We start from the raw sequence: 50,365 nt of genomic DNA, 5'->3' as shown, positions 1-50,365 counted from the left end.
TATAACTGCTTCGTAACTGATGGTTTTACGTATAAGAAATGCTGATACTATGTGGTTTTTATAGCCAAACTCTTGATGCGTTTAGGGGTAAGAGTTTGGCTATTTTTGGCTAACTTTTAATGTCCTTGTGAGTAGCGTTATTGGGCTCAATGCCTTTACAAGATGAAACCTGCTGCCAAGTAAAATATAAAGCTGACAAAAGCTACTGATAACGCATATGGGATTTGTGTTCTTATATGGTCCATATGGTCGGATCCTGCGCCGATAGAGGCTAAAACAGAAGTATCCGAAAGTGGCGAACAATGATCTCCAAAAACGCCCCCTCCAGTAGCCGCCGCAATCGACATGAACACTAGCGTATGCTGGATACTGCCAGTAAGCTCAATCGACATCACCAACGCAATAGGTATTGTAATAGCAAATGTTCCCCAAGAAGTACCCGTCGAGAACGATATTACGGCAGCAACAATAAATACTATAGCTGGAAGAAGATTAGCTGAAATCAACCCTTCAGAAATAGAGACTAAATAATTTGCTGCACCTGCCTCCTTCGTAATGCTGTTTAGCGCATATGCGAAAAGTAGTATAAGCACTGCCGGAATAACTGCTTTAACTCCTGATACGACTGCATTGGAAAGCTCTTTGATTCCAAATTTTTGAAAAATCATTATTAAGAAGAGGTAAAGCAGCGCCGCAGAGAATGATTCTACGATTTTGGCACTGCCTACCAATATATAAGTGGCAACGTTTATTCCAATAATTAATGCAACAGGAATGAAGAAGTTTAAGACAAAGTTGGATGAAGCGTTTTGAGGTTTTTTAAGCTCTTTTATCTCTTTCCCTATCATAGGGGTGGAGCCGTCTCGAACTAGTTTTCCTTCCACAAAAGCACGATTTTCAGCTTTTTTCATAGGCCCGAAGTCCTTGACGACTCCAAAGCAAATTAGCCCTACGAAGAGGACGGATAAAATAGCATAAAAATTGTACATAATGGAGCTGGCAAATATCCCAACAGCATCACTAGACGATATGGTTTCCGATTGATCACTGATAATACCGGCAATATAAAGTGCCCAAGAGGTAAAAGGAATAATTACGATGAGAGGTGCCGAAGTAGAGTCAGCTATATAGGCTAGCTTTTCCCTTGAGATTTTAACTTTGTCAGTAATTGGCTGGAGTGAGGTGCCAACAAAAACAGGACTAAAATAGTCGCTAAAAAATACACCCATACCAGCGAGCCAAGCATAGACTTGACCTTTTCTTCGAGTCATTTTTCTCTTTTTTACGATAGATGAGAAAATGTTTGGAACATCAGAAAGCTGAAATAAAGCAATCAAAATTCCAATTTGTATCTCAATATAGAATACCCAGGCAAAACTATCATTGGCAATAGTTTCAATTAGGAAGTTAGGATATTCCCATAAAGCCCCGTCAATAAGAAGGAAGCCAATAAGACTAGCAGCAAATAAAGCAATTATTGCATCTTTAGTGACAAAGGCTAGTATGATTGCAATTGCTGCCGGCAATATAGATAGCATTCCGATGTTGTTCATTTTTTACTCCAGTTCTTATTTTTGTTGAAATTTTCTTTTATATAATCTTTTGCAATATATTTTTTATACGTCGCCTCAACTGCTATTTTTCCTAGCACTCCATAGTTTTGACGCAAGCCAAACTTTTCCAAGAGATGTAAAGTGTTTGTTTGACCTAGTACTGCTTTTGCAACTATATCTCCATAGGCAGTGCCGGAGCCTAGCCCTCTTCCACCAAATGCCGTGCAATACCATATTCCATTCTTTAACTTGCCAATATATGGCATCTTATGAGCTGAGTAGCCCATTATACCGCTCCATGAATAACGAAATTTTATATTTGAAAGAGCTGGGAAAACGTTTGAAATATCTTTTCTTATCTTATTTTCTATCGATGTTTTATTGTTTGTTGGGAATGCCGTTATCTTGCCTCCCCACAATACTCTGTTATTATCTACTATTCTGTAATAGTCAGAAGCTTGTCTGTTATCTCCAAGAGCAAACTTTGTCTTTATAAATTTGTTAGGGATGTCGTCATTAGGCTCACTTGTAACAACGTAAGTTGTGATGGGTAATATCGAGTTTTTAATTTCAGAAGGATTTTTTCCAGGGTATCCTCCAGTGCAAACTATAACTTCTTGACACTTTATCTCACCACTCGAGCAGGTGAGTGCGTAACCTTCTGTTGTTTTTTTTATATTTTTAACTTCATTGTTTTCATATATGCTGACTCCCTTTTCTTTAAGGCGATTAGCCACTCCGGTGCCATAGTTTAAAGGGTGAATGTGAAATGCGTCGGGGTGTAAAAAACCGTATTGATAGCTTCTTGTATGTAAAAATTTTTGCAAGTCTTTTTTTTCTATTGGTTCAATTTTATATGAATAATAGTGAGACATTCTTTCGGGGTTGTCGAGCTCGTTGGTAGAAGGTTGATATCTTAGTAAGTCAATTTTCCCGAATTCAATTTGTGCGCTTTCAATATTATAATGGTAAATGTTTTTCTTGATTCTATTAACACCACTTAACGCAAGTTTGAATAATTCTTTTGCCCCTTCCATACCTACCTTATTTTCAATTTCATTAAGGCCAAGTGCATATCCAGGTACAACAAATCCACCATTTAGCCCGGAAGCTCCTGAGAATATAAGATTTTTCTCAATAATTGCTACATCCACACCATTTTCTATAAGTGTTTGGGCACATGATAGAGCTGTAATTCCTCCTCCTACGATGCATACGTCAAATTTATTTTTTTCATTAAAGCTATTTGAGTTAAATTTTTCTTTTAAAGTATCTGAGTAATACGATTCAATCATGATCATCCTCGATGCTGTTTTTATTGAATTCGAATAAATTGATAAATACGTACTAATGTTATTATTTTTTTTAATATATTAAGCACACAGTAGTTTTTAGATAAACTATGTGTGCTTTTTATTTATGTAATCTGCATGATAAAAAACTCTAATTATTTTAGTAAGTCTAGTTAGTCGAATTTAATCCCTTGTGCTAAAGGAAGTTCTCGAGAGTAATTGACGGTGTTTGTCTGGCGACGCATATAGCTTTTCCAAACGTCAGACCCTGACTCGCGGCCGCCACCGGTTTCTTTCTCGCCGCCAAAGGCGCCACCGATCTCAGCGCCGCTCGGGCCAATGTTAACGTTGGCAATACCGCAGTCACTGCCTACCGCGGATACGAACGTTTCAGCTTCGCGAACATCGGTAGTGAAAATGCATGATGACAAACCCTGCGGAACATCGTTATTTGTAGCAATTGCTTCGTCCAATTCTTTGTAGGTAAGTACATAGAGAATGGGGGCAAAAGTTTCATGCTTCACCAGCGAGTTTTGTTCGGCCATCTCAACGATCGCCGGAGCAACGTAGTAACCGTTATCGCTACCAGCAATCTCCACACGGTCACCACCAAACACTTCAGCGCCATGCTCGCGTGCTTTGGCCAGCACACTCTGCATTGCGTCAAAGGCTTGGTGGTCAATCAGCGGTCCAACCAGGTTGCCTTTAAGCGGATTGCCAATGGTAATGGCGCTATAGGATTTCTTCAGACGGGATAGTACTTCGTCTTTAATGGATTCGTGCACAACCAAGCGGCGTAAGGTAGTACAGCGCTGGCCAGCGGTGCCTACCGCCGAAAACAGAATTGCACGGGTTGCCATATCCAGGTCCGCGCTTGGCGCGAGCACCATGGCGTTATTACCGCCCAGCTCAAGAATGCTACGGCCAAAACGCGCTGCCACTTTGGGACCTACTTCGCGGCCCATGCGCGTGCTGCCAGTGGCACTGATAAGAGCAATACGAGGGTCATCCACCAACTGCTCGCCAGCTGCTCGCTCGCCAATAATCACTTGGCTTAGGTGCTTGGGAGCGTCGTCACCAAACTGCTCAATAGCGCGATCTAGCAGTGCCTGGCAGGCTAGTGCGGTTAAGGGGGTTTTTTCTGATGGCTTCCACAGCAGGCTATTGCCACAGACCAGGGCGAGTGCAGCATTCCATGCCCAAGGAGCTACGGGAAAATTGAAGGCCGTAATCAGGCCAATCGGGCCTAGAGGATGCCAGCTTTCGCGCATATGATGGCCCGGGCGCTCTGATGCAATAGTTAGCCCGAAAAGCTGACGTGACTGACCAACGGCAAGATCGCAGATATCGATCATTTCCTGCACTTCACCCAGGCCTTCCTGCAAAATCTTGCCGCACTCCCATGTGACGAGTTCACCCAGCGAGTCTTTGTGTTGGCGTAACTGGTTGCCAAATAAACGAACAAGTTCGCCACGGCGGGGAGCAGGAACACTTTTCCAAGCAAGAAAAGCTTCTTCTGCGCTGGCAATCGCTGTATCCACTTCGCTTTGCGAGGCCACTTTTAGGTGTCCAATTTCACTGCCATCGACTGGCGTGGTCACCACAAGATCACCACCTTGATATTGATCACTTGCCACGCCCATTTTTTCCATTAGAGAATGAATCATTCTTCTACCTCGCATTGTGTTTTGAATCGCATGGATGTGATGCCAGTATTGCTAGGCTTGGGGCAAGCGTTCAAACGATGATTGCGAAAAACATCATTCTTTTTTTTCATCAAGTGGGGTTGGCATGCGCCGTAATCATTTGCCGTCTTTAACGGCTTTGCATTGTTTTGAGGCAGCTGCACGGCACCTGAGTTTTACTCGTGCGGCAGATGAATTAAGCCTGACGCAAAGTGCGGTAAGTAAGCAGGTTGCGCAACTTGAAACAACCTTGCTACACCCTCTTTTTCGGCGAGTAAGAAAGCGCCTTCACTTGACGCCGGAAGGTGCTGTGTACTTAGGCGAGGCGCGTAAAATTTTGGCTCAGGTAGAGATGTCGACACGCTATATGCAGTCGTACGGGGTGGAATCAGATGTGCTCAATGTGGCAACCTTGCCAACATTTGGAGCTCGTTGGCTAATCCCTCGGTTGAATGGGTTCCGCCATAAGCATCCCTCTATCAATCTCAATATTTCTAATCGCTCAGAGCCATTCGATATGCAAAAAGAGCGTATTGATGTTGCTTTCTTTTTTGGCCATGGGGTATGGCCGAGAGCGGAATGCATCAAACTATTGGGCGAGGGGTTGGTTCCGGTTTGTGCGCCGTCGACTATTCAGCAAAAGAGCGTGGGCACTCCCTTGGCACTAACTGATTTTGTGTTATTACAAGTGTCCACTCGCCCCGAGGCATGGCATGAGTGGTTCGACGCGCAGTCGCTCTATACGGAACACAGTTATCACGGCCCACGATTTGATACTTTTTATATGGCATTACGCGCAGCGCGAGCGGGCTGCGGTGTGGCGCTCGTACCGAAGTTTCTGGCTCAAGAAGAGCTTGACGAAGGCAAGCTGATTATTCCTTGGCAATTCTCGCTAAAAAGCAAGGATGCTTACTACATGGCATACCCAGACCATATGACGGAACTGTATAAAGTACGCGTTTTTATCGAGTGGATTTGCCAGCGTCTGGGTGAATAGCGGCACTTGCCACTATATGCTCCACAAAGCGACGTACTTTACCCAGCTCACCCAAGTGCTCAGGGTAGACAAGATAATACGCACTTTCGCTGTACAGCCGATGCGGCCAGGCGAGCACAAGGCGTTCGGCGGCCAGCTCTTCATCCACGGTAAAGTGAGGCACTAAGGCAACGCCGCCGCCAGCCATGGCGGTGCGTACCAGCATGGGAAAGGTTTCAAAGCGGGTACCGTGGTAGCTGCGATCAGTGGTGATCTCTTGACCTGCAAACCAGTGGTGCCAGGCATCCGGGCGGGTAGACAGGTGAAGCAGTGGCAACTGGGCCAAGTCGCTCGCAGTATGGATGGGGTGCCGAGCCAGAAGCGATGGGGCGGCAACCGCGACCATCTCCTCATTCACCAGCTTATGGCAGGCAAGGTTAGGCCAACTACCGTGGCCGTAAAACAACGCAATATCAATATCCTGTTGCTCAAGATCAAAGTCTTCCACCCGGTCATGAAATTCCAGACTAATGCCCGGATTGGCGGCTAAAAAGGAAGGAAGCTTGTCCGCTAGCCAGCGGCTGCCAAAGCTTGGCAGAGTGGCTACTTTAAGTACTTCACTGTTGCCGCTATAAGTCATGATGGTGTGGGTCGACATCTCAATCTGGGCGAGCACCTTACGTACATCACTTAAAAAGATGGCGCCCTCTGGCGTGAGCACAAGCGTGCGTCTTACGCGGCGAAACAGCTTATGTTGCAACGCTGATTCAAGGTGGGCGACCTGCTTGCTGACGGCACTTTGGGTCAGGCTTAGCTCATCGGCCGCCCGGGTAAAACTCATATGGCGCGCTGCCGCCTCAAAGCACTGCATAGCGGCGGTTGAAGGAAGGTTGCGTGAGGCCAAAGGGGGATGCTCCTGATCACCTGTTCATCATGGTGATCATAGCGTATGAGGCAAGCAGATTCGCCTCATACGCAGCAGGTGCTGGGCTAGCGGTTAGTCAATAATCCCCTGCTCACGCGCCATGGCAAACGCTGCTTTGGGGCCATCCCAGAGTGAGGGCAGAAGGATCAGCGATACCGGCACGGCGGTAATCACGATGAATTGCTGCAGCGCGGCGATCTGTCCTTCACGCATGGCCAGCAGCACCGCAGCCATGATCGTCATGATCACGCCCCAGAAAGCGCGTAGAAAGGGGCTGGGCTCGTCGTGGCCAGCACCGACCATGGCAATGGAATAACTCATGGAGTCGCCGGTGGTGGCCACGAAGATGGTCGTCAGCAGCAGGATCGCCAGCGCCATCCAGGTGCCGCCGGGCAATGCCTGGGCCAAGGCGAGCGTGGCGATGTCGAACTGAAAGTTCGTCAGCGCATCGGTCAGATCGATCACGCCGGTCAGTTGGTAGTAAATGCCCGAGCCGCCCAGCAGCGTGAACCAGACCGTGGTGGCGATGGGGGCGATGACCGCCACGGCCAGAATCATCTCGCGAATGGTGCGCCCGCGGGAGATACGCGCCACGAAGATCGCCATCAAGGGCGCAAAGGCGATGAACCAGGCGTAGAAAAACACGATCCACCACTGCATCCAATCCGCCGGTGCGGTTTCCGCGGTGGTGGTGACCATCTTGAAGAAGTCGTCCAGATACGTGCCCATGCCGGCAAAGTAGCTGTTGAACAGAAACAGTGTCGGCCCGAACAAAAAGATGACCGCGCCGATGCCCAGCGCCAGCATGACATTGAAGCGGCTCAAGAGCTGCATGCCCTTGTGCACACCGCTGACCGCGGAAAGCACGTACACCATGCCCAGGGTCGCCAGAACCAAAAGCCGGGTAACGAAGGTGTTGGGTAGCCCAAACAGCACCTCGAGGCCATGGCTGACCTGGGTGGCCAGAAAACCGACTGGCCCGACGGTACCCGCCACCACCGCCAGTACGCAGCAGGTATCCACCACGCCACCCAGCGGACCACGCATCACGCGCTCGCCGAATAACGGGTAGAGCAGGGTGCGCGGTTGCAGCGGCTGGCCTTTCACGTAGTGGGCGTGGGCCAGCACGATCGCGGTGAGCGACCCCAGTATCGCCCAGCCGACGAAGCCCCAGTGGGTGAACGACTGCGCGAGCGCTCCGGGCACCGCGGCGGCCACGCCCGGGTCGGTGTCGAAGGTAGGCGGCACGTTCACGAAGTGATAGATCGGCTCACCGGCGGCGAAAAAGACGCCCCCACCGCCCAGTAGCGTACACAGGATAATCGAAAGCCACTTGAAGGTACTCAGCTCCGGTTTATCCAGGTTGCCGATCTTGGCGTTGCCGGCCGGGGTCAGCACAAGTCCGATGGCGATAAAGAACGTCAACAGCATCAGAAACTGGAAGTAGGTGCCGAAGGTCAGCGCGCTCCAGGCAAAACCCTGGCTGATCGAATCGGCGACAAGGTCCAGGTCGTAAAAGGAAAGCGCTAGAAAAAGCACGATAAATCCGATGCTTAGCGTGAGTACGATGGGATCGCCAAGCGAAGGATGCTTATGGCTTTCAGCACCGGAGGTTGGTTGGTTCATCAATAAGAACACCTTGGGTGGAACATGAGGAAACAGCGCAAATGCGGAAAGCGCAGCAAAAAAAAAGCGCCATTCATTGAATGGCGCGAGGACAGGAAACTGGCGCTAGTATATCGCGCCACTAGACCAAAGTCGAACGCGATTAAGAAGGAGGCTTAAAATGAGGGCTGGAAAACAGGCCAATGCACCCTATTGAAGCACTGCAAAAACAGCGACGGTGCTTCTATTGGCGGGCCATTCACAACCTATCGTCGCTTTTGCTACCAGTGGTACAGCAACGAGGCACTGGTGGTGTTATCGGTACGTTCGCTGGCATCATCCGGCGGTTGAGAGTTGTGCTTAACCTCATGCGACAAGCGTAACGACATGCGAGAGTTGAGCCGTGCGGTGAGCGCGGTTAGCGACCTGCCTGTGGTGTTTTTATCGGTATATTCCACCGACATTTCCTGATCAATATCGGCGTAGTCCGAAAACCCCCAGTGATAGACCAGGGCGGTATAGGCAACCGCGAGCTGTTCATTCTCAGCTTCCCGCAGGCGGTCATTACGGTAACCAGGACCGGCCTCAAGCGAGAGTGAATGGCGCGAGCCTTCTAACAGCTGACGCCCATACCCGCCGATCATGGAAAGCTGCTGGTCGTAGCCCGCAAAGCGATCTTTCTCCCAGCGGGCAAATCCAAAGACATAGTGCGGGCCTTTAAAATCGTAGCGCTCGCGGGCAGCGAGCAAATATTGTTCGGCGCTGGTTTCGCCATCCTTGCTCACGTTGCGCACCTCGCCGCGCAGCGAGTGAATAAAATTGCCGGTTAGCCAGGTCAGGCGGGTTTTGCCAATTAGCGTCTGGCTATTGGTGTTGCCGGAAAGGTGCGTAAAGCCAAGTTCAGCATCGCCGCTAAAAACCGGCGCGTCGTCGGTAGGCGGCGGAGGTGCATAAAAAGGGTTAGCGACCGCGGGGCTGACAAGCACAACGCTTAAAAAAGCAGTACTGGCAAACAGGTAACTGCTCGACGAAATAACGCGTTTAAATATGCTGAACACCCAGCGCCTCCCTAATGACATAAAAGATGGCGATTAACGCCCCCTTACCGCGCATGTCATAATGACGCTGTCGCGCACTTTGAGTTCCACCATGACTAATTCCCGCCCCCGTACCTTAGCTGAATTACAGCGCTGGCGCCGTACGCGTACTAAACGGCGTTGGTATAAACGCAGTTTCCGTTTGCAAGTGATGTTGCTGGTGGGGTTGCTGCTGGCCGGCATGCTACTGGCTCAGGGGGCATATCTCAATCATCGTAAGGCCGATATCATCAACCATCAAATGGGTGAGCGGGCGTTGGCGGTGGCGAAAACAGTGGCCGGTATGCCCCAAATCGTTAGCGCCTTCGCGACGCCCGACCCGGCGATGATTATTCAGCCACTGGCAGAACGGGTGCGTATAGAAACCGGAGCGCGCTATGTGGTCGTGGGTAATGCGCAGTCGATCCGCTATTCACACCCCGTGCCTGAGCGCCTTGGCGAGGCGATGGTGGGCGGCGATAACGACCAGGCGCTGATTTATGGGCAGTCCTACGTGTCCGAGGCGACCGGCACGTTAGGCACCGCCATGCGCGGAAAAACACCCGTTTGGGATGACGAGGGCAATATTATCGGGCTCGTTTCCGTCGGCTTTATGATGGATCGGGTCGAGATGGATGTTGCCCGTTACACAAGCTTTGGTTGGGCACTGGTCGGGCTGATGATTGTGCTGGGGTTTGCCGGGGCATACTGGCTTTCCCAGCACCTTAAAAAGGTCATTTTGGGGCTGGAGCCTTATGAAATCGCCCGCTTGGCGATGGAAAAAGAGGCGATTCTGCAGTCCATTCACGAGGGTATTCTGGCGGTTAATCGGGATGGCCACATCACGCTGGTCAACCAGCAGGCCAAACGCTTTCTTAACCTGCCCGATGAGCACGTCATACTGGGGCTGCCGATTCAGGACGTGGTGCCTAACACCCGTTTACTGGAAGTGCTGAAGCACGGTGAGCAGGAGTTTGACCAGCAGATGTGGCTGGGCGATCACCCGGCCATCGTCAATCGGGTGCCCATTCTGCATGAGGGTGAAATTGAAGGAGCAGTGGCCACGTTTCGTAGCCGCCGCGAAATTGTTGATCTTTCCCAAGCGCTTACCCAGGCAAGCCGCGATGTGGATATGCTGCGTGCCCAGGCGCATGAGTTCTCCAATAAGCTCTATACCATTTCAGGGCTTCTCCAGCTTGAGCGCATCGATGAAGCGCTGGCGCTGATTCATCAGGAAACCGAGCGGACTCAGGCGCAAATGAGTTTTTTGATGCGCCATGTTGCCGACACAGTGCTCAGCGGTACGTTGCTGGGTAAGCTTACCAGGGCGCGCGAGCTGGGCGTAACGCTTGAGATCGACGAGCAGAGCTCGCTCTCCTGCCCACTAACGCCCACTGGACAAGAAGTCATGATGAGCGTGGTCGGTAATCTACTCGATAACGCCTGCCATGCCGCGCTTAATGGCCCGAATAGCAGTATGCCCAGCGTGCGGCTGTTTTTCACCGACCTGGGGGAGCAATTGCTGCTCGAAGTAGAGGATAATGGGCCAGGCGTGCTCCCTGAACATGCTGAATCGATATTCGAGGAAGGCTTTTCTACCAAAACGGGCAAGCACAGTGGTATCGGCCTGGCGCTGGTGGCAAGGTTGTGTCGCCAGCATGGCGGAGCCATCACGCTTGAGGAGAGCGAGCTGGGCGGAGCCTGCTTTATTGCGGTGCTGGACCGCTCGCTATGCGCTGAACCTGATACGCACTACTCACCATAATAATGACGACCGTAAGAGGAGTGAGCATGCCTGCAGCTCAATACGGCATTCTGATTGTCGAAGATGATTTTCGCATTGCCGATATTCATAAAGCGTTTGTTGAACAGGACGAAGGCTTTTATATCGCAGGCGTTGCCCGTAACGGTAGCGAAGCCAAGGCGTTAATGGCGGAACAGGCTGCCGCTATCCACCTGGTATTGTTGGACGCCTATCTACCTGATGTGGAAGGGCTGGAGCTTTTATGGGCGATCAGGCGTGACTATACCCATGTAGATATTGTGATGGTTACCGCTGCCCGTGAGGTAGAAACCATCAGCGAGGCGCTGCGTGGAGGCGTATTTGATTATCTGATCAAACCGATTGAAGCTGCCCGCATGGGGCAGATGCTGGCGCGTTTTCGTTGTGAGCGCGAGGCGCTTTCAGGGCGTAATGAGATGAACCAGGACGAGCTGGATCACGTGTTTAAAAGGCTGCAGCCAGGCGAGGCGCCGCGTCCGACGTCCAGCGCGCTGCCCAAAGGCATCGACCGGCTAACGCTGCGCCGAGTGGGGGAGGCCATGGCCGCCGAGGCGGCGCCGCTAACCGCCATGCAGGTTGCCCGCATTATGGGGGCTAGCCGCTCAACCGCTCGACGTTACCTGGAGTTTTTGGTGGCTGAACAAAGAGTCAGTGCTGAACTTGGCTACGGCGATGTGGGGCGTCCAGAGCGGCGCTATCAACTGCTTGAGGCAGCCCATAGCTGGCTCAAGTCGCTTTAGGTTAGCGGGTTGGCGTGCTCTGTGAACAAAATGAACAAAATGCCCACAAAGAACATTTTGTTTTTTATGTTCACAAGCTTGCCGTAAAGGGGCAGCGTCTTCTAACGTTCGCGGCGTAACCACGACATAATAACAGTGGACCACACAACAACATATATATGTGGAGAACGCCAAATGACCGCACTTTCCTTGAAGCGCTTAGCCGTGATCGCTCTACCGATGGCTGCCTTGGCAGGCATGACGACCTCTGTTCAGGCACAAGAGTGGACACCGAGTAAATCGGTTGAGTTCGTGGCACCCGCCAATCCGGGTGGCGGCTGGGATACGCTGGTACGTACTGTATCGCGCGTTATTCAGCAAGAAGGGCTTGCTGACGAGAACTATGCGGCTATTAACGTACCAGGCGGCGGCGGTGCCGTGGCTTGGGCGCAAATCGCTCGTGATGGCGGCAATCCGCACAACCTGTTTGCCACCAGCCCGCCGATTATTCTGGTGCCTCTGGCCGGTGCCTCACGCTATGACCACACTGATTTCACGCCAGTTGCTCGCCTGATCACTGACTACTCCATTGTGCTGGTGTCGGCGGACTCTGAGTACGAGACGATCAACGACCTGTTTGATGCGCTCAAGGAAGATCCCGGCTTAAGCGTAGGCGGCGGCAGTGCACCTGGCTCCATGGACCATATCTCTATTGCGGGCCTGGCATCCGCAGCGGGCCTTGAGGCTTCAAGTGTCAATTATATTCCGTTCTCCGGCGGCGGCGATGCCATGACCAACCTGATGGGCGGTCATATCGAAGCGGTGATTACCGGTGCCGGTGAGTCGGTGGGGCAACTGGGTGAAGGCAGCCAGATCCGTGCGCTAGGTGTCTCTTCACCGGAGCGCCTGGGTGGCGGTCTGGCCGAAGTGCCAACCTATCAAGAGCAGGGTGTGGATTACACCTTCGATATTTGGCGCGGCATAATGGGCACCCCGGATATGCCGGCAGAAGCAGTGACCTACTATCAGGACCTGTTTGCCGAAATGCTCGAAACTGATGGCTGGCAGGAAGCTCGCGACCAGTTGGGCTGGATCGATGCCTACCAGAACAGTGAAGAGTTCGGTGTCTTCCTTGATGAGCAGCAAGCGCAGTTCAGCGGCGTGTTAAGCGAACTGGGTCTACTGCGTCAATAAATAACCTATAGTGCTATAGCGTGTTATCCCGGTGGCCTTTTTGTGCCGCCGGGAATGCCTGTTCGTGACGATTAGGTACGTGCTCCTCGGAGAAACTCCAATGACGAAATTAAATACCAATCAGTGGTTAGCGCTGGTGTTGGCATTAGTGGCGGCTGCGTATATCGCCATGGCATGGCAAATCCCTACCTTTCCCTTGCCGCGGCCGGTCGACTCTGACCTGTTCCCTAAAGTGCTCGGCTTTTCGCTGCTGATTCTCTCTGTGTTTCTGTTTTTCGAGAAACCCTCACCGCTTGCCGGTGCCGATGAGATTGATCACGACGCGCAACAAGGCCCGCTGCTGATGACGCCATGGGGACGCGTGATTGTTACGTCACTGGCCATTGCCGCGTATGCGCTACTGCTGGTGCCATTGGGGTTTGTACTGGCCTCAACGCTTTTGTGCACGGGGTTAACGGCTTACTACGGCTATCGTCGTCATGGGGTCAACCTGGCGACATCGCTAGGGGTTGTGTTGGCGCTGTACCTGACGATGACACGGGTGATGGACGTTTACTTGCCGACCGGTGTTATCCCCTTCTAATGCCGATGTGGTAATGCCTCCTGCGTTGTTTCCGAGCTGGTTTTTAAGAGAGTAGATCCCATGGATGCCTTAAATAATTTAATGTATGGCTTCGGCATCGCGCTTGAGCCTATCAATATCGCTTACGTATTTGCCGGTGTGTTTGCCGGTACGATTATCGGCATGCTGCCCGGCCTTGGGCCGATCAGCGCGCTGGCTTTAATGATTCCCATCACCTTTGCCATGGAGCCGTCATCCGGCTTGATCCTAATGGCAGGGGTGTATTATGGCGCTATTTTTGGTGGCTCCACCTCCTCTATCCTGCTCAATGCCCCAGGCGTTGCAGGTACGGTCGCCACATCTTTTGATGGCTACCCAATGGCCAAAAAAGGCATGGCGGGTAAAGCGCTGGCCATCGCCGCCTACTCCTCGTTTGTGGGCGGAACTGTCTCGGTTATCTTCTTGATGCTGGTCGCGCCCTTGCTCTCCAAGGTAGCGGTAAGCTTTGGCCCTGCTGAGTACTTTGCATTAATGGTGCTGGGCTTAACCGCCGTGGTCTCATTGTCGGATAAGTCGCTGGTCAAAGGCCTCATTGCCGCTGTGGTCGGGGTGATCATCTCGATTGTGGGCATCGACCTGCAAACCGGTACCGAGCGCTTTACCTTTGGCTCTATTCAGCTGCTGGATGGCATCGACTTCCTGGTCGTGGCATTGGGTATCTTTGCGTTAGCCGAAGTGTTCTACATGCTGCTGCGCGGCGGTGGCGGTAAAGAAGCCCCGCGTAATGCCATTGGTTCGTTAAAACTCACTAGAAGTGAAGTGAAAGAGATCGCAGGCCCTGTCAGCCGTAGCTCTGTGCTTGGGTTCTTTACTGGTGTACTGCCGGGCGCGGGGGCGACGATTGGCTCATTTTTGGGCTACAGCATGGAAAAGCGTCTTGCCAAAGACGGTGACACTTTCGGTAAGGGTAATATCAAAGGCGTTGCGGCGCCGGAAGCGGCCAACAATGCGGCGTGTACCGGCTCGTTTGTACCGCTTTTAACCTTGGGTGTACCGGGCTCGGGCACCACGGCGGTACTGCTGGGCGCGCTACTGGTGATGGGTGTTACACCAGGCCCGATGATGCTTGAGCAACGCCCGGATGTGTTCTGGGGTGTGGTAGCCAGTATGTATATCGGCAACATCTTCCTGCTGGTCTTGAACCTGCCGCTGATCCCGCTGATTGCCAAAATCCTCGATCTTCCCAAGCCGCTGCTGCTCTCACTGATTCTGATCTTCTGCATGATCGGCGTGTATGGCATGAGCTTTAGCGTGTTTGATCTGTTGCTGCTGTTGGGCTTTGGCCTGTTGGGCTTGGGCATGCGTCTGTTTGGCTTCCCGGCGGCGCCGCTGATCCTGGCGTTGATTCTGGGCAATATCATGGAAGAGTCCATGCGCCGTGCGCTACAGATCTCGGGGGGTGACTGGATGACGTTTATTGATAAACCAATTTCACTCTCGCTGCTGGTAATTGCATTACTGTCACTTGGCTTACCGCTGCTGAAAAAACGCCGTAAACGCGTGGCGGCTGCTGCCGAATAAGCTCGGTTTTATCGCTCTTGTCTGAAGTGCTCTGGGTTTCCCCGGGGCGCTTTTTTTTGTATGAGATAAACCGTTTGTAACGCACGCAAGTGATATGCCCATGGCGCTATTGCCCGGACAAGTATGCAGAAACGCTGGATGAGCAACCTCGGCGTAGTGGCTGAAAAAGCCGTCTTTGGAAAAGTAGTCATTAAAAAAAACAGCGCAATAAAAAGCTGCCATGACCAGGCGGTACAGGGTCATGGCAGCTAAACTGTCGGGCGGCATCTTTGCCAAAAACGGGCCATCCTTGGCCACCACACCCATACAGTGAACCTAACCCTCGGTAATCACCTTAACCTGAGTTATGGAAATGGTTTTATATTCTAAAATAGTGGCTGATGGGCTCTAAGTGGCCGATTTTTAACGAAAATAGTGCTTTTTGTTGATTTTTATTTAAAAGGTTTTAGCCTCTCATGTAAGCCGCCATGGAGAGGCTAAAGAGCAACATCACTGAGCGTTCACTGTTATGTTTTAACGCTGGCCCTGTTGTTCTGATAGCCGGGTAGCCAGCAGGGTGGCGGCACGGCGTGCCAAGGGGGAAAACTCAACGTTCTCAAGCGCCAGGTTGGCAACGAGACGCTGCTTCATTGATCGCGCCCAGAAGGTTTCCAGGTGGCGGCAGATGGCCGTTGCCGCCGCTTCTTCATCACGGCCGTTGCCCAGGTTGGTAGCGATTTGGTTTGTCATACGGACTAAATTGGCATCGTTGTTGTTTGACATAGGGTCTCTCCTCAACGCGGTAAAGGGCTCAGTCCTTTGCAGAGACAGGGCGGTGATAGATTAAATGACGGCCTGGGCGTGCAAAACCTGCTAACAGAAGGCCTGCTGCCTGCGCCTGTTGAACGGCCAGGGCGGTGGCTGCCGACACGGCAACCAGCGCGCCGATGCCAACGCTTGCACACTTGTGTACCATTTCATAGCTGGCTCGGCTGGAGACCATCACAAAGCCTTGCTGGAGCGGCACGTTATCATGCGCCAGCGAGCCAATCAGTTTGTCCAGCGCATTATGACGACCCACGTCTTCGCGCAGCCTTTGAATGCGCCCCTGCAGATCACACCAGGCGGCGCCATGCACCGCCCCGGTGGCTTCCTTTAGTGGCTGATGGTCGTCCAGCTCGCGAAGCGCGAGTTGAATGGCCGTATCGTCAAGGTGTGGCGCACTCACCTCAGGGATGGGCCGAATAGCCTGCTCCAAAGCTTCTGTGCCACACAGCCCGCAGCCGGTGCGTCCGGTTGTGCTACGGCGGCGCTGCTTAAGTTCGGCCAGCCGCTGGCTGGCAATGCTTAGATGAACGGCCAGGCCTTGAGCCTCTTCATGAAGCTCAAGGTCGTAGCACTCGTGAGGATGGGCCAGGATGCCTTCAGAAAGACTGAATCCCAGGGCCAAATCTTCAAGATACGAAGGGCTTGCCATCATCACTGCATGAGAAATGCCGTTGTAAACCATCGCTACCGGCACCTCTAGCGCCAGCGAGTCCTCCTGCACAGTAGCGCGCCAATTGGCCGCGCTACTGTGAACCTCAACCGGCTGGCGTGTCAGGGCGGCAGCCGGTTGGGCGCGTGCGTCGCGTTCACGCACTTCACTCATGACGCCTCCTGCTGCGCCTTTGCCAAGTGGCCACGCTGGGCCTCATCAAAGGAGGAGAAACGCTGCTGCCACGCAGAGGGTTGGCTGACTTTTTCTACTTGCACGGCGGTAACCTTGTATTCAGGGCAGTTGGTGGCCCAATCCGAATTATCGGTAGTAATCACATTGGCGCCACTACCGGGATGGTGGAATGTAGTGTAGACCACCCCCGGCTGCATTCGCTCGCTTAGCTGTGCACGGAGCACCGTATGGCCTGATCGACTGGTAATGCCGAGCCAGTCGCCGTCGCGCACGCCACGCAGCTCGGCGTCGCTTGGGTGCAGCTCTAGTATGTCCTCATCGTGCCAGTGTTGGTTGTCGGTGCGACGAGTTTGGGCACCCACGTTGTATTGGCTAAGAATCCGTCCGGTGGTGAGCAGCAGTGGGAAGCGGCGGGTAGCGCGCTCCTCAGTGGGCACGTATTCGGTAATCGCAAAGCGCCCGAGGCCAATGGGGAAGTTGATTTCGTGCATGGTCGGCATCCCCTCAGGATACTCGGCATTACACGGCCACTGTAGGCTGCCATAGGCTTCCAGCTTTTCGTAGCTCACCCCGGAAAAGCTCGGTGTTAGTTGAGCGATCTCGTCCATGATTTCAGACGGGTGCGTGTAGCGCATCGGGTAGCCCAGCGCGTTGGCCAGGTCCTGGGTGATTTCCCAATCCTGCTTACCGGCCAGCGGCGGCATGACCTTGCGTACTCGGTTAATGCGCCGTTCGGCGTTGGTGAAGGTGCCGTTCTTCTCCAAAAAGCTGGAACCCGGTAGAAGTACATGGGCGAATTTGGCCGTCTCGTTCAAGAAGATATCCTGAACAATCAGGCAGTCCAACGAACGCAACGCAGCCTCAACGTGCTGCGTGTTGGGGTCAGACTGGGCGATATCTTCGCCCTGCACGTAAAGCGCCTTGAAAGTTCCTTCGATAGCGGCATCGAACATGTTGGGAATGCGCAGCCCGGGTTCATCGTCGAGCTTGACGCCCCATACGCTTTCAAAGTGGCCACGGGCAATCGGGTCGGCCACGTGCTGGTAGCCCGGCAGTTCGTGCGGGAAAGAACCCATGTCGCAGGAGCCTTGCACGTTATTCTGGCCGCGCAGTGGGTTCACGCCCACGCCTTCGCGGCCAATATTGCCGGTGGCCAAGGCCAGGTTGGCAATCCCCATCACCATGGTAGAGCCTTGGCTGTGCTCGGTGACGCCCAAGCCGTAGTAAATGGCGCCGTTGCCAGCGGTGGCGTAAGTACGCGCTGCCTGGCGTACAGCCTCGGCGGGCACGCTGGTAATCGCTTCGCTGGCTTCCGGAGAGTGGCGCGGGTCGGCGATAAACGTGCGCCAGCTTTGGTACGCTTCGGTGTCGCAGCGGCTAGCCACGAACGCCTTGTCTTCAAGGCCTTCAGTGACCACCACATGCCCAAGCGCGTTGATCAGCGCGACGTTGGTACCAGGGCGCAGCGGCAAATGCTGGGCGTCGCTCAGGTGAGGCGTTTTGAGCAGATCGATAGAGCGTGGGTCAGCGACGATTAGCTTCGCGCCCTGTCGCAGACGCTTGCGCATCAACGAGCCAAATACCGGGTGGGCATCGGTGGGGTTGGCGCCAATCACGATAATCGCGTCGGCTTTCATGACTGAGTCAAAGGTCTGCGTACCGGCGGATTCGCCGAGCGTGGTTTTCAAGCCGTAGCCGGTGGGCGAGTGGCAGACGCGTGCGCAGGTATCAGTATTGTTATTGCCAAACGCTGCGCGAATCAGCTTCTGCACCAGGTAGGTCTCTTCGTTGGTGCAGCGCGATGAGGTGATACCACCAATGCTCTCGCGGCCATGCTCGGCCTGAATCGCTTTTAGGCGATTAGCGGCAAAGCCAATGGCTTCTTCCCAGCTAGCCTCGCGCCAGGGCTGGTCGATGCTGTCGCGGATCATCGGCGTGGTCAGGCGGTCCGGGTGAGAGGAGTAGCCGAACGCAAAGCGCCCCTTTACACACGAGTGGCCGTGGTTAGCGTCGCCGCCCTTGTAGGGCACCATGCGCACCAGCTTGTCACCTTTCATCTGCGCTTCAAACGAGCAGCCCACGCCACAATAGGCGCAGGTCGTGACTACGCTGCGGTCCGGCACGCCGTGATCAATGACGCTGTTTTCCATCAGCGTGGCGGTCGGGCAGGCCTGTACACAGGCGCCACACGAAACGCAGTCTGAATCCATAAACGCTTCGTCTTGCCCCGCGGCCACTTTGGAATCAAACCCGCGGCCGTCGATGGTCAAGGCGAAGGTGCCCTGCACTTCCTCGCAGGCGCGCACGCAGCGGGAGCAGACGATGCACTTGCTGGGGTCGAAGCTGAAGTAGGGGTTGGAGGTATCTTTGGTGGCCTGAAGATGGTTCTCACCGTCAAACCCATAGCGTACTTCGCGAAGACCGACGCTGCCCGCCATGTCTTGTAGCTCGCAGTCGCCATTGGCCGGGCAGGTCAAACAGTCCAGCGGGTGATCAGAGATGTACAGCTCCATCACGTTGCGGCGCAGTTTGGCGAGTCGCTCGTTCTGGGTGGTCACCTGCATGCCTTCCACCACGGGGGTGGTGCAGGAGGCTGGCAACCCACGGCGGCCCTCTACCTGTACGGCGCATAACCGGCAAGATCCGAACGGCTCCAGGCTGTCGGTGGCACACAATTTGGGAATATTGATGTCGGCCAGCGCTGCTGCGCGCAGTACCGAAGTGCCTTCCGGTACCGTGATGGTAATACCATCAATTTCCAGGTTCACCAGCGCCGTACCGGTTGGGAAAGGCGTGCCCAGGTCTTTATCGTGGGCAGCGCTTCTGGTGTACTGTTTGGGATCAAAGTGTCCGATCATGATCTGTCTCCGTTCGCGGCCCGCTGGAAATCGTCAGGGAAGTGGTTCAGGGCGCTTTGCACCGGGAAGGGGGTCATGCCCCCCATGGCACAGAGCGAACCATCCTCCATCGTTTCGCAGAGGTCATGGAGCAGGGCGAGGTTGGCCTCGCGGTTTTGGTCGGCGCGGATACGATCAATCACTTCCACGCCACGGGTCGAGCCGATACGGCATGGCGTACACTTGCCGCAGGACTCCACCTTGCAGAATTCCATCGAGAAGCGCGCCTGTTCGGCCATATCCACGCTCTCATCAAACATCACCACACCGCCGTGGCCCAGCACCGCGCTCTCGGCGGCAAAGGCTTCGTAGTCCAGCGGTAAGTCCCATTGGGATTCCGGCAGGTAGGCGCCCAGCGGGCCTCCCACCTGCACGGCACGCAGCGGTTTGTCGCTTAACGTGCCGCCACCGAACTCCTCCATCAGGGTGCGCAGCGTGGTGCCGAAGGCTAGCTCTACTAGCCCGCCACGTTTGACGTTGCCCGCCAGTTGAAGCGCCAGAGTGCCCCGCGAGCGGCCCATGCCGTGGGTGGCGTAGGCCTCGGCGCCTTCGGCAAGAATAAACGGCACTGCTGCCAACGAAAGCACGTTGTTAACCACGGTAGGAAGGCCGAATAGTCCTTCAATAGCGGGCAGCGGTGGTTTGAAGCGTACCAGGCCGCGTTTGCCTTCCAGGCTTTCGAGCAGCGAGGTTTCTTCACCGCAAATGTATGCCCCAGCGCCCAAGCGCACTTCCAAATGAAAAACGCGGCCACTGCCACACAGGTTCTCACCCAGATAACCGGCCTGTTCGGCATGGGCGATGGCCTCGTCAAGAATCTCCTTGGCCAGCGGGTATTCTGAGCGCAGGTAGATATAGCCTTGGGTTGCGCCTACCGCAAGCCCGGCAATCGTCATGCCCTCAATCAGCAGGTAGGGGTCGCACTCCATCACCAACCGGTCGGCGAAGGTGCCGGAGTCGCCTTCATCAGCGTTGCAGACGATATACTTTTGATCGGCCGGTGTGTCCAGCACCGTCTGCCACTTGATGCCAGTAGGAAACGCCGCCCCACCGCGCCCGCGCAGCCCAGAGGCTTTTACTTCCTCAACAATGTCCTGTGGCGCGCTTTGCAGCGCTGCCTCCAGGCCGCGAAACCCACTATGCGCCCGGTAATCTTCAATCGAGAGTGGGTCGGTAATACCAATGCGGGCGAACGTCAGGCGCTGCTGGCGAGCGAGGTAATCGATCTCTTCGGTTGGCCCCAGGGCCAATGAATGGGTGACGCTGCCCTGCAGCATGCCGCTGTCCAGCAGCGCGGGGATATCGGCAAGTGCCACCGGGCCATAGGCAAAGCGGCCGGTGGGTGTTTCCACCTCAACCAGCGGCTCAAGCCAGGCAAGCCCGCGTGAGCCGTTGCGCACCAGCGTAATGGGTTCACCATGGGCAGCGGCTTCTCGGGCCAGCCGGTTGGCGATGGCATCGGCGCCCAGCGCCAGCGCGGTGGTATCTCGGGGGACGAAAACACGAATGCTCATGCGATCACCTCCAGCGGCCTGGTTTGCAGCTCATCCAATAATGCATCGAAAGCTTCAGGCGTTACCCGACCGCACACGCCATTATCCACGCGAACGGAGGGGCCACAGGCGCAGTTGCCCAGACAGTAAACGGCCTCAAGGGTGATTTCTTGGTCGCTGGTGGTCTGGTGGTAATCAATGCCCAGGCGCGCTTTGGCATGAGCCTCAAGCTGGCGCGCGCCGACGGCCTGGCATGCCTCGGCGCGACAGATCTGCACCACGTGGCGACCCGGCGGTGCGGTCCGAAAGTGGTGATAAAAGCTAATGACCCCGTGTACTTCAGCGCTGGTCAGCTGTAATGACTCGGCGATGAGAGGCACGGCATCCGGAGGAATAAAGCCGAAGCGGTCCTGGAGGGCATGAAGAATCGGCAGCAACGCGCCTGGTTTGTGGCGTAGCGCATTGATCTCGGCCTGAATCGACTGCGACGACCATTCTCGAGACTCATTCATCATGTCTCTCCTGGTGCTGATTTATTATTTAGTAAACATGCACAGCTCTGCCTATTTTAAGCGATGTATTAAAAAGAGCGTGCACCACGGTCAGTGCAACGCTAGCATCAACGCTATAAGTACAAAATATGAAAGATTATACCTATGAAAAAAGCCATGCAAAAAATTAGCGTTATCCCCTCTTGGTGCTTTCGTGATGAGGCGGGGAATCAACTTGATATACACCTACTTCGCTTGCTTGAAGCGGTCTATCGACGGGGAAAGCTCACGCTCGCCGCAAGCGATGTCGGCATCTCATATCGCCATGCTTGGAACCTTTTGCGCCAGGGGGGTGAGTTCTTTGGGGTACCGCTGGTAGAGATGCAGCGTGGGCGCGGCGCACGGCTTTCACTGCTAGGTGAAAAGTTGCTGTGGGCCGAGCAGCGTGCGATTGCCCGCCTGGGGCCGCAGCTGGAAAGCCTGGGGTCTGAACTGAACCTGGCGATTCAACAACAGCAGCAAGGGGCGCTATCGGTGTTGCGGCTGCACGCCAGCCATGGTTTTGCTGTCGAGCTACTTCCCAAATACCTGCACGAAACACCCTTGGACTTACAGTACTGCAGCCCGCAAGAGTCGTTGACGGCTCTTCACCGGGGCAGTTGCGATGTGGCGGGTTTTCATCTGCCGCGTGGCAAGGTCGGCGAGCGCGTACGCGATACTTACCAGGCGCTTTTAAAGCCACGCCAGCACCGAGTGATTGGCTTTATCGCCAGGACTCAGGGGCTGATGGTGGCGCCGGGTAATCCGCTTGGTATCACGGGGGTCGCATCGCTGGCGGATAAGTCCGTGCGGTTCGTCAACCGCCAGGCCTCGTCAGGCACGCGCTCGCTGCTGGACTGCCTGTTAAAAGAGGCGGCGGTTTCCAGCAAAAAGATTCGTGGGTTTGAAATAGAGGAGTTTACCCACTCTGCGGTAGCTGCTTACGTCGCCGCTGGCATGGCTGATTGCGGCTTTGGTGTCGAGGCTGCCGCTCAAAAGTTTGGGCTTGATTTTTTACCGCTGGCTATCGAAGACTATCTTTTGGCCTGCCATCATCGTTCGTTAGAAGAACCACGGCTATGTGCCTTTCTGAAGGCATTGCAGGGTGAGCCCTTTCAGGAAGCGGTCAAGCGCCTGCCGGGTTATAGCCCAAGTCAGTGTGGTGAGGTGATGCGGCCCGAGGATGTACTCACGGCAAAAAAATGAGTGCTCTGTTAAACACCAGGAGACAGAAAAGCAGAACATCGCTTATCCAGCGATCAATAACCCAAACCTATAGCCCCTGCATAATAAGCTCAACAGCCCGCCCTCAACGCAAGAGCGGACCGTTTTGCTCATCCTAGAGTGTTGGATGGAGGAATGTTTAGTAGCTGGTAATCCATAAAATGATGCCAAACCAGATGGGATCAAACCCCAGGCTTGTGATCATGGGAAACGTAATAGGCAGCATCATTGCAGTAGTGATATGCCATCAAAGAAGCAACCGAGTGCTATATAAATGATAACAACCATCAGCTGCTAATCACGGCAAACATGATAGAAGCATGTTTAAAGCGCCCTTATTGACGCTTCATGCACAGTTTTATATTCATGAACGGCGATGGGCGACCATAGAATGGCTAATAATTCCTTGCACACTTATCCTGGCCAGCAGTGATGCGATGCCAATTGATTACCTTTCAGGTTATGTTGGTATCTTGAAAATGCCCCCTTTTGCACCGTCGTCGTGGTCAGGTTGAGGGAATATATGAAAGATAAGTTTTGTAGCTTGTTGAAAAATAAAAATATGGCCTATTTACCACCAGAACAAACGCTGGCAGTGCCCGCAAAAGTGAAAACAGTCGTTTTTTTGTTGATGGAAAATTTTTCCATGATGGCATTTACAGGTGCTGTCGATGCGTTGGTAACAACGAATTTGATGAACTCAACGACCACTTACAACATAAGGGTTGTCGGTCATGGCAGCGCCGCTGTGCTATCAGACTTGGGGATTGAAATTAACGCGGATGCATCTCTTGCGGATTTTGATCTTTCCAACGAAAAAGTAGATGTATTGATAGTGTGTGGTGGCTTGAGAGTTAAAGCGCAATCCTCAGCGCTTGTGCGTAATAAGCTAAGAAAGGCAGATAGCCACGGCGTTGTATTGGGTGGTTTATGGAATGGCGCCTACTTTCTTGCAGACGCAGGTCTGTTGAGTGGCTATCAGTGCGCGTACCATCCTGACGGACGCGCCATGATGGCTGAGGAGTTTCAAGACGTTACTATCTCTGCCCGAAGCTACGTTGTGGATAGAAAGAGATTAAGCTGCGCGGGCGCGAGCAGCTCCCTAAGTCTCATGCTAGAAGTTGTTAGAGCCGATTGCGGTGACCAGGTAGCCAGTGCGGTTGAGGAAATGCTCAGCTGTGACAAGGAAATAGAGCTGCCAGACATTTCAACGATTAACGTGGATCAAAACCATACGTTACCAGAAACGCTTAAAACAGCCCTTCAGTTGATGAAAAACAATATTGAAGAGCCGTTATCTATCGTTGAAATAGCCAATTGGGTGGGTATTTCACGGCGCCAGCTAGAGCGATTGTTCTGTCGCTATATTGTCGCTAGCCCTTCGCGGTATTACATGGAGTTGCGTTTAACACGGGCGCGGCAGCTATTGCAGCAAACAAATAAACCGATAGCAGAGGTGACCGTGGCGACAGGGTTTGTGAGTATTTCGCACTTTAGAAACTGCTTTTATCAACTGTTTGGCGTGTCCCCTGGCCAGTTTAGAAAGTCGTTTCAAAAGGGCGGCCATTTCCTGTGATCTTGTGCCTGAATGGCGGCGTACTGATAAATACGGGGTTCAAAGGGAGCCGGGCAGGCTCCCTTGAAGAGCATATCTGGACGATATTAATTTCCCGACCACCCCATCAATATGGGGACATAGACCACTAGCAGCAGCACGCCGATTAGCCCCAGCAGATAAGGCACGATGGCGCGTGTAATACGCTCAAGCGGTAGCTGTGTCACTGAAGATGCAACGTACAGGTTGATCGCCACTGGCGGCGTGATCATGCCTATCGAGAGCCCTACCACGATAATCAGACCGAAGTGGATCGGATCGATACCCAGCTGCAGCACCAGCGGTAGCAGCACCGGCGTTAAGATAATCAGCGCGCTTGCCGTTTCGATAAACACACCGGTCAGCAGGATGACGGCGACCACCAGCAGCATGATAATCAGCGGGTTGGTGGAGAGCGACAACACCGATTGCGCGATAGCACCAGGCACCTGCCAGCTAGACAGCGTCCAGCTCAGCACCGCCGACATGGCAATCACTAGCATGATCACTGCAGTGGTGATGGCTGAGCGGATCAGCAGCCGATACACCTGGGGCAGGGTTAAATCACGATAGATGAATAGTGACACCAGCAGCGCATAGTTGACGGCTACCACCGCCGCCTCGGAAGGCGTGAAAATGCCTGAAAAGATGCCGCCTAGAATAATCACCGGCGTCATCAGCCCCCAGCTAGCAGCTTTCAACGTACGCCAGATGGTGGCCAGAGATAGCGGCGTGCCCTTGGGGTACTGGCGTTTATAGGCTTGGGTGATAGCAATGGCCATTAGCCCCAAGCCCATGGCCAAACCGGGCAAAAAGCCGCTTAAAAACAGCTTGGATACCGATTGCTGGGCAATCACCGCATAGATAATCATGGGCACTGAGGGCGGAATGACCACGCCGATCGTGCCACTGGCGGCAATCAGGCTGGCCGCCGAGGCGGGGTCATAGCCCTTTCGCTTAAGCTCCGGCACCAGGCTTGAACCGACCGCCGCCGTAGTGGCCGCGCCGGAACCCGAAATAGCGGCAAAGAACATGCCCGCCATAACCGATACGACCGAAAGCCCGCCGCGCATAAAGCCCACCAGCGAATCGGCAAAACTCACCAACCGCTCGCTCACCTTGCCTTGGGCCATTAAGTCTCCGGCCAGGATGAACATGGGAATCGCCACCAGCGCGAAGGAATTGATGCCCTGAAACATCTGCTGGGTCACCACCATCAGCGGCACGCCCGACTGATACAGGGCAAACAGAGTGCTTGCGCCAATCGCAAAGGCAATCGGCACGCCTATCAGCATAAACAGGAAGAACAGGCCAAATAGCAGCATGGTCATGGTGTCTGTTCTCCAGTGGGTTGCGAGGATTTGCCTTCAAGCACCAGTTCAAGCAGATCGACCAACGCATACCAGGCCATGATGGCTGCACTGATCGGCATTACGGCATACACGTACGACATCGGCACGCGCAGCGAGGCGGATTTCTGAAAGCTCTGTACCTGCATATAGCGATAGCCGATCACTACCAGCGTGATCATAAAAGCGATAACCACCATCACCGCCAGTATTCGTGCTATTTGGCGTAAACGAGCAGGGAGCGCATCAACGGCAAAGGTAACGGCGATATGATGGCCACGCTGAAAGGCCAGCGTGCCGGCTAGAAAAGTAATCCAGATGAGCAGAAAACGTGCGACCTCTTCGGTCCAGCCAAAGGCGGTGAAAAATACTCGAGAGACAATTTGCAGCGTAATCACGCCGATCAAGGCCGCCATGCCCGCAAAGACCACTGGCTGGAGAACCGTATCCAGACCGCGCTCTATGCCTCTTAATAGTGCCAATAAAGGTTGAGAGAAAGTGGCCACGTTACAGCAGTGCCTCCTGGATGCGAGGAAGGCGGTTACTGAACTGTTCGCCAAGTAGCTCTTGGTATGCCGCCGCACTTGGGGCGCTGTCGTCGCTATTCATTATGCAGGCAATCGCCCGTGTGGCGCGTTTAAGTAAATGGCGGGGCATGTGGGAAGAGGGGACGTTATCCACGTTATCTCCTTGGAATGATCTGTTTTTTTATAGTGTAGAGGGGGGGAGGCCTTAATCAGCGCGTCATCTATACCATATTGGTTTTAGCGAACAAATAATTGATTGTAATCCCGCCATTCGTCGTAGAGCCTGCCGGAAAACCACGCTGGCAATAAAAAACGTTTTAGATCGTAGCCTTGAGCAAATACACCGTTGGCGATAGCCTCTCTGCCTACGTATAAATACATAGCCAGGCTTCACGCCGCACCGACCGGCCCTGACAGGAACAGAGAATGGACACGCTGATTAATAGTCTTACCGACATCGTAGGAAAAACAGGCGTACTGCTGGGTGATGACGTTGCCCAGCGCAGTGTCGACTGGTTCACCAAAGCGTCTTGTCAGGCAAAAGCAATTATTCGACCGCAATCCACTGAACAGCTCAGCCAGGTCATGACGCTTTGTTATGAGGCCAATCAGCCGGTGGTCACCCACGGTGGATTAACCGGCGTCGTGCATGGCGCCGTTGCCAGCCCTGACGAACTCGTGGTGTCGCTGGAGCTAATGAACCAGATCGAGCATATCGATGCCGTGGGTTCCACGATGCAGGTACAGGCGGGCGTGACGCTTCAGCACGTTCAGGAAGCCGCTCAAGAGATCGACAGGCAGTTTGCGCTGGACTTGGGCGCACGCGGTTCCTGCACTGTTGGCGGTAACATCGCCACTAACGCGGGCGGCATTCGGGTGATTCGCTACGGCATGATGCGCCAACAGGTGTTAGGGCTGGAAGTGGTTCTCAGCGATGGTACCGTGGTCAGTTCCATGAACACTATGCTGAAAAACAACGCCGGTTACGATTTAAAGCAGATGTTTATGGGTAGCGAAGGCACCCTGGGGATTGTTACCCGGGCCGTGCTGCGCCTGCATCCGAATATGCCCAGCGAGCAGACCGCGTTCGTCGCGGTGCCCTCGTTCGACGCGCTGACATCGCTGTTAAACATGGCCTCCAAAGAGCTTGCCAACAGCCTGAGTGCCTTCGAAGCGCTATGGAACAATCACTACGCGTTGATGACTTCCGCGACGACCAAACACACCGCATTGCTGGCCAACAACTCGCCGTTCTACGCCATTATTGAAACGCTTGGCTCGGACGATGAGAAAGATGCCGAAGCGTTTGCGAGCGTACTGGAAAAAGCCCTTGAAGCAGAGCTGATCACGGATGCCGTGCTGGCCAGCTCCAGCAGCCAGCGCGAAGGGATCTGGGCCGTGCGTGAGGATATCGAAACCCTGGTGCACGCGCTTGACCCGATGTTCTCCTACGACATTAGCCTGCCGATCACCCACATGGATGAGTACGTAACGGCACTAGAAGGCAAGTTGAAGGCGCAATGGCCGGAAACCTGCGAGCTGGTCGTGTTTGGCCACTTGGGCGATGGCAACCTGCACATCATCGTTACGGTACGTGATGCCAGCCAGGATACCCGGCGTCAGGTCGAAAAGTTGGTGTACGGTTCGCTGGTGAAGTACAACGGCTCGATCTCCGCTGAACACGGGGTGGGCCTGGAAAAGCGCGACTACCTGACACTTTCACGCTCACCGGAAGAGATCGCCCTGATGAAGCGCCTGAAACAGGCAATGGACCCTAAAGGGCTGCTTAACCCCGGAAAAATTCTGGCCTGAGCATCTGGTGAGTCATCGCATACAGCCAACAGGCCACCGTGAGGTGGCCTTTTGGGTTAATCAATAAATCAACTGCTGAGGCGTGGCTTACTCCGCCAGTGCTTCTTGAATGCGTGGCAGGTAGTCGCCAAACTGCTGGCCGTACTTCTCGTACACCGGCACCACCGCGGCTTGGAAGGCCTCCATATCAGGCGAGTCATTAATCTCCATACCGGCTTCCTGCAGAGCGGCTAGCTGTTCGGCTTCCATATCGGCATTAACCTGGCGTTCGTACTCAGCGGCTTCCTGGGCCGCCTCTTCCAAAACGGCCTGTGCTTCTTCCGGCAGTTGGTTCCAGGTCGACATGCCCATCACAAAAATAGCCGGGGCATAGGTATGGCGCGAGAGCGTCATATAGTTCTGCGTTTCGCCCAGCTTAAAGGAGTAGACCACGTTTACCGGATTTTCCTGACCGTCGATGGTGCCCTGCTGCATCGCCGTGAGTGCTTCGGTCCAGGCCATCGGGATGGCGTTGGCGCCCAGCTCGCGGAAGGTATCGGTGTATACCGGGTTCTCCATCACACGAATGCGCAGACCGTCCATATCGGCTGGCGTGTTCACTGCGCGCTCGCTATTGGTCAGGTTGCGAAAGCCGCGTTCGGCGTAGGCCAAGCCTTTCAGGTTAACGTCGGAAAGCTTATCTAAAAGCTCCTGGCCGATTTCGCCATCCAAAACCCCATAAGCCGCCTCAGGGGACGGGAACAGGAAGGGCAGCTCAAACACTGCCATCTCTTCTACAAAGTTGGCTACCGGACCATTGGTAATCAACCCCATATCCACGGTGCCAATCTGCATGCCTTCCAACAACGTACGCTCATCGCCTAATGAAGCATTGGGGTAGATATCAATGATCACCTTGCCGTCGGTGCGTTCTTCCACCAACTCCTCAAACTTGGTGGCGGCGATATGAAAGCCATCCTGCTCGTTGACCACGTGCGCCAAGCGCAGAGTCACGGGGTCCATATCGTCAAAATTAGCCGCGAAGGCTGAGCTGCAAAGCGCCAAGGAAACAGAGAGTGCCAGCGCATGTTGTGCGAATGTTTTCATTTTTATAGGTTCCGGATGTGTAATAAAGGAAAGTGCCTGCAAAGCATGCATCACACGAAGCAAAACGGTCAATTAAGCGAACAGTAAAGCCGCCGCGCGGCTAGACACAGCACGCCCGCACAGGTACGATACGCACCCAATGCGCCCGTAGCTCAGTTGGATAGAGTATCGGCCTCCGAAGCCGAGGGTCGCAGGTTCAAATCCTGCCGGGCGCGCCAGACATATCAAGGGCTTACGTTTATTCGTAAGCCCTTTTGTTTTGTCTATGACCATTTGTAAACGCGCGTCGGTTTTGGCATAGTTGTAGCGAATCGCGAAACTTGAGACGCCGATTCACTTGGTTTTAGAACAGATTTAACCACTACTTAAACGATCTTTAATCTCCGCTGTTACTGCACTACTAAACCTCCCAGCTAAGCCCTTCAATGCTATCAATCTCGCCCGCAACTACTTGCGCCTGGTACTGGCCTTCCAGAGCGATCAGGGCACCACGGCGATGAGCGATGGATTGCAGTGCTTGCTCGACGTCTGCCAGGGAATTATTGGGGTAGCCACGAGGCGTCTCCTTTAAGGGTTTGGAGCTCGTGGCTCTCTGCTGGTTTAAGTGCCTACAACGCGGGCACTTTATTTCAATGAACTGATAGTCGCTGACGTTGGCCAGCTTGCGGTTGCACCGCGTACAACGGATTTCAATTAACACCATGTCAAGCCTTCTAACGTTCTAACGTTTGGCTTAGACTGCCGGTGCCTCGCGAGGCAGGGGAGTCTTGGCCGACTTGCAGGTGCGTGCTGCTGGTTGGTGGCCACCTTCGGTGTGTCCGCACCTCGGGTGGTCACTCCTCTTCTACCTATCTACAACGTCGCCGCTTGAATAAAGAGGCTGTCGACGTCTTGTTGTGATAGCCCTAGCGCGTTGCCGATGGCAAGCAGCTGCGGGTTGTTACGCTCCCAGATGCTGGCTTTGTCTAGCCAGTTGCGGGCCAGTTTGCGCTCTACTAGGTCTGTGATGCCGTTGATTGCGTCGTCGACCTGCTCGTCTAGCCCGCTGCGTATGAGCTGCTCCATGCCTTGTCGGCTGGTGACGGATTCGGGTACTGGCGGAGTACGCACTGTATCTGGTGCAAATAGGCCGGTTGAGGTGTCGTAATGTAATAACGTTTTGGCTTCTTGCTCACTGCCAAAGCGATAATGATAGGTAGAGCTACCGTTAAACACTCGCTTAGGTAAATTCGGGTAAATACGGTATTCATCCATTGCGTACAAAACATGCGGGCTATTGACATGATAACCCGCCACTGGCACCGCTGGCGTTACAATGCTACCTGCGTCGTCTATTACAGCGTCTTTTAAGTAAATCGTACCGATAACATCGAGCATTTCATTCTCCCTCAAAGAGTTAAGGCGGCAGCATCGCTGACAGGCAGCATGATGGGATACAGGGAGACACGGCGAAATAGCATCTGACTTACGGGTGGTCCAGCTCTCTTAGCTAATTCTAACTGTGTCAAGGCGACTGGACGCGCCCCTTGCAGTGAGGTGTCATACCACTCTATCTCGCCGTTGATACACAGATACGCGGTATTGTGTGACCACCCGACTGCGACTCGAACTGGAATGGAAAGATCAACATCGCTTTTGCCAAGAGACACCTGATTAACACCGCCAGAGCGGACACGAAAAGCGATTAGCTCAGTGACGAAGCGTAAATCCACTTGCTCGTTTTGTGTTCCATTATTCAATGCAATGATTGTCTGATCAAAGCCCGATCTCCCAGTCAAAATGGCTAACGGCTGAAACGATAAGAAAAGCGTCCCGCTCTCACTATTTGCAAGACCATCCACACCAACGGTGAATAAATCCTCTGTTCTGGATACCTGGGATGCCACAGTTGGGATGGTGGATGTGGGATCAGCGAAAGGCTCGAAACTAGCACGACGCATTTTTACGCCGGACACACCATCGCCTATATAAGTAGCATTTCCATTACCACCGGTTGGGCCAAAATAAATGTTTGTACCTACTACACCGGTGTAGTTTCGTAAAATAACGCTGACAGTACAGCGTACATAGCCATCTCTACGACGGGTAATTGTTGCTCGCGCTTCTCCATTATCTAACGCACTGACACTGGCGATATCATCAACAAGATCGAATTGCACTAATGCGCCCGGCAGAGTCTCTTCACCGGTAATCGCACGCACAAGAATGGCAATTGCACGGCGGTTATCATCCGGCAACACATCGACAGAATAGCTTACACCCCTTGAAATGGACGTTACGCTAATGTCTCTTCTCAAGCGTGACTGCGAAGAAATCGCTGTCTCGACCAGCTTATGGCCATCACCTTCAGCATCCACTGTTAGGCCAATTTTCTGCCATGGGGTTGCGGTAAAGTCATCAGAGTAGGTCAGTAAATTTGTAGATGGTGGCTCGATTAACAGGCCTCGGCGTGCACCTGTCTCTGGGTCATAGCTAAAGTGGGGTACATCAGCAGGTACCACTTCTCGACGGCAAAACGGCCCGTCTCGCTCCGTCTCACTCAAACGTGAAAAGTTGGGCATCAAAGTTGAAAATGTTTGCTGCTGCAACCCCTTACCGCTTAGCGACCAATACTGGTTTTTATAAAAATCTAATTCCAGGCAGGGCTGAATCACAGATTCAAAGTTTGCTTGAATTTGTTCAGCGTACCCAGCGGCTGTTAATGCGTGGCCCTGCGCAGTTGTGCTAGCGCTCTCAGCTCTGCCCGCATCAGCCGCCGCCGCGTCGATTTTTGCAGCGTATTGAGCGGTGTAGCCTGCCATTGCGACGGCTTGGCGCAGGCAGGGGATAAAGCGCGTTGTATAACCTAAGCCATCCAGGCCAGTGTCTGGATCGGCGTCATCAGAGTAAGTTCTGCCATCGCCGCCTAACGCGGTCGGAAACGTTACGCTCGCCATTTATAGGATCTCCAGTAGTGACATCGCGTGCTCATAGTTAGCGTGATACGGGTGTGTGATGCCGTTGAGTTCTGTTTGCTGTGCAATCATTGCCCGCGCAAAGTTGGTCGGGGATGGTCTCGGTGACCAGAGGTAGAGGATCTCTCCCACTATGTCCTGTGTGCGTTGCAGCCTGTGAAGGCGTAGAAATGCCTCGTCTTCCGTGAGGTTTGATAGCTGGAATTGCACGGTACGCTTCGGCGTGACGCGGCGGGCGTAGCCGGTGCGATTGAGGTCGCCCGCTCGGGTGATTTGGGTACCGCTGTCATATCCGTGGCTGACGTTCCAGTCGAGGTTCTTGATGGGCTGCCAAACATCGGCGGGCATGACGCGGCCCAGCATGATGGCCCCGTCAGGGTTCGATGTATCAATCAGCTCGACGTGCAAACTGCTGCCCAGCAGGCGCTCATCGAATAGCACAGGCGTCAGCGGCGTGTACTTTTGTCGGTCATCTTCAGAGAGGCGACGGTTCCAGAAATTATCGTTTCCCCAGATCACGTCATCTAGCCCATACAGCACGGGCCAGACGTTTTGCCAGCCAGTGTCGTCGATCAAGTCGGTTTGGCCTGCGTCTCGGTATACGCGCACTCTGATCGTCGCGGTAGCACTCAGGTTATGTGCATAAATTGCGAGCACTTGCAGGCGTTCGCGCTTGGGTAGCGTGATTGAAAACTGTGTGTCTGCTGGGTCTAACGATGTAGTTTTAGCGACGACAGAGGTACGGTCATCTTGAACGTGCGTTAGCGGCAAGGTGCTGACCCAGCTACCACCACTAACGACAGCGCCATCAATGTAGTTGGGCCAGCACAGTGCGATTTTATTGGGATCAAGTGCCATATTAGCCCCAGAGGTTCAATGTGATTTCGTTGGTTTGCGCGTTGAGCCGATAACCAGTGACGCGCATTGCTCGCCCTGAACCGTAGCCCTGGCGCGGTGTGATCAACGTGAGGCTGCCGCCGACCGTGGGCAGCAGCGCCTCAACAGCTTCCACGGTGACCGTGTCGCGACGGACGCCCAGCAGAGCCAGCACGCGGTCGGCGACGGCCTGGCTTTGGCTGTAGCTGGACAGCACGCTGTTGATCGTGAGTTCACCTGCGAGAGGGTGGCGTTCAATGACGGTTTCATTAGTGGCCGCCACACGGCGAGTTTGGCGGGCAAGACGTGCGCGGCGGGCTTCGGAGACGTTGCTCTCCAGGTCCGGCTGCACGGTTTCGATGCGATCGCAGTCGATGTTCACGCGCCACACTGGCAGGCCGCCGGGGCCTGCGCCTGTAGCACTGCGGCTGACGGTTTGAATGGCGTAGTCACGAATCGCAACGTCAGTGGGCTCGGGCTCCTCCCACTCTCCTAAACGCAACACCTGGTCGGCCTGTGCTGAGAGGTAGCCGCCAATGCTCTCGGCGATACGGTCGAGCAGGTCTAACGTGTTGGTTTGGGTGGTGATATAGAAGCGCACTGAGCCGTAGGTATTTAGTGTGGCCACGTCGTCTGCATGCAGGGTGTAGCCGCGGGCTGCCGCCAACGCTTGGGCAACGGCCCCGGCACGTGGGTCGGCTTGTGCGGCATCGACGGTCAGCGTGCCAGTAGCGCTATCACCCAAGCGGACATAGCCCTGGTACGCACGGAAAGTGCCCTCTACCGGTGCGGTGCTTTGCAGCTGGGCCAGGCTGCTATACGCGCCGCCGTTATTGAGCGCCACGCCTTTGTCGTAAACCGCTTGAATCGTGCAGTCGGGCAGCGATGACACCTGGTAGATCAGCTTAGCGGTGTTGACCAGCACCGGCTGTGCGTTTCGGGCCTCACCCAGCACCAGCGGCTTAGGTTCGCCTGCGATGTCGTCTTGGGTGCCTTCCAGTCCATTGGGCAGTACGTTATCGCCTGCATAGGTCTCCATCGGATGTGGTGAGCGCAGCGGCTCTAGCGGGTCGCGCAGCACAACCGATACTTCGTCATCGGAAAACGCCAGGCGTGCGACGGTGCCCACTACTTGCGGCACGCCATCAAGTGCCAGCACCATTTCACGGCCATCGACGGCATAGTCGGCGAGGTAGTCCAATCCGCCGTCTGTGTTGATGAGCGTCGTCTCGCCATAGCCGCTACGGCTCTGTTGCAGCAGTTGGCCAGCGTAGAGGCCTGCCTCGTATAGCCCTGGCTGCTGGATGCGCGGATCATAGAAATTATCTGCCTCATCCATATAGAGGCCCAGACTGAAGCGCAGGGTTTGCGGCTGGTTCTCTTCGTCACGGGCTTGGAGCGTGAGGGTCCATGTCATCGTTTTGCCGCCTCTAGCCGCTTGTCATCTTCCATACGCTTGAGCATCTTGTTGCTGCGCTCAATGGCGTTAATTTGGCCTTTAGCCGCTGCGCCGCGTTGGTTATTGGCCGCTGCCAAGTGTTTATTACTCTCGCCTTGTAGCCGGGCGTTATCACGGCGCAGCTCCGCCACTTCACGCTTCAGATCACGAAGGGTTTCAACAACATCGTTATTGCCAAGAAGAGGGAAGCTGGGTAAAGGCGTCTGTGAGAACATGAAGCGACTAGTACTAACGTTTCGCATTGCATCAGCATCTTCGGCTGTTAATACCTTTTCGCCACGGTGCAGCTCAGCGACGTAACCATCAAAAGGTACATACTCAAGGCCGGTTCGGTGTGAGCCATTAACGGCTAACTGACCACGTAGCTGCTCCAATAGCTGCGCGGATTGATCCGCTTGACGTTGCGCATCTCTGGCAAGTGACTCATTACGAAAGCTGCCCATGCGAGAGAGTGCGTAGAGATACTCGGGTGAGCCATCACCAAAGACACGCAGCATCCAGCTATGCATCTGCTCCCGCTCGGCAGCCGTCATATCACTGCGTGACGTGTTTTCGTGGATGTAATTTAAAACGCGATCCTCAACACCGGCAGACACGTTTCCCGAATGTTCTTTCGTAGCATCCATAAAGAAAGCACGGCGGCCCATACGGTAATCGGCTTCTGCAAGGTGGCCAGCCACCGTCGTTTCGACTTCACCTATTTGACGGCTGAGCTCAACACGCTCTCTCGCTCGCTGTTCAGCCGCTACTCGCTCTCGTTCAATACGAGCCACTTCTTCCTGAGCAACACCTAATGCGTTGATTGATTCACGCAGACTAACCATCGTGGAATTCAGACTCACAAACTGGTCAGTGGAGCGCGCCATCTCGCTTACTAAACCACTTAGTTCACGCAGTTGGTCGCGGGCCTGCTTTTCAAGCGAATCGGTATTTGTTTCTGTGCCTTGGCTGGTGCGGTTGAGCGCCTCTAATCGTGAAATAGTGCCGGAGCCATCCTTATCGAGCTGCTGGAAGATGCGCTTTAGCTCATCGTCTGAGGCGAGGCCCTGGAATGCGCCGTAAAACTCGTTCCAGTCAATTAAGCCGGATGCATCGAGATCAATGCTGTCAAATAGCGGGTGTAGTGAACTTGCTATGCCGCCAGGCAGTTGCTCAACTGCCTCTTGCAATGCTTTGCGGATCTCATCAGCAAGGAATTGTTCGGCGGTAATGGATTCCGGCAGCGCTCGAATCGCGGCGTAAACATCCTCTTGAATGCGCTGACCAGCTTCACTACTGGCGTTAAACGCACGGTTGGCTTCAAGCACGCGATCGGCGTACTGGGTGATGCCTTGCAGGGCGTTGCGGTCGCCGTTTTCAATGAGCACTAGCTGCCGGGCGAGCTGCTCTTGCGCTGTGGCTAGATTGGTTTCAGGCGAACCGCTGGTAGCCTGCTGTTGGTCTAGCCAGTTGCCGATATTGGCAAACTGCTGGGTCAGCTGGTCGCGCACGCGCGATAGCTCACGCTGGTAGTTGCGAGCCGCTGTCGTGGCGTTTTGCTGAACTGTAATCTCATCCTGCATCGCCCAGATACGCTCACGCATGGGACGCAGGGATTCATCGATAGAGGCGAGTTCGCGCTCACGTTCAAGCGCTAGTGCGCCTTCGGCGTCGCCCATTAGCGCGAGTAGCTCAAGCTGCATATCGAACTGCTGGCCATCAAAGACCTGATAGGCGCGCCGCACCTGTGCTTCAGCATCAGAAACGGCAGCGCTGGCATCTTCCAGCATCTGGTTAAACTGCTGGCCAACGCGTTCAAGGCCACGCTCGATCTCGACCAGGGCCGGTGCCAGGTTCATCGCTTCGTTGTACAGCTCGCGGCCAGAAGCGGTGGTGAGGTCGATGCCGTCGACCAAGTCGCGTAGCGCATCTGTCGAGTTAATCACTTGCCCTGTACGGGCCGTGAAGGCGCCCACGGCTTGTGCAGCCGCATTCATGGCGCGCTCTTGGCGCTCGGATTCGGTCAGCACATTTTGGTAGTAGTAGTCGGCGCGGGCACTGAACGCGTCGATACCGCCCGCCAGCGCAGCAAGGTGGGCCGCAGCATCGCCACCGGCGAGCGATGCCGCCAGAGTGTTGCCGTGCAGCTGCTCTAAAATTGGGTTGATACCGCTCAGTACGGTGGCCAGACGCTCCAGCGTATCGATGGTGGTTTCACCGCTAAACGCGTACTGGCTAACATCCCCAACCGAGTGGATCGCCAAAGCGTTGAGCGTGTTAGATAACCACTCCTGGATCTTGGCTTCGGCGTCTTCTGCACTGAGGCCTTTGGTGTCGATTCGCGTTAGGCCGGTAGTGAAGCCCGCCAACGCGGAGGACTGAAAGCCCAGCACTTCAATGGTCGCGGCCAGGCTTTGCTCGGTAACGTCATAAACGTCCTGCAAAGCACTTGAAAACTCACCGTCCAGTGCGCTGGTCTGGGTGCGGCGCTTGCTGGAGCGGAACCAGCCACCCTTGCTGTACTGCTCACTGAATTGATTGCCGGTGATATTCCCGCCGGAAACGCCCAGATTGACGCCTGAGCCGGTTTCATTCCAGCTTCGGCCACCGAACAGGCCTCCCACCGCTGATCCCAGCGTTGAGCCGATAAAGGCACCGATAGGCCCGCCAAAGTAGGTGCCTACCACGCCGCCCAGGGTGCCGAGTATGTCGGAATGCTCACCTTTACCGAACATCTCACCGCCGACGTAGTTACCCGCAATGCCTGCGCCTGCACTGTACATCCCCTGCATGCCCTGGTAGTTCTGCATGCTGCCGCCCCACAGCCCCGTGGAGCCAGTGCCGGACGTCGCCGCATTTGCCCAGCCGGTGCCCCCATAAGACTGAGCGCCACCCGCACCACCCCACTGAACACCGTTAAAGCCGCCTTGAACCGACTGCCACGCGTTGTTAATGCTGCCGGGGTTTATGCCAAAACCGCCGCCAGCACCTGCACCGCCCATGCCGCCCATGCCGCCTGCGCCGCCACCAAAGCCCATGCTAGTGGCTATCTGCACGGTAATGGGGCGGGTGATGGCCATGTGGGCCAGCTCGGCCAGCGTTTTATTCAGAACGCGTTTCATGGTGTCGGCAGCGTTCATGCTGCCATCAATGGCGCTTTCCCATAGGTTCGCGAAGCCATCATCCAAGCGACGCAGGCCGTTCAGGCGCACTTCGTCCCACGCACCTTCCATGGTGAAGGCGGCTTTAACGGTCTGGTCGGCCAAGTCCTCGGTATCTTTCTGGGCGTCGATATACTGCTGCTGGAGCAAGCCCATCATCTGGATATTTTGGCCAATGTTGCCGGTGCCCATGGCGATGGCCAGCGTGAGCGTTTGCATATCACGCGATAGCTGGACGACTTCGCGGCGGCCAGGGATCAGGCGGTTGCGCAGGGCTTCAAGGGCGGTGGCCTGGGCTTCGGTGGCTTTGGTGAGTTCTTGCTTGGCATCGGCACTTTTTATGTCGGCTTCGGTGCTTTCGCCTGTGGTTTGAGTGGTTGTGAGTAGCCACTGGTCGAGGGTTCTAAACTCGGAAGCAAGCGGCTTAACACCATCTGATTGCAGCTGGCCAAGAATCCCTCGTAAACGATCAGATGATTGGCCTACCGCCTCCATCTCATTGGCAATTTGGCCTAATTGCTGAATAGCGGTGGCCTGAGCCGTGGTCTGGCCTGCACCGATGCCAAGCGCTCCTGAACTACGGCTTGTACCGTTACCACTTGTTACTCGCTCTACTTCAGCGCGTGCAGCAATAGCCTGTCGCTCAAGGTCAAACATCTGCGCTGTAAGGCTAACCAGCTGTGCTTTTACAGCCGCTTCGCTATTGGTATTGATAGAGTTTGTTAACTCATCAACGCGCTGAGCAGTTTGTCGAGCTTGTTCCGCTGTACCATTCAGCGAATCACGGAAGTAATAGATGGCACCTGCTGCGATCACCGCTGCGCCCAACGGGCCACCAACCAGCGCTAGAGCACCTGTGGCAACACGCGTCGCACCTGCCATGGCAGTCGCGGCGGCGGCTTGGCGTGTCGTTGCGCCGGTCAGTAGGTTAAGCGTGCCCGTAGTTGCTGCGGCCACTGTTGCTTTCGCGGTTAACGCCGCTTGGCTGGCCGCGATAGCACCTACATAACGCCCAGCCATAATGCCGCCAGTGATGATCAACGCATCGCCCAGCAGATCGATCCCGCCCGCTAATGCCTCAATGCGGGCAATCTGCTCATCGGTCAGATCATTGGCTTCAGCCAAGGCTGGCAGCATGTCGTTATAAACAGCCAGCACACCGGTGGCGTTATCAACCACCAGCCCGAAGGCGCCGCTTACACCGCTCTCACCCAGCTGGAGAATCGACTCGCTCAGCATTGAATTGAAGCCACGGATGGAGCCTGTCAGGCCCGAGCCGATGATCAGCGCCATCCGTTCGACTTCGCCTTCAACACTATTCAGCTCACCACTGAACTCACGCACGCGGCCCGCGCCGGCTGCGAGGATTTGCGCGGCGGCACCGGCCTCACTGCCGAAGATGGCGAAGGCATCCGCTGTGGACACGTTGGCATCACGAATCCGCTCCAGCACCGTCTCCAAGCCGTGAGCTTCGATATTGACGTCTTCTATCGTGAGGCCGTAATTAGCCAGCACGCCAGCCGCTTGAGGCGTAACGTTCGAGAGCTGGCGGATAATGCCGATCAGGCCAGTACCGGCACGGCTTGCTTGCAGGCCCGCATCCGATAGCACGCCGATAGCCGCAGAAGTGGTTTCAATACTGATGCCAGCAGAGGCGGCGAAAGGCCCAGCGTAGGAAAACGCTTCACCCAACTGCATGATATTGGTGTTGGAACGTGCTGAGGTCGCAGCCATCACGTCGTTGACGCGATTTAGCTGGTCGACCTCCATTCGCATGCCGCCGAGCACGTTGGATGCAATATCCGCTGCTTGGGCCAGATCCATCTGGCCAGCCGTGGCCAGGTTCAACACGCTGGGCGTTGCGGCCAGCACTTCGTTAACGTCAAACCCTGCTTGAGCCAAAAAGCGCTGAGCATCCGCCGACTGCTTGGCAGAGTGCATACTGGTAGCGCCAAGGCTGCGCGCCTGCTGTTCAAGCTGAGCTATCTCACCGACTGTGGCACTGGAAACTGCCTGAAGCCCCAAAATGGAGTCTTCAAAGTCGGCGGTTTGAGAAATGATGCTGCCAAAACTGAGGCCGCCCGCCATGGAGACGAGCGCCATTACCACCCCGAGTGCAACAGAACGCAGGCGGTTTAAATGTGAGGATACGGTCTGGGCCTGCGCGCCAGTTTGCGCTAGTGCCTGTGATGCCTGACGCCCACCCTGATCGGCTTCAGTACCGAAGGTGCGTGCTTCTTGCCCCGCATCGCGTAAATGCTCGGAAACGGTACCCGCTTGGCGGCCCGGCGCTGTTAACGCCGTCTCGGCCTTTTTGCTTTCCCGTTCGGTAGTGGCTGAAAACTCCCGCACGTCACCTTGGGCATCCTTTAGGGTGCCACTAAGCTGGCGGCCATCGCCGGTGAGGGTAACGCTAAGCGTTAGATTGTTCGCCACGGTGCTTCCTTCTAACGTCTAGTTGCGGGGTTGGTTCATCACGCTAAGCGCGCCGCGCTCGATGAGCTGCACTTGGTCCAGCTGCTCAAGTCGTTCTGCTGGAGGTAACTGGTAGAGGCTGATCACGCTGATCACCGCTTGTACATCCAGCCCAGTAGGGCCGCCCATGCCTGCAAAGCGCCACTGGCGGGAACAGCGCTGGAAGGTTTGAACGGCCTCCCAGTTTTCCGGCAGCACATCGAAGAGATCCGGCTCGGCACCTTCCGTCTTGGCCTCTTCGGCCAGCTCGCCGCCCAGAGTGATGCCTAGCGCGGCCAGGTCATCCTTGACCAGATTGGGCTGGGCCGTGCTGGCCTCAGCCCAGTGCTTGCCTGCGTCGACTAGATTCGCCCACGGTTCTTTTTTGAAACGCTCTCCTGATAGGCGGTGATCAGCGCCGTTGAGATCGCCGGGTCGTTTTTGGCGGCATGCAGCAGGTCGTCACCTTCCAGTGCTTTGCCTTCGTCATCCGTTAGGCAAATGTCTTCAACGCCCTTTAGCACTTCGTCGAGAAGCAGCGTATCGGCAGGCATGTCGCGCAGTTCGTTCTGGGGCTTCACTTTGAACGTGGCTTTGAATTTGCCGGTGTTTTCCTTGCCGTTTTCGTCATACACGGTAAGGGCAACGGGGAACTTGTAGGTGCGGCCTGTATTTACTGTGAACACGGTTATTTCTCCTGATTGAACGCTGTTTAACCGCCGCTTGGGCAGCGGTTACGGGGTGGTTAAAAGGGTTACTTAACGACGATGGTGACTTCGTCGTTGCCGTCGATGGGTTCAGGGCTGTAGTTGATCGACAGCATCTGCGTCCCTTCCAGATCCGAGTACGTGGGCGACTCGATACCGACCTTGGGCATGCTGATCTCGATAATGTCGCCCGCTGTTTTTCCGTGGGTGATTTTGAGCGAGCCAGTGTCTGCACGCTGCGAGACCTCGAAGTAGTTCTTGGCATTCACACCGGGGTCTTCGATACTCAACTGGCCCGAAGGGGAGCGGCCAGTGATCTGGATATCGTTGGAGCCCACGATTTTCTTGTGTATTACCTGACCCGACATATCGAGCGAGAACTGGTTAAACGGCACCACTGCACCCATGAAGTCGAGCGGCGCTGTGTTAACAGAGTTGATGGCCAACCCGGCGCGCCACTGGCTAAGAGTGACGCTAGGCAACTGTTCTTGAGTGACAGGGCTGATGAGAGCGCGGAACGTAAAGCGGATCACCGGCATGCTTTCAGCGTTCAGCGTGAACGCTGGGGTTCCATGGGCCCCACGCCCTTTATGCAAGTTGCCGTCTACATGGGTGAAGAAAACCCCAGAATCTTCATCTTCAGAAACGGGGCTATAGGTGACGCTCTCGCCTTCTACAATCACTTCACTAAAGCCACAGGCGCGCAGCATCTTGCCCCACGGTGGCGGCGTGCCGGGTGTGCCGCTGGTGTTCAGCTCCACTTCAACGACCGATTCAACGTGCTTCTCACCGGCTGCACGTGGGCTGTTGCCGTAGTAGGGCCGCACAAAGCTACGTTCAATATCAGTACCGCTAAGGGGAGTAACGGTGATCTCACGTGTCAACACGGCGTCCGTTGCCGCTTCGGGCGTTGTAGCGCCGTCGTTGTACTCGGATTCCAGGGCGAACAGCATCGCCCGGCGGTTGGTTTTCATACTCACGGGGAGTTCTCCTCAAGTGGCCAAAAGTATTCGGTGGTGAGCACATCGGCCCAAAACAGGGCGTGACTCTGTAAGGCCAACAGCTGGCCGCGCTGCCATTTCACTTGGATGTCGCAACCCGGCGGCATCCAATTAATTAACTGAGTGAGGGCTGAGGTACGCAGCCGTGCCAGTTCGTCATCACCCGCCGTGGCCACCGGCCCTAACGGTTGGTTACGGCGACGAATACCTGTCACCAGTAGCACTTCGGTTTTCACGCGATGCCGTGCCTGGTTGCTCATGGCACCGTGGCTGACCGTTTCACGCCCTAGCACCAGCATCATGTTGGGTAGATGTGCGTTGCTCTGAGCGGCTTCTATATCCGCTGCCAGCTGCACAGCGGGCAGGCCTTCCAGCGCGTTAAGGCGATCTAGCCACGGCGTGAGCGACAGCATTACTTGGCCTCTTTGCCGGTTTGCGCTTCAGTGGCCACGGCCTTAGGCGGCGGTGCTGGTTCCATTTCCAGCGCCGGGTCGCGCTCAATCGCCTTGTAGGCGCTGCCTCGGTCATCCAACGTCAGGTGCTTCCATTCGTTGGTGAAGATGACCCCACACACTTGGCGCTTAACGCCGGGTGATTTGGTCTTTACTCGCACTTGCACAGCAGCACGCGGGCGTGGTGGTGGCGCTGCTTTGGTGGTCTGTTTGGCACTCATGAATGTCGTCTCCTGATTCGTGAAGCCGGTTAAAAACCGCCGCCGTTGAATACTTGGCGACCTGATTTCATTTGCACGCTGCCCGCGCTGCTACTGGCGGCACCGGCAGAGATCCCTAGCCGCACTTCGCCACGCGATACCATGCGAAGAAACTTCACTGCGGCGTCGTAGCGTTTCTGCACCTGCTCCAATGCCTGTTCGTCATAGAGCCGGTACCGGGCGATATCGCAGGCGTACGAGGTGACGATGCGCGGCACAGGAACCAGCGGCACGGGATAGCCCGCTGCACTCACATAGCCATCAATCTCACCGCTGGCGTCTTCACAAGCGCGTTCCACCACAGCGGCATCAATAGCGGTGCCGGTTTCATCGCGGGCGATGGCGAGTAATTCGTGCTCGCCAAAGCGCTCAATAAGATCCGCCTGGGTGCAGTAGGACATGCTCAGGACTCCTGCTCGCTGGTCGCTTCATCCAGCGGGAAGGTGCAGTCTTCAACTTCTAATGCTGGGTCTTCGCGCAGTTGCGTCAGCTGCTCTTCGCTGAGCAGTTCCAGGGCAATACCCATGCCCGAGCGGTTGAAGCGGTAGCCAGCACGGCGGCGGCTTTTAATTCGGCGCTTGGTGCGCACGAAAACGCCAGGCATTTCCTCCATCGGTGGCAGCGCGCTGCCGGTGCCATCGCCCGTGATCACATCGCCTGGAATCTCGGTAGGTGTGCTATCTGTCGATATCTGCTCAGCGTCCGGTGTTACGGCATCGTTGGGCGTGGGAGTTTCCGTCACCTTCTCAGGTGTCGGCTCAGTCGCCTTGGCGGTCGTGGTTTGTTTACGTGCTGCCATGATGTTCTCCGTTGCGCAGTGCCCGCCGGGGCAGGCACTGCGAATGGCGGGTTAACGTGCCGTTAAGCGCTGGCTAACCAGGGGTTAAGCACAAGCTGGGAGGTGTTCGCCCACTGGTTGGTGGCACCAGCGGCGTTCATGGCGTTGTTCAGCACGGCGCGTGCCTCGCCTTCCATACTGTTGGGCACCATGGTGTGGCTGTGGCGCAGGGCCAGCGGTCGGCCGTAGTCGCCCTTCATGGCTTGCAGCGCCTTGCGTGCGGCTTCGTAGTTCTCGGCGTTGAACGGCTGGCGTGAACGCACCGCCAGTTGCCATAGGCCTGCACCGGCATTCACTCGCGCATCAGTGCCGAACAAGAACTGGTCGGTCATGAACACTTTCGAGTCGCTGAGATCGGTCAGTGCGCGGAAGTTGTAATCGCGGCGGCGCTGGAACACGACCGGCTTGATCACGCGGGTCAGGTCCATCACGTACCAGGCGTCACCGTTGCCGCCCATGTCGTTGGAAACCGAGGTTTCCACGCCCATGGCATTCAGCACGGGGTGGTCAGCATCGAACAGCGGCTGGCCGTCGTAGCACTCCGGGTTCGCGGCCAGCACCTCGACGGCGAGTTCGTTGGGGTGCTCTCGGCTGGAACGGCCAAACTCTTCAAACACCGGGCCGTAAAGGCCGTAGGTGTCATCTTCGATAACGTCGCGTGAAACGCCTTCGGTCAGCTCCCACTTGCGGTTCTTGATCGAGAAGGCCGCGCCTTCCAGCGAGTGAATGACCCGGTCGCCCAGCCATTCGCGCATGCGCGGTAGTGACTTGAGGAACGGGTAGACCTCAACGGCCGTGGTGCTGGGCACGATGGTGCAGAACTGCTCATAGAGCGCGCCCTGTTCTCCCATCGAGCTAAAGCCCTGCTGGAAGTTGGTGTTGTAGGCCTTGAACAGCGCCTGCAAATTGGCGGAAGTGAGATTCATGGTGGTTCTGTCCTTTATCTATTGGACGCCGGAGCTATTAGGCGCTAGCTACCGGGCCGTTGGTCGGGTCGATGCGTACCCACACACCAAAGTCATCAACGCCGTCGATAACGCCAGCCACGGAGCGAGCGCCTACGCCGTCGGTCTTCGCCACTGTCTGGTCATCGACCAGGTAGCAGTAAAAGCCCAGGTCGGCGTCACTGATGGCGTCGTCGCCGGTGGCGCTGGCAAAGGCGAAGCAGCCGCGCTTTACCTCTACGTGCTGGTCGCCGTTATCACCGGTGGTGTTGTCCTGGTAGTGCGTGGCCACACCCACAGCCATCAAGCCGTTCGCGGTAGAACCAGCCGAGACGAAGCCAGTAACGGCCATGGTGACGATGCCGCCAGCGAACACCACCGCACCGGCTTCGAGCGGGTGGCTACGGCTGACGTTCTCGCGGTACGGCGTGTTGCGGTTTTGAGTTAACGCAGTCACGTTGTTGTCCTCTTGAAAGGGAAGATTCGCGAGCGGCTTACGCGCTAGCGGCTGGGTTGGCTTTGCGGTATTGCTCCGGCGTTAAGCCCATGCCCTTACACACAGCAAGCTCCGCTTCCGTTAGCTCACCGTCTTTCGCTGTGGTGCCTTCCGGTGGTTTGCCGCCTGTCTGGGTGGCCTTTAGCGCGGCGATACTGGGGGCTTCAGCCAGATGAGCTTTACAGGCAGCCAGGCCACTTTTACGCAACCAATCCGCCGTTTTCTGGCCGGGAATGCGACCATCGCCCAAGCCTTCCTTGATCAAGGCGTCTAGCTCGGCGTTCTGGCTGCCTGCTTTCAGCGCGGCGAGCTGCTGGGTGGTTTCCTGATACACGGCTACCGGCACGTACTGGCTCATGTCTGGCGCAGCGGTGGCGCTGGAGGCTTTCAAGGCCGCCACGACTTCCGCTGGTTTCGCGTCGTCTTTGGCACCTAGTTCAGTGCGGAACGCGTCGGCATCTGCCTTGGCGGCTTTTAGCGCAGCGATCTCGGTGTTGATCTGTTCGTCGGTGGCATCGGTAGCCAGCCCAAGCTTGGCAATCAGTTTTTCGCGGTCCACGGTGTTCTCCTTTTGGGGTGTCGCTTCAGAGGCACCGCGCCCGGCTCGGGCAGCGGCGAGTTCAGTGATGGCGGTGTCGATCGCCGGGGTGTTGGTCAGTGCAACGTGCAGCAGGTCCAGCACGGCGCCGGTGTCGGCGTTGTAGGGAAAGACGGGCGAAAGGTAGCGGTAGGCATCGGCCTCAATGGCCGCGCTGGCAGCGGCGGTCCATGCAATTGCGCCGTAAAGGCCATCTGTGCGCCATTCAAGCGAGCGCGGATCAATCCAGCCTGCCGCAGGGGCAGGCAGGCCGTTACGCTCAGCCAGCAATGTTTGGTGTTCGTAGTCGATGGGGATGTCAGTCGAGCGAGCGGCGGCTTGCTGGATGATGGCGCGGGCACCCGGTTCATCCAGGTGCCACGGCCCGCTGCCGCTCATCGCCCCGCGTGGGGCGTTGAACTCGCCTGCTGGAATCAGGCGGGTCTTGCCGTTGTCTTGCGTGACACGCAGCGCCAACGCCGCGATGGGGGCGGTGTGGCTGGCCGCGCAAACGGCGATGGGGTGAGGTGCTGCGGTTCGTGTTTTCATGCCCCCAGTATCGAGGGGATCGCGGGGGCATTGGATTTAAAGCGCTTTAGGAATTTTGGGGGCTTTTGGGCGAGGGGTTGCGTGCAATCGCAATGTGGGGCACGGGCATGATATGAAACCCCGTTTAAACCGTGTTTAAAAACGCCGTCACGTGGTGAACTATTTTCGCGGCGGTGTTTGCCTGCATTTACATCACAACGCCTTACAGGGGCTTGTAGGGCGTTGCATGTTTACGGTGAAAGATGATCAGCCAGTATACCTAGCACCTCGTCTCCATCGTCATCATTCATGCCGATATATTCGCGACCTGGTATGTCGCCCCATAAGTGCGGGAACTCAGCTTTGGTACCGCCGTAGTTCTGCATAGCGGCATAGACCATTAGGCTGCCCCATTCGACGCTGTCTGACGCTGCGCTATAGCTGAACTGCTTGGCCAGTTCTTTGCTTTCGCCTTCCAGTACGCGGCCATGACCTTTGCGCGCCTTGGTGACTGGCGAGTTATCTTTCCATGGCGTGCCATCTGGGGCTTCTTTATCGCGGAAGCGTTGCTGGGTGCGGTTGACCATCTCTTCACCAATGCTCTTCATCGGCGCTGTCAGGTCGTTGCCTTTGTTGATCAGGTCTTGAATGGCGCGCTCTACCTCGCCGCTATTGACGTTGATGGTGCCCATGGTTCTCTCCTATACTGACCTCAAGCGCAAGAGGCCAATATTCGTCTGGTGTACCCTGCGAAAGCAGATGAGGTATCTGGGGATGGCGAACCAGCCTTGCGCTTATTTCTATTATCGAGCCCTGCCTTAACGTAGCCGCTTCATCTTGGCCCTTACGTTCCGCTCTGCCGCTTCATCTGTGACCACAAACAGTGTCAGGAAGTAGTTCTTCTTGCCATCGGCTGTGCGCTTCAACGCTGCTCTATACAGTTTATCCCCTAGGCTCAAGTACACCATTCGCCCTGGTTCGCCTTCGCGTTGGTACACCTCGCCGCTATCCAGTATCTCCTGTATACGTCGGTAATCCGCTAGTCCCACTTCGGGGTGGCTGACCTTGTGCGCGGTCAGGCTCTCTTGTGAGAGCAGCACCACGGGCGACTCTGCCCCTAACACTTGGCGCTCTACTGGCGGCACTATAGCCACCGGATATTCACCACGTACTTCGCCGTTCCAAAAACGATTAAATAGCGGGGCTTCTACCAGATCGGTCACGTGTTGCCGGGCAATCGTTGCATCGACACTGTCCAGCCTGTTTAGGCGTGCAGCAACCGCACGCTCGGTGGCGGTTTGGCCTGGTGCGTAATCCCAGCCGGGTTGTATGCCATTGGGCACAGTCACCACTTCGCCAGTGGTGTTATCGACGTGTTCGTACGTGCCGTCATCGGGGGCTGTGTCTGGGCCATCTTTGCCCAGGCGCTTTAAGCCACGCTCGTTTAACGTCTCCACACCACAGTTGCAGCCGAACCCGTTGGGCGCGAAATGGGTTTGCCACCACGGGTGATCAGCCCTTAGCACCAGGTTGTGCCAGCGCTTGTGCTGCTGGCGTGGGTTCTCGATGGTGTTGTGGATGTAACGCCAGTAGGGGCGCAGGCGCACCACGTCCGGGTCGGTCATCTGCGCCCATCGGCCAGCGGCGTAGGACGTATCAAGGTTGGTCTTGTAGATAAGCCGGGTACGCCATGCGCGGCCCGCTTTGGTGTCTTCACCGGTCCAGCCGGTCCAACCCCGCTTGGCAACGATCTCATTAAACTGGCTACGAAACTCACCAAGGCTCTGGCCGTTGTTGATCGCGCCGTCCACCGCGCCGCGAAGGTCTGCGAGCAAGTCGGCCTTGGTGGCACCGGCCACCACAAAGGCGGCATCGTTCTGGTCGCGGGTGATCTGCCCTGAGCGGGTGGTGGGCAGGTTCAGCTTGTTACGGAAGAACTCGGTTTGCTCTGCGAACGGGCGGTTGAACTCGGCGCTAATCGGCATTGCCGGTTTCCTCATCGACCGTGGTACGGCCTGCCAGATCGGCGGCTTCAAATGCGGTGGCCATCACGCTGGCAAGCTCGGATTCGTCCAGGTCATCAAAGGCGGTGGCGATCATCTCTTGCAGCTGCTCCAGGCTTTCCGCCTGCTCGGCTAACTGCTGCACCTGGTTAACCCAACCGTTGATAACTGGCTGCGCCTGGTCGTCGAGTTGATCCAGCGTGGCATCGCGGTAGTAGCTTGGCTGGCCGGGCTGTGTGGGCGCCTGGCGTAGTGCGGCCAGCGGTGGTTTAGACGCTGGCAGGCGTAAGGCTCCAAACGGGTTTGGCGCTGCCTTTGGCATTAAAACGTCTTCGCCTTTAGCAGCTTTTGGAATGCCCGATTTTTCATGGAACCACCACATGGGGACTTTCACGCCCATGTCCACAATGGTGGGCAGGCTCTTGGAGAGGCGTTCGAGGTCTTCGGTTTCGCCGGTATCCAGATAGAACCGTGGGGCTCGGCTGGGTTTGTCGATGCCGAAATTGAGCGCGGCCATTGGCCACAGGATTTGTTTACCAATGCTGCCCGCGTACTGGCGCACGTCGGAGCGAATCAGGCTGGTTTGCCCGCGCTCATGCACATTGCCAAGCGCGTTGGTATTCGTGCCTTCGCCGGTGCCGCTTGTTAGGGTGCCGCCCAGAATCGCTTTAGCCTTGGCGCGTTCGCACCAGTCCATCATTAACTTGTAGATGTCCGATGATGACCCTTTGCCCGCCGCCTCCATGAACTCGATAGACATCCCTTCGGGAATAATACCCGCCGCGTTCTGGCCCAGCGTGACGACGGCGCGCAGTAGGGTGGCTTTCTCTTTTTCGGTGGCGTTCTTGGGGTATTTACCGATGCGCGCAGGCATCCCGTAAATTTCCAGCAGTTGGGCGAGATCACCCAAGGCGTAGTTTTGGAACAGGTAGGGCCACGCCAGCATACGGTGCAGGCCCATGCGCGCCACATAGCCACTTTTAGCGCGGTGGCGGTGTTGCACCCAGCCGAGTGGCCACAGCTCGGCACCGGTGGCGCTGTTGTCGCGCAGGGTGATGCAGTTCTGGTCATCCGGGTGGAGCCTGAACCAGCTGTGCGGGCGTAGGGTGGGCTGTTCGATATAGCGCAGGGCGCCGTCGCGGTTCCACGTTAGCTCAAGGTTAGCCCAGCCGTGGCCGATGCCGGTACCCAAGTCCAGTATCAGGTCTTCTACATCAATGCCGCTGAACACCTCCGCCGCGTGTTCTGCGGCTTTCTTCTCGCGGGCATCGGCACCGTCGGGCGGTACGATCTGCCACTCCAGCTCGGCGGCTAGCTGGCGACGCTTGCCGAGATCCGCGCCGATCTGGGCGTCCTTCTCTTCCATATCGTCGAAGAGTTCAGACTGCGCTTTCAGGTCGCCTTGCTCTGCGGCTTCCAGAATCTGGTAGAGCTTTGCAGGCGTTAGCCCTTTGGTTGGGTGCTCGGCAAACTCGCGCTTTAACTGGCCAATGCGAGCGTCCTGAGTCTGTTCTTCTTCTAGCGCCTGGCTGCTGTCTCTGCCGAATAACCGCTTGATGAGTGCTTTGGGGCTTACCATGCGCCGCCTCCTATGCCGAATCCGGCGTGTTCAATGTCGTCGCTGTCGTCGTCCTGGCGGTTGCCAGGCAGGGGCGCGGGGGTGAAGTCGATCTCGATGGCTTCAAGCTCGGCGGCATGGTCAGCCAGTACGCAGGCCATGGCACCGTCACCGTGGCGTTCGCCACTGGTCTTGCCTTCGGGTAGGCGGGCGACGCCGCGTACCAGGATAAAAGCGCGGTGGTCGTCCACTAGCCCATCGTCTTTGGGAATTGTGATCGTGCCATCTTCGAAGCGGGCCTTATAGCGAGGCATGCGCTCGCGGTACCAGTTCTCGGTGGCCATGACCTGGTCAACGATAGAGCCCCACTTATCAGTGGCCGATTCACCCATATAAGCGCCGTTACCTCGGCTATCGATAGCCACACCGCACAGGCGCGGCAAGGCATCGCCGATGGCGAACAAAACTTGCTCTTGCTGTTTGAATGGCACGTTGTGCATTTCCATCAGGAAAGGCACGGTGCGGTGGAGCGTCTCGCCGATCTCCATCGGGGCAATGACCGAAAGGTCGCCGCTACGGGCAAAGTCTTGCCCCATTGCGTGCTGTCGGCGCGGGTTCAGCGTGGCCAGCACAGGCTTGAGGTTGTCGGTGATCCAGTCGGCCATCTCGGCGGCGCGCAGTGGCTCCGGCATGGCGTTAAATTCCCGTGTGCCGTTGAAGCGCAACACGGGGGCCGTTGCCATGCAGGCTTCGATCATCGCACGGGTGAGGTAGGTGCCACCGCCTTGGGCGGGAATGCAGAAGAGTTCTTCGTCTTCGTTGGGCTTGTAGCGGTTGATGAGCTGCTGCCGCCAATGGGCTTCGCCTTCACGTGACCAGGGTTGGCCGGTAACGCGGCAAATGCGCTTGTAGAAACCATCGGCCAGGGCGTCGTCCAGGTCAACACGGTGCAGGCTGTAGTCGTACTTGCCAGCACGGATATCGTTAACTAGCTCATTGAACGG

The 50,365-nt window shown here is 55.6% G+C and carries 45 protein-coding genes, 1 tRNA gene and 1 pseudogene (1 of these 47 only partly in view); 10 read left to right on the top strand and 37 right to left on the bottom strand.

What is annotated here, in order from left to right; genetic code table 11:
• Positions 1-155: 155 nt before the first annotated feature.
• The 3 genes from ACT3T7_RS07545 to amaB form a co-directional block, all read right to left on the bottom strand.
• Entirely contained in the window at positions 156-1,553 is a 1,398-nt protein-coding gene (locus ACT3T7_RS07545; protein ID WP_444630559.1) for a Na+/H+ antiporter NhaC family protein, read from the bottom strand.
• Positions 1,550-2,848, bottom strand: coding sequence for an NAD(P)/FAD-dependent oxidoreductase (locus tag ACT3T7_RS07540; protein WP_444630558.1), 1,299 nt, complete (start codon positions 2,846-2,848; stop codon positions 1,550-1,552). The genes ACT3T7_RS07545 and ACT3T7_RS07540 overlap by 4 nt, the downstream gene beginning before the upstream one ends.
• A 170-nt stretch (positions 2,849-3,018) precedes the next feature.
• Positions 3,019-4,512, bottom strand: coding sequence for an L-piperidine-6-carboxylate dehydrogenase (gene amaB, locus ACT3T7_RS07535; RefSeq protein ID WP_444630557.1), 1,494 nt, complete (start codon positions 4,510-4,512; stop codon positions 3,019-3,021).
• A gap of 124 nt (positions 4,513-4,636) precedes the next feature.
• On the opposite strand from amaB, the gene gcvA reads away from it, so the two are divergent.
• Positions 4,637-5,527 (top strand): transcriptional regulator GcvA, encoded by an 891-nt coding sequence (gene gcvA / locus ACT3T7_RS07530; RefSeq protein ID WP_444630556.1) that lies wholly within the window; start codon positions 4,637-4,639, stop codon positions 5,525-5,527.
• Here gcvA and ACT3T7_RS07525 read toward each other — a convergent pair.
• From ACT3T7_RS07525 to ACT3T7_RS07515, 3 genes are all read right to left on the bottom strand, one after another.
• Positions 5,493-6,410 carry a LysR substrate-binding domain-containing protein gene (locus tag ACT3T7_RS07525; RefSeq protein ID WP_444630555.1) on the bottom strand — a complete coding sequence of 306 codons (918 nt, stop codon included), beginning with the start codon at positions 6,408-6,410 and terminating at the stop codon, positions 5,493-5,495. The genes gcvA and ACT3T7_RS07525 overlap by 35 nt on opposite strands.
• 93 nt (positions 6,411-6,503) lie before the next feature.
• Positions 6,504-8,057, bottom strand: coding sequence for a BCCT family transporter (locus tag ACT3T7_RS07520; RefSeq protein ID WP_441678044.1), 1,554 nt, complete (start codon positions 8,055-8,057; stop codon positions 6,504-6,506).
• Between the two features lie 260 nt (positions 8,058-8,317).
• Complete coding sequence (locus ACT3T7_RS07515; RefSeq protein WP_444630554.1) at positions 8,318-9,094, bottom strand: DUF481 domain-containing protein; 777 nt, start codon at positions 9,092-9,094, stop codon at positions 8,318-8,320.
• Positions 9,095-9,185: 91 nt separating this feature from the next.
• Between ACT3T7_RS07515 and ACT3T7_RS07510 the strand changes: the two genes are divergently transcribed.
• From ACT3T7_RS07510 to ACT3T7_RS07490, 5 genes are all read left to right on the top strand, one after another.
• A complete protein-coding gene (locus ACT3T7_RS07510; RefSeq protein ID WP_444630553.1) occupies positions 9,186-10,877 on the top strand; it encodes an ATP-binding protein in 1,692 nt (563 codons plus the stop codon).
• Between the two features lie 26 nt (positions 10,878-10,903).
• On the top strand, positions 10,904-11,635 hold the full coding sequence (locus tag ACT3T7_RS07505; RefSeq protein ID WP_444630552.1) for a response regulator: 732 nt from the start codon (positions 10,904-10,906) through the stop codon (positions 11,633-11,635).
• 174 nt (positions 11,636-11,809) lie between these two features.
• On the top strand, positions 11,810-12,808 hold the full coding sequence (locus tag ACT3T7_RS07500; protein WP_444630551.1) for a Bug family tripartite tricarboxylate transporter substrate binding protein: 999 nt from the start codon (positions 11,810-11,812) through the stop codon (positions 12,806-12,808).
• A gap of 100 nt (positions 12,809-12,908) precedes the next feature.
• Positions 12,909-13,391, top strand: coding sequence for a tripartite tricarboxylate transporter TctB family protein (locus tag ACT3T7_RS07495; protein WP_444630550.1), 483 nt, complete (start codon positions 12,909-12,911; stop codon positions 13,389-13,391).
• A gap of 60 nt (positions 13,392-13,451) precedes the next feature.
• The gene (locus ACT3T7_RS07490; RefSeq protein ID WP_444630549.1) at positions 13,452-14,951 is read left to right on the top strand and encodes a tripartite tricarboxylate transporter permease; all 1,500 of its coding nucleotides are present in this window, start codon (positions 13,452-13,454) and stop codon (positions 14,949-14,951) included.
• On the opposite strand, the gene ACT3T7_RS07485 is transcribed toward ACT3T7_RS07490, so the two are convergent.
• The 6 genes from ACT3T7_RS07485 to ACT3T7_RS07460 all read right to left on the bottom strand — a co-directional run bounded on the left by ACT3T7_RS07485 (position 14,901) and on the right by ACT3T7_RS07460 (position 21,504).
• The gene (locus ACT3T7_RS07485; protein ID WP_444630548.1) at positions 14,901-15,257 is read right to left on the bottom strand and encodes a hypothetical protein; all 357 of its coding nucleotides are present in this window, start codon (positions 15,255-15,257) and stop codon (positions 14,901-14,903) included. The two genes, ACT3T7_RS07490 and ACT3T7_RS07485, sit on opposite strands and share 51 nt — an antisense overlap.
• Positions 15,258-15,464: 207 nt before the next feature.
• Positions 15,465-15,713, bottom strand: coding sequence for a formate dehydrogenase subunit delta (locus tag ACT3T7_RS07480; RefSeq protein ID WP_444630547.1), 249 nt, complete (start codon positions 15,711-15,713; stop codon positions 15,465-15,467).
• A gap of 28 nt (positions 15,714-15,741) precedes the next feature.
• Positions 15,742-16,581, bottom strand: coding sequence for a formate dehydrogenase accessory sulfurtransferase FdhD (gene fdhD / locus ACT3T7_RS07475; protein ID WP_444630546.1), 840 nt, complete (start codon positions 16,579-16,581; stop codon positions 15,742-15,744).
• Positions 16,578-19,460, bottom strand: a complete 2,883-nt coding sequence (gene fdhF / locus ACT3T7_RS07470) for a formate dehydrogenase subunit alpha (RefSeq protein WP_444630545.1) — start codon at positions 19,458-19,460, stop codon at positions 16,578-16,580. The genes fdhD and fdhF overlap by 4 nt, the downstream gene beginning before the upstream one ends.
• A complete protein-coding gene (locus ACT3T7_RS07465; RefSeq protein ID WP_444630544.1) occupies positions 19,457-21,013 on the bottom strand; it encodes a formate dehydrogenase beta subunit in 1,557 nt (518 codons plus the stop codon). The genes fdhF and ACT3T7_RS07465 overlap by 4 nt, the downstream gene beginning before the upstream one ends.
• Complete coding sequence (locus tag ACT3T7_RS07460; RefSeq protein ID WP_444630543.1) at positions 21,010-21,504, bottom strand: formate dehydrogenase subunit gamma; 495 nt, start codon at positions 21,502-21,504, stop codon at positions 21,010-21,012. Before ACT3T7_RS07460 ends, ACT3T7_RS07465 begins: the two co-directional genes overlap by 4 nt.
• Before the next feature lie 156 nt (positions 21,505-21,660).
• Here ACT3T7_RS07460 and ACT3T7_RS07455 point away from each other — a divergent pair, with 156 nt between their 5' ends.
• Positions 21,661-22,728 carry a substrate-binding domain-containing protein gene (locus ACT3T7_RS07455; protein WP_444630542.1) on the top strand — a complete coding sequence of 356 codons (1,068 nt, stop codon included), beginning with the start codon at positions 21,661-21,663 and terminating at the stop codon, positions 22,726-22,728.
• 175 nt (positions 22,729-22,903) lie between these two features.
• On the opposite strand, the pseudogene ACT3T7_RS07450 reads toward ACT3T7_RS07455, so the two are convergent.
• Positions 22,904-23,037: pseudogene (locus ACT3T7_RS07450) on the bottom strand (TRAP transporter large permease subunit); the annotation flags it as partial.
• 232 nt (positions 23,038-23,269) lie between these two features.
• Here ACT3T7_RS07450 and ACT3T7_RS07445 point away from each other — a divergent pair.
• Positions 23,270-24,322, top strand: a complete 1,053-nt coding sequence (locus ACT3T7_RS07445) for a GlxA family transcriptional regulator (RefSeq protein WP_193053393.1) — start codon at positions 23,270-23,272, stop codon at positions 24,320-24,322.
• Positions 24,323-24,408: 86 nt separating this feature from the next.
• On the opposite strand, the gene ACT3T7_RS07440 is transcribed toward ACT3T7_RS07445, so the two are convergent.
• Genes ACT3T7_RS07440 through ACT3T7_RS07430 form a run of 3 tightly spaced genes read right to left on the bottom strand, consistent with a single transcriptional unit; the run spans position 24,409 to position 26,370 of the window.
• Positions 24,409-25,671, bottom strand: a complete 1,263-nt coding sequence (locus ACT3T7_RS07440) for a TRAP transporter large permease (protein ID WP_444630541.1) — start codon at positions 25,669-25,671, stop codon at positions 24,409-24,411.
• On the bottom strand, positions 25,668-26,195 hold the full coding sequence (locus tag ACT3T7_RS07435) for a TRAP transporter small permease (RefSeq protein ID WP_444630540.1): 528 nt from the start codon (positions 26,193-26,195) through the stop codon (positions 25,668-25,670). The genes ACT3T7_RS07440 and ACT3T7_RS07435 overlap by 4 nt, the downstream gene beginning before the upstream one ends.
• Before the next feature lies 1 nt (position 26,196).
• Positions 26,197-26,370: a hypothetical protein gene (locus tag ACT3T7_RS07430; RefSeq protein WP_176372232.1), complete on the bottom strand. Its 174-nt coding sequence runs from the start codon at positions 26,368-26,370 to the stop codon at positions 26,197-26,199.
• Positions 26,371-26,642: 272 nt separating this feature from the next.
• Between ACT3T7_RS07430 and ACT3T7_RS07425 the strand changes: the two genes are divergently transcribed.
• Positions 26,643-28,028 carry an FAD-binding oxidoreductase gene (locus tag ACT3T7_RS07425; RefSeq protein ID WP_444630539.1) on the top strand — a complete coding sequence of 462 codons (1,386 nt, stop codon included), beginning with the start codon at positions 26,643-26,645 and terminating at the stop codon, positions 28,026-28,028.
• 87 nt (positions 28,029-28,115) lie between these two features.
• On the opposite strand, the gene ACT3T7_RS07420 is transcribed toward ACT3T7_RS07425, so the two are convergent.
• Positions 28,116-29,114, bottom strand: a complete 999-nt coding sequence (locus tag ACT3T7_RS07420) for a TRAP transporter substrate-binding protein (RefSeq protein WP_444630538.1) — start codon at positions 29,112-29,114, stop codon at positions 28,116-28,118.
• 141 nt (positions 29,115-29,255) lie between these two features.
• On the opposite strand from ACT3T7_RS07420, the gene ACT3T7_RS07415 reads away from it, so the two are divergent.
• A tRNA-Arg gene (locus ACT3T7_RS07415) sits at positions 29,256-29,332 on the top strand.
• A 182-nt stretch (positions 29,333-29,514) separates the two neighbouring features.
• Here ACT3T7_RS07415 and ACT3T7_RS07410 read toward each other — a convergent pair.
• From ACT3T7_RS07410 to ACT3T7_RS07315, 20 genes are all read right to left on the bottom strand, one after another.
• Positions 29,515-29,817 (bottom strand): Com family DNA-binding transcriptional regulator, encoded by a 303-nt coding sequence (locus tag ACT3T7_RS07410; RefSeq protein WP_444630537.1) that lies wholly within the window; start codon positions 29,815-29,817, stop codon positions 29,515-29,517.
• Positions 29,818-29,966: 149 nt separating this feature from the next.
• Positions 29,967-30,491, bottom strand: coding sequence for a hypothetical protein (locus tag ACT3T7_RS07405; RefSeq protein ID WP_281441650.1), 525 nt, complete (start codon positions 30,489-30,491; stop codon positions 29,967-29,969).
• Positions 30,492-30,502: 11 nt separating this feature from the next.
• Positions 30,503-32,050 carry a phage head spike fiber domain-containing protein gene (locus tag ACT3T7_RS07400; RefSeq protein ID WP_444630536.1) on the bottom strand — a complete coding sequence of 516 codons (1,548 nt, stop codon included), beginning with the start codon at positions 32,048-32,050 and terminating at the stop codon, positions 30,503-30,505.
• Positions 32,051-32,926, bottom strand: a complete 876-nt coding sequence (locus tag ACT3T7_RS07395) for a hypothetical protein (RefSeq protein WP_444630535.1) — start codon at positions 32,924-32,926, stop codon at positions 32,051-32,053. It abuts the gene before it with no gap.
• 1 nt (position 32,927) lies between these two features.
• On the bottom strand, positions 32,928-34,361 hold the full coding sequence (locus ACT3T7_RS07390) for a hypothetical protein (RefSeq protein WP_444630534.1): 1,434 nt from the start codon (positions 34,359-34,361) through the stop codon (positions 32,928-32,930).
• Positions 34,358-39,979 (bottom strand): phage tail tape measure protein, encoded by a 5,622-nt coding sequence (locus ACT3T7_RS07385; RefSeq protein WP_444630533.1) that lies wholly within the window; start codon positions 39,977-39,979, stop codon positions 34,358-34,360. The genes ACT3T7_RS07390 and ACT3T7_RS07385 overlap by 4 nt, the downstream gene beginning before the upstream one ends.
• A gap of 18 nt (positions 39,980-39,997) precedes the next feature.
• Complete coding sequence (locus tag ACT3T7_RS07380) at positions 39,998-40,264, bottom strand: DUF1799 domain-containing protein (RefSeq protein WP_444630563.1); 267 nt, start codon at positions 40,262-40,264, stop codon at positions 39,998-40,000.
• A 95-nt stretch (positions 40,265-40,359) separates the two neighbouring features.
• Complete coding sequence (locus ACT3T7_RS07375; protein ID WP_444630532.1) at positions 40,360-40,683, bottom strand: hypothetical protein; 324 nt, start codon at positions 40,681-40,683, stop codon at positions 40,360-40,362.
• Between the two features lie 68 nt (positions 40,684-40,751).
• On the bottom strand, positions 40,752-41,678 hold the full coding sequence (locus ACT3T7_RS07370; RefSeq protein ID WP_444630562.1) for a phage tail tube protein: 927 nt from the start codon (positions 41,676-41,678) through the stop codon (positions 40,752-40,754).
• Positions 41,679-41,680: 2 nt separating this feature from the next.
• The gene (locus ACT3T7_RS07365) at positions 41,681-42,118 is read right to left on the bottom strand and encodes a phage tail terminator protein (protein ID WP_444630531.1); all 438 of its coding nucleotides are present in this window, start codon (positions 42,116-42,118) and stop codon (positions 41,681-41,683) included.
• A complete protein-coding gene (locus tag ACT3T7_RS07360) occupies positions 42,118-42,378 on the bottom strand; it encodes a hypothetical protein (protein ID WP_444630530.1) in 261 nt (86 codons plus the stop codon). The genes ACT3T7_RS07365 and ACT3T7_RS07360 overlap by 1 nt, the downstream gene beginning before the upstream one ends.
• A 29-nt stretch (positions 42,379-42,407) precedes the next feature.
• Positions 42,408-42,818: a gp436 family protein gene (locus ACT3T7_RS07355; protein ID WP_444630529.1), complete on the bottom strand. Its 411-nt coding sequence runs from the start codon at positions 42,816-42,818 to the stop codon at positions 42,408-42,410.
• Positions 42,819-42,820: 2 nt separating this feature from the next.
• Entirely contained in the window at positions 42,821-43,216 is a 396-nt protein-coding gene (locus ACT3T7_RS07350) for a hypothetical protein (RefSeq protein WP_444630528.1), read from the bottom strand.
• Positions 43,217-43,278: 62 nt separating this feature from the next.
• Complete coding sequence (locus ACT3T7_RS07345) at positions 43,279-44,181, bottom strand: Mu-like prophage major head subunit gpT family protein (protein ID WP_444630527.1); 903 nt, start codon at positions 44,179-44,181, stop codon at positions 43,279-43,281.
• Between the two features lie 37 nt (positions 44,182-44,218).
• Positions 44,219-44,656 carry a hypothetical protein gene (locus ACT3T7_RS07340; RefSeq protein ID WP_444630526.1) on the bottom strand — a complete coding sequence of 146 codons (438 nt, stop codon included), beginning with the start codon at positions 44,654-44,656 and terminating at the stop codon, positions 44,219-44,221.
• Positions 44,657-44,693: 37 nt separating this feature from the next.
• Positions 44,694-45,821, bottom strand: a complete 1,128-nt coding sequence (locus ACT3T7_RS07335; protein ID WP_444630525.1) for a phage protease — start codon at positions 45,819-45,821, stop codon at positions 44,694-44,696.
• Positions 45,822-46,051: 230 nt separating this feature from the next.
• Entirely contained in the window at positions 46,052-46,492 is a 441-nt protein-coding gene (locus ACT3T7_RS07330; protein WP_444630524.1) for a phage virion morphogenesis protein, read from the bottom strand.
• A 126-nt stretch (positions 46,493-46,618) separates the two neighbouring features.
• On the bottom strand, positions 46,619-47,785 hold the full coding sequence (locus tag ACT3T7_RS07325; protein ID WP_444630523.1) for a phage head morphogenesis protein: 1,167 nt from the start codon (positions 47,783-47,785) through the stop codon (positions 46,619-46,621).
• Positions 47,775-49,382 (bottom strand): DUF935 domain-containing protein, encoded by a 1,608-nt coding sequence (locus ACT3T7_RS07320; protein WP_444630522.1) that lies wholly within the window; start codon positions 49,380-49,382, stop codon positions 47,775-47,777. Before ACT3T7_RS07320 ends, ACT3T7_RS07325 begins: the two co-directional genes overlap by 11 nt.
• Positions 49,376-50,365, bottom strand: the 3' portion of a protein-coding gene (locus ACT3T7_RS07315; RefSeq protein WP_444630521.1) for a terminase large subunit domain-containing protein. The gene runs 507 nt beyond the window's last position; the window shows 990 of its 1,497 coding nt (coding positions 508-1,497); its start codon lies off the right edge, out of view — the gene reads right to left on this strand; its stop codon occupies positions 49,376-49,378. The genes ACT3T7_RS07320 and ACT3T7_RS07315 overlap by 7 nt, the downstream gene beginning before the upstream one ends.

The organism is Halomonas sp. 111 (genome assembly GCF_052379685.1).
Classification (GTDB): domain Bacteria; phylum Pseudomonadota; class Gammaproteobacteria; order Pseudomonadales; family Halomonadaceae; genus Vreelandella; species Vreelandella citrativorans.
Note: the sequence above shows the minus strand (reverse complement) of the source record. Positions and strands in the feature narration are given on the sequence as shown.

What these genes read in the sequence shown, in the direction of transcription:
- ACT3T7_RS07410 (WP_444630537.1), bottom strand. Translation starts at nt 29,817, where the DNA reads ATGGTGTTAATTGAAATCCGTTGTACGCGGTGCAACCGCAAGCTGGCC.
- ACT3T7_RS07400 (WP_444630536.1), bottom strand. Translation starts at nt 32,050, where the DNA reads ATGGCGAGCGTAACGTTTCCGACCGCGTTAGGCGGCGATGGCAGAACT.
- ACT3T7_RS07505 (WP_444630552.1), top strand. Translation starts at nt 10,904, where the DNA reads ATGCCTGCAGCTCAATACGGCATTCTGATTGTCGAAGATGATTTTCGC.
- ACT3T7_RS07520 (WP_441678044.1), bottom strand. Translation starts at nt 8,057, where the DNA reads ATGAACCAACCAACCTCCGGTGCTGAAAGCCATAAGCATCCTTCGCTT.
- fdhF (WP_444630545.1), bottom strand. Translation starts at nt 19,460, where the DNA reads ATGATCGGACACTTTGATCCCAAACAGTACACCAGAAGCGCTGCCCAC.
- ACT3T7_RS07395 (WP_444630535.1), bottom strand. Translation starts at nt 32,926, where the DNA reads ATGGCACTTGATCCCAATAAAATCGCACTGTGCTGGCCCAACTACATT.
- ACT3T7_RS07345 (WP_444630527.1), bottom strand. Translation starts at nt 44,181, where the DNA reads ATGAATCTCACTTCCGCCAATTTGCAGGCGCTGTTCAAGGCCTACAAC.
- ACT3T7_RS07455 (WP_444630542.1), top strand. Translation starts at nt 21,661, where the DNA reads ATGCAAAAAATTAGCGTTATCCCCTCTTGGTGCTTTCGTGATGAGGCG.
- ACT3T7_RS07325 (WP_444630523.1), bottom strand. Translation starts at nt 47,785, where the DNA reads ATGCCGATTAGCGCCGAGTTCAACCGCCCGTTCGCAGAGCAAACCGAG.
- gcvA (WP_444630556.1), top strand. Translation starts at nt 4,637, where the DNA reads ATGCGCCGTAATCATTTGCCGTCTTTAACGGCTTTGCATTGTTTTGAG.
- ACT3T7_RS07540 (WP_444630558.1), bottom strand. Translation starts at nt 2,848, where the DNA reads ATGATTGAATCGTATTACTCAGATACTTTAAAAGAAAAATTTAACTCA.
- ACT3T7_RS07390 (WP_444630534.1), bottom strand. Translation starts at nt 34,361, where the DNA reads ATGACATGGACCCTCACGCTCCAAGCCCGTGACGAAGAGAACCAGCCG.
- ACT3T7_RS07485 (WP_444630548.1), bottom strand. Translation starts at nt 15,257, where the DNA reads ATGGGTGTGGTGGCCAAGGATGGCCCGTTTTTGGCAAAGATGCCGCCC.
- ACT3T7_RS07365 (WP_444630531.1), bottom strand. Translation starts at nt 42,118, where the DNA reads ATGCTGTCGCTCACGCCGTGGCTAGATCGCCTTAACGCGCTGGAAGGC.
- ACT3T7_RS07335 (WP_444630525.1), bottom strand. Translation starts at nt 45,821, where the DNA reads ATGAAAACACGAACCGCAGCACCTCACCCCATCGCCGTTTGCGCGGCC.
- ACT3T7_RS07405 (WP_281441650.1), bottom strand. Translation starts at nt 30,491, where the DNA reads ATGCTCGATGTTATCGGTACGATTTACTTAAAAGACGCTGTAATAGAC.
- ACT3T7_RS07330 (WP_444630524.1), bottom strand. Translation starts at nt 46,492, where the DNA reads ATGGGCACCATCAACGTCAATAGCGGCGAGGTAGAGCGCGCCATTCAA.
- ACT3T7_RS07445 (WP_193053393.1), top strand. Translation starts at nt 23,270, where the DNA reads ATGAAAGATAAGTTTTGTAGCTTGTTGAAAAATAAAAATATGGCCTAT.
- ACT3T7_RS07495 (WP_444630550.1), top strand. Translation starts at nt 12,909, where the DNA reads ATGACGAAATTAAATACCAATCAGTGGTTAGCGCTGGTGTTGGCATTA.
- ACT3T7_RS07360 (WP_444630530.1), bottom strand. Translation starts at nt 42,378, where the DNA reads ATGAGTGCCAAACAGACCACCAAAGCAGCGCCACCACCACGCCCGCGT.
- amaB (WP_444630557.1), bottom strand. Translation starts at nt 4,512, where the DNA reads ATGATTCATTCTCTAATGGAAAAAATGGGCGTGGCAAGTGATCAATAT.
- ACT3T7_RS07320 (WP_444630522.1), bottom strand. Translation starts at nt 49,382, where the DNA reads ATGGTAAGCCCCAAAGCACTCATCAAGCGGTTATTCGGCAGAGACAGC.
- ACT3T7_RS07545 (WP_444630559.1), bottom strand. Translation starts at nt 1,553, where the DNA reads ATGAACAACATCGGAATGCTATCTATATTGCCGGCAGCAATTGCAATC.
- ACT3T7_RS07420 (WP_444630538.1), bottom strand. Translation starts at nt 29,114, where the DNA reads ATGAAAACATTCGCACAACATGCGCTGGCACTCTCTGTTTCCTTGGCG.
- ACT3T7_RS07510 (WP_444630553.1), top strand. Translation starts at nt 9,186, where the DNA reads ATGACTAATTCCCGCCCCCGTACCTTAGCTGAATTACAGCGCTGGCGC.
- ACT3T7_RS07500 (WP_444630551.1), top strand. Translation starts at nt 11,810, where the DNA reads ATGACCGCACTTTCCTTGAAGCGCTTAGCCGTGATCGCTCTACCGATG.
- ACT3T7_RS07490 (WP_444630549.1), top strand. Translation starts at nt 13,452, where the DNA reads ATGGATGCCTTAAATAATTTAATGTATGGCTTCGGCATCGCGCTTGAG.
- ACT3T7_RS07440 (WP_444630541.1), bottom strand. Translation starts at nt 25,671, where the DNA reads ATGACCATGCTGCTATTTGGCCTGTTCTTCCTGTTTATGCTGATAGGC.
- ACT3T7_RS07350 (WP_444630528.1), bottom strand. Translation starts at nt 43,216, where the DNA reads ATGGCAGCACGTAAACAAACCACGACCGCCAAGGCGACTGAGCCGACA.
- ACT3T7_RS07465 (WP_444630544.1), bottom strand. Translation starts at nt 21,013, where the DNA reads ATGAGCATTCGTGTTTTCGTCCCCCGAGATACCACCGCGCTGGCGCTG.
- ACT3T7_RS07370 (WP_444630562.1), bottom strand. Translation starts at nt 41,678, where the DNA reads ATGAAAACCAACCGCCGGGCGATGCTGTTCGCCCTGGAATCCGAGTAC.
- ACT3T7_RS07480 (WP_444630547.1), bottom strand. Translation starts at nt 15,713, where the DNA reads ATGTCAAACAACAACGATGCCAATTTAGTCCGTATGACAAACCAAATC.
- ACT3T7_RS07425 (WP_444630539.1), top strand. Translation starts at nt 26,643, where the DNA reads ATGGACACGCTGATTAATAGTCTTACCGACATCGTAGGAAAAACAGGC.
- ACT3T7_RS07460 (WP_444630543.1), bottom strand. Translation starts at nt 21,504, where the DNA reads ATGAATGAGTCTCGAGAATGGTCGTCGCAGTCGATTCAGGCCGAGATC.
- ACT3T7_RS07355 (WP_444630529.1), bottom strand. Translation starts at nt 42,818, where the DNA reads ATGTCCTACTGCACCCAGGCGGATCTTATTGAGCGCTTTGGCGAGCAC.
- fdhD (WP_444630546.1), bottom strand. Translation starts at nt 16,581, where the DNA reads ATGAGTGAAGTGCGTGAACGCGACGCACGCGCCCAACCGGCTGCCGCC.